Annotated in this window: 50 protein-coding genes and 3 pseudogenes (1 of these 53 running past the window's edge); 29 read left to right on the top strand and 24 right to left on the bottom strand. The window is 41.8% G+C overall.

All coding sequences use genetic code 11. The features are described 5' to 3' along the window. On the bottom strand, positions 1–1,754 hold the 5' portion of the coding sequence (gene glgX, locus A9260_RS03225) for a glycogen debranching protein GlgX (RefSeq protein ID WP_068696147.1). Its footprint begins 247 nt before the window's first position; the window shows 1,754 of its 2,001 coding nt (coding positions 1–1,754); the start codon lies at positions 1,752–1,754; its stop codon lies off the left edge, out of view. A gap of 604 nt (positions 1,755–2,358) precedes the next feature. Here glgX and lamB point away from each other — a divergent pair. The 3 genes from lamB (at position 2,359) to A9260_RS03210 (ending at position 5,457) form a co-directional block, all read left to right on the top strand. Beyond that, entirely contained in the window at positions 2,359–3,591 is a 1,233-nt protein-coding gene (gene lamB / locus A9260_RS03220; protein WP_068696145.1) for a maltoporin LamB, read from the top strand. 142 nt (positions 3,592–3,733) lie between these two features. Next, complete coding sequence (locus A9260_RS03215; RefSeq protein WP_068696143.1) at positions 3,734–4,552, top strand: MalM family protein; 819 nt, start codon at positions 3,734–3,736, stop codon at positions 4,550–4,552. A gap of 275 nt (positions 4,553–4,827) precedes the next feature. After that, positions 4,828–5,457 carry a hypothetical protein gene (locus tag A9260_RS03210; protein ID WP_068696141.1) on the top strand — a complete coding sequence of 210 codons (630 nt, stop codon included), beginning with the start codon at positions 4,828–4,830 and terminating at the stop codon, positions 5,455–5,457. 140 nt (positions 5,458–5,597) lie between these two features. Here the strand turns inward: A9260_RS03210 and A9260_RS03205 are convergent, their stop codons facing one another. From A9260_RS03205 to A9260_RS03195, 3 genes are all read right to left on the bottom strand, one after another. Further along, on the bottom strand, positions 5,598–7,667 hold the full coding sequence (locus A9260_RS03205) for a YjbH domain-containing protein (RefSeq protein WP_082957034.1): 2,070 nt from the start codon (positions 7,665–7,667) through the stop codon (positions 5,598–5,600). An 87-nt stretch (positions 7,668–7,754) separates the two neighbouring features. Continuing rightward, positions 7,755–8,729: a hypothetical protein gene (locus A9260_RS03200; protein ID WP_068696139.1), complete on the bottom strand. Its 975-nt coding sequence runs from the start codon at positions 8,727–8,729 to the stop codon at positions 7,755–7,757. 73 nt (positions 8,730–8,802) lie between these two features. Continuing rightward, positions 8,803–9,360, bottom strand: coding sequence for an outer membrane beta-barrel protein (locus A9260_RS03195; RefSeq protein ID WP_068696137.1), 558 nt, complete (start codon positions 9,358–9,360; stop codon positions 8,803–8,805). A gap of 319 nt (positions 9,361–9,679) precedes the next feature. Here A9260_RS03195 and A9260_RS03190 point away from each other — a divergent pair, with 319 nt between their 5' ends. Together A9260_RS03190 and A9260_RS03185 are read left to right on the top strand one after the other, a co-directional pair. Continuing rightward, positions 9,680–10,561: a DMT family transporter gene (locus tag A9260_RS03190; RefSeq protein WP_068696271.1), complete on the top strand. Its 882-nt coding sequence runs from the start codon at positions 9,680–9,682 to the stop codon at positions 10,559–10,561. After that, positions 10,554–11,381, top strand: a complete 828-nt coding sequence (locus tag A9260_RS03185; protein ID WP_068696135.1) for a methylated-DNA--[protein]-cysteine S-methyltransferase — start codon at positions 10,554–10,556, stop codon at positions 11,379–11,381. Before A9260_RS03190 ends, A9260_RS03185 begins: the two co-directional genes overlap by 8 nt. A 75-nt stretch (positions 11,382–11,456) precedes the next feature. On the opposite strand, the gene A9260_RS03180 is transcribed toward A9260_RS03185, so the two are convergent. After that, the gene (locus tag A9260_RS03180) at positions 11,457–12,842 is read right to left on the bottom strand and encodes a YjiH family protein (RefSeq protein WP_068696133.1); all 1,386 of its coding nucleotides are present in this window, start codon (positions 12,840–12,842) and stop codon (positions 11,457–11,459) included. Between the two features lie 1,162 nt (positions 12,843–14,004). Then, positions 14,005–15,606: a mechanosensitive ion channel family protein gene (locus tag A9260_RS03175; RefSeq protein WP_068696131.1), complete on the bottom strand. Its 1,602-nt coding sequence runs from the start codon at positions 15,604–15,606 to the stop codon at positions 14,005–14,007. 332 nt (positions 15,607–15,938) lie between these two features. Between A9260_RS03175 and coxB the strand changes: the two genes are divergently transcribed. The 4 genes and pseudogenes from coxB (at position 15,939) to A9260_RS03155 (ending at position 20,253) form a co-directional block, all read left to right on the top strand. Beyond that, complete coding sequence (gene coxB / locus A9260_RS03170; protein WP_068696270.1) at positions 15,939–17,132, top strand: cytochrome c oxidase subunit II; 1,194 nt, start codon at positions 15,939–15,941, stop codon at positions 17,130–17,132. An 83-nt stretch (positions 17,133–17,215) separates the two neighbouring features. Beyond that, positions 17,216–18,775, top strand: a pseudogene (ctaD, locus tag A9260_RS03165) (cytochrome c oxidase subunit I); the annotation flags it as partial. A gap of 18 nt (positions 18,776–18,793) precedes the next feature. After that, positions 18,794–19,381 (top strand): cytochrome c oxidase assembly protein, encoded by a 588-nt coding sequence (locus tag A9260_RS03160; protein ID WP_068696127.1) that lies wholly within the window; start codon positions 18,794–18,796, stop codon positions 19,379–19,381. Further along, positions 19,378–20,253 carry a cytochrome c oxidase subunit 3 gene (locus tag A9260_RS03155; protein WP_068696125.1) on the top strand — a complete coding sequence of 292 codons (876 nt, stop codon included), beginning with the start codon at positions 19,378–19,380 and terminating at the stop codon, positions 20,251–20,253. The genes A9260_RS03160 and A9260_RS03155 overlap by 4 nt, the downstream gene beginning before the upstream one ends. 11 nt (positions 20,254–20,264) lie before the next feature. Here the strand turns inward: A9260_RS03155 and A9260_RS03150 are convergent, their stop codons facing one another. Then, positions 20,265–20,486 carry a DUF2909 domain-containing protein gene (locus tag A9260_RS03150; RefSeq protein WP_068696124.1) on the bottom strand — a complete coding sequence of 74 codons (222 nt, stop codon included), beginning with the start codon at positions 20,484–20,486 and terminating at the stop codon, positions 20,265–20,267. Here A9260_RS03150 and A9260_RS03145 point away from each other — a divergent pair. From A9260_RS03145 to A9260_RS03110, 8 genes are all read left to right on the top strand, one after another. Beyond that, positions 20,404–21,327 (top strand): SURF1 family protein, encoded by a 924-nt coding sequence (locus A9260_RS03145; protein WP_231892558.1) that lies wholly within the window; start codon positions 20,404–20,406, stop codon positions 21,325–21,327. The two genes, A9260_RS03150 and A9260_RS03145, sit on opposite strands and share 83 nt — an antisense overlap. A gap of 2 nt (positions 21,328–21,329) precedes the next feature. Continuing rightward, on the top strand, positions 21,330–21,914 hold the full coding sequence (locus A9260_RS03140) for a hypothetical protein (RefSeq protein ID WP_068696120.1): 585 nt from the start codon (positions 21,330–21,332) through the stop codon (positions 21,912–21,914). Between the two features lie 7 nt (positions 21,915–21,921). Continuing rightward, the gene (locus tag A9260_RS03135; protein WP_068696118.1) at positions 21,922–22,971 is read left to right on the top strand and encodes a COX15/CtaA family protein; all 1,050 of its coding nucleotides are present in this window, start codon (positions 21,922–21,924) and stop codon (positions 22,969–22,971) included. After that, positions 22,968–23,864, top strand: a complete 897-nt coding sequence (gene cyoE, locus A9260_RS03130) for a heme o synthase (protein WP_068696116.1) — start codon at positions 22,968–22,970, stop codon at positions 23,862–23,864. The genes A9260_RS03135 and cyoE overlap by 4 nt, the downstream gene beginning before the upstream one ends. A 318-nt stretch (positions 23,865–24,182) precedes the next feature. Next, positions 24,183–24,560, top strand: a complete 378-nt coding sequence (locus A9260_RS03125; RefSeq protein WP_068696114.1) for a VOC family protein — start codon at positions 24,183–24,185, stop codon at positions 24,558–24,560. A 294-nt stretch (positions 24,561–24,854) separates the two neighbouring features. Then, positions 24,855–25,616 (top strand): 2-dehydro-3-deoxy-D-gluconate 5-dehydrogenase KduD, encoded by a 762-nt coding sequence (gene kduD, locus A9260_RS03120; RefSeq protein ID WP_068696112.1) that lies wholly within the window; start codon positions 24,855–24,857, stop codon positions 25,614–25,616. Between the two features lie 57 nt (positions 25,617–25,673). After that, positions 25,674–26,309: an RpiB/LacA/LacB family sugar-phosphate isomerase gene (locus A9260_RS03115; RefSeq protein ID WP_068696110.1), complete on the top strand. Its 636-nt coding sequence runs from the start codon at positions 25,674–25,676 to the stop codon at positions 26,307–26,309. A gap of 229 nt (positions 26,310–26,538) precedes the next feature. Then, complete coding sequence (locus A9260_RS03110; protein WP_068696108.1) at positions 26,539–27,576, top strand: DUF1254 domain-containing protein; 1,038 nt, start codon at positions 26,539–26,541, stop codon at positions 27,574–27,576. Positions 27,577–27,758: 182 nt separating this feature from the next. Here A9260_RS03110 and A9260_RS03105 read toward each other — a convergent pair whose 3' ends face one another. After that, positions 27,759–28,244, bottom strand: coding sequence for a VOC family protein (locus tag A9260_RS03105; RefSeq protein WP_068696107.1), 486 nt, complete (start codon positions 28,242–28,244; stop codon positions 27,759–27,761). 363 nt (positions 28,245–28,607) lie between these two features. Here A9260_RS03105 and A9260_RS03100 point away from each other — a divergent pair, with 363 nt between their 5' ends. Then, positions 28,608–28,844 (top strand): hypothetical protein, encoded by a 237-nt coding sequence (locus A9260_RS03100; RefSeq protein WP_068696105.1) that lies wholly within the window; start codon positions 28,608–28,610, stop codon positions 28,842–28,844. Positions 28,845–28,854: 10 nt separating this feature from the next. Next, the gene (locus A9260_RS03095; protein ID WP_068696103.1) at positions 28,855–29,367 is read left to right on the top strand and encodes a GNAT family N-acetyltransferase; all 513 of its coding nucleotides are present in this window, start codon (positions 28,855–28,857) and stop codon (positions 29,365–29,367) included. 17 nt (positions 29,368–29,384) lie between these two features. On the opposite strand, the gene A9260_RS03090 is transcribed toward A9260_RS03095, so the two are convergent. Both A9260_RS03090 and A9260_RS03085 read right to left on the bottom strand, forming a co-directional pair. After that, complete coding sequence (locus A9260_RS03090) at positions 29,385–29,918, bottom strand: dihydrofolate reductase family protein (RefSeq protein WP_068696101.1); 534 nt, start codon at positions 29,916–29,918, stop codon at positions 29,385–29,387. 255 nt (positions 29,919–30,173) lie between these two features. Beyond that, positions 30,174–31,622 (bottom strand): catalase, encoded by a 1,449-nt coding sequence (locus A9260_RS03085; protein WP_068696099.1) that lies wholly within the window; start codon positions 31,620–31,622, stop codon positions 30,174–30,176. A gap of 407 nt (positions 31,623–32,029) precedes the next feature. Here A9260_RS03085 and A9260_RS03080 point away from each other — a divergent pair, with 407 nt between their 5' ends. Together A9260_RS03080 and A9260_RS03075 are read left to right on the top strand one after the other, a co-directional pair. After that, complete coding sequence (locus A9260_RS03080; RefSeq protein WP_068696097.1) at positions 32,030–32,932, top strand: homocysteine S-methyltransferase family protein; 903 nt, start codon at positions 32,030–32,032, stop codon at positions 32,930–32,932. Further along, complete coding sequence (locus A9260_RS03075; RefSeq protein ID WP_068696095.1) at positions 32,919–34,454, top strand: BCCT family transporter; 1,536 nt, start codon at positions 32,919–32,921, stop codon at positions 34,452–34,454. The genes A9260_RS03080 and A9260_RS03075 overlap by 14 nt, the downstream gene beginning before the upstream one ends. A 141-nt stretch (positions 34,455–34,595) precedes the next feature. Here the strand turns inward: A9260_RS03075 and A9260_RS03070 are convergent, their stop codons facing one another. The 5 genes from A9260_RS03070 to hisC form a co-directional block, all read right to left on the bottom strand. After that, positions 34,596–35,231: an HD domain-containing protein gene (locus A9260_RS03070; protein WP_068696093.1), complete on the bottom strand. Its 636-nt coding sequence runs from the start codon at positions 35,229–35,231 to the stop codon at positions 34,596–34,598. A gap of 251 nt (positions 35,232–35,482) precedes the next feature. Further along, entirely contained in the window at positions 35,483–37,075 is a 1,593-nt protein-coding gene (gene ahpF / locus A9260_RS03065; protein ID WP_068696091.1) for an alkyl hydroperoxide reductase subunit F, read from the bottom strand. A 208-nt stretch (positions 37,076–37,283) separates the two neighbouring features. Further along, positions 37,284–37,841: an alkyl hydroperoxide reductase subunit C gene (gene ahpC / locus A9260_RS03060; protein ID WP_068696089.1), complete on the bottom strand. Its 558-nt coding sequence runs from the start codon at positions 37,839–37,841 to the stop codon at positions 37,284–37,286. Positions 37,842–38,158: 317 nt separating this feature from the next. After that, complete coding sequence (locus A9260_RS03055) at positions 38,159–38,935, bottom strand: ABC transporter substrate-binding protein (protein ID WP_068696087.1); 777 nt, start codon at positions 38,933–38,935, stop codon at positions 38,159–38,161. A gap of 13 nt (positions 38,936–38,948) precedes the next feature. Continuing rightward, positions 38,949–40,025, bottom strand: coding sequence for a histidinol-phosphate transaminase (gene hisC, locus A9260_RS03050; protein ID WP_068696085.1), 1,077 nt, complete (start codon positions 40,023–40,025; stop codon positions 38,949–38,951). 149 nt (positions 40,026–40,174) lie between these two features. On the opposite strand from hisC, the gene A9260_RS03045 reads away from it, so the two are divergent. After that, positions 40,175–41,056: a LysR substrate-binding domain-containing protein gene (locus tag A9260_RS03045; RefSeq protein ID WP_068696083.1), complete on the top strand. Its 882-nt coding sequence runs from the start codon at positions 40,175–40,177 to the stop codon at positions 41,054–41,056. Between the two features lie 3 nt (positions 41,057–41,059). On the opposite strand, the gene A9260_RS03040 is transcribed toward A9260_RS03045, so the two are convergent. The 7 genes from A9260_RS03040 to A9260_RS03010 form a co-directional block, all read right to left on the bottom strand. Beyond that, on the bottom strand, positions 41,060–42,058 hold the full coding sequence (locus tag A9260_RS03040) for a phosphotransferase (protein ID WP_082957033.1): 999 nt from the start codon (positions 42,056–42,058) through the stop codon (positions 41,060–41,062). Positions 42,059–42,247: 189 nt separating this feature from the next. Continuing rightward, a complete protein-coding gene (locus A9260_RS03035) occupies positions 42,248–43,918 on the bottom strand; it encodes a BatD family protein (RefSeq protein WP_231892557.1) in 1,671 nt (556 codons plus the stop codon). A gap of 2 nt (positions 43,919–43,920) precedes the next feature. Continuing rightward, positions 43,921–45,888, bottom strand: a complete 1,968-nt coding sequence (locus A9260_RS03030) for a vWA domain-containing protein (RefSeq protein ID WP_068696079.1) — start codon at positions 45,886–45,888, stop codon at positions 43,921–43,923. Next, entirely contained in the window at positions 45,881–46,849 is a 969-nt protein-coding gene (locus A9260_RS03025; protein ID WP_068696077.1) for a vWA domain-containing protein, read from the bottom strand. The genes A9260_RS03030 and A9260_RS03025 overlap by 8 nt, the downstream gene beginning before the upstream one ends. Beyond that, positions 46,846–47,343 carry a DUF4381 domain-containing protein gene (locus A9260_RS03020; protein ID WP_068696075.1) on the bottom strand — a complete coding sequence of 166 codons (498 nt, stop codon included), beginning with the start codon at positions 47,341–47,343 and terminating at the stop codon, positions 46,846–46,848. The genes A9260_RS03025 and A9260_RS03020 overlap by 4 nt, the downstream gene beginning before the upstream one ends. 10 nt (positions 47,344–47,353) lie before the next feature. Beyond that, a complete protein-coding gene (locus tag A9260_RS03015) occupies positions 47,354–48,355 on the bottom strand; it encodes a DUF58 domain-containing protein (RefSeq protein WP_068696073.1) in 1,002 nt (333 codons plus the stop codon). A 10-nt stretch (positions 48,356–48,365) separates the two neighbouring features. Next, positions 48,366–49,400: an AAA family ATPase gene (locus tag A9260_RS03010; protein WP_082957032.1), complete on the bottom strand. Its 1,035-nt coding sequence runs from the start codon at positions 49,398–49,400 to the stop codon at positions 48,366–48,368. 523 nt (positions 49,401–49,923) lie between these two features. Here A9260_RS03010 and A9260_RS03000 point away from each other — a divergent pair. From A9260_RS03000 to A9260_RS02995, 3 genes and pseudogenes are all read left to right on the top strand, one after another. Then, positions 49,924–50,553 carry a heme-binding beta-barrel domain-containing protein gene (locus A9260_RS03000; protein ID WP_068696067.1) on the top strand — a complete coding sequence of 210 codons (630 nt, stop codon included), beginning with the start codon at positions 49,924–49,926 and terminating at the stop codon, positions 50,551–50,553. Positions 50,554–51,276: 723 nt separating this feature from the next. Further along, a pseudogene (locus tag A9260_RS17235) lies at positions 51,277–51,438 on the top strand (reactive intermediate/imine deaminase); the annotation flags it as partial. A gap of 110 nt (positions 51,439–51,548) precedes the next feature. Then, positions 51,549–52,658, top strand: coding sequence for a porin (locus A9260_RS02995; RefSeq protein WP_068696065.1), 1,110 nt, complete (start codon positions 51,549–51,551; stop codon positions 52,656–52,658). A gap of 343 nt (positions 52,659–53,001) precedes the next feature. On the opposite strand, the gene A9260_RS02990 is transcribed toward A9260_RS02995, so the two are convergent. After that, positions 53,002–53,472 (bottom strand): TetR/AcrR family transcriptional regulator, encoded by a 471-nt coding sequence (locus A9260_RS02990; protein ID WP_068696063.1) that lies wholly within the window; start codon positions 53,470–53,472, stop codon positions 53,002–53,004. 750 nt (positions 53,473–54,222) lie between these two features. Here A9260_RS02990 and A9260_RS16875 point away from each other — a divergent pair. From A9260_RS16875 to A9260_RS02970, 4 genes are all read left to right on the top strand, one after another. Further along, positions 54,223–54,390 (top strand): hypothetical protein, encoded by a 168-nt coding sequence (locus A9260_RS16875; RefSeq protein ID WP_156683996.1) that lies wholly within the window; start codon positions 54,223–54,225, stop codon positions 54,388–54,390. 286 nt (positions 54,391–54,676) lie between these two features. Further along, positions 54,677–55,180 carry a hypothetical protein gene (locus A9260_RS02985; RefSeq protein WP_068696060.1) on the top strand — a complete coding sequence of 168 codons (504 nt, stop codon included), beginning with the start codon at positions 54,677–54,679 and terminating at the stop codon, positions 55,178–55,180. 1,199 nt (positions 55,181–56,379) lie between these two features. Beyond that, on the top strand, positions 56,380–56,685 hold the full coding sequence (locus A9260_RS02975; RefSeq protein ID WP_231892556.1) for a hypothetical protein: 306 nt from the start codon (positions 56,380–56,382) through the stop codon (positions 56,683–56,685). Positions 56,686–56,687: 2 nt separating this feature from the next. Continuing rightward, on the top strand, positions 56,688–56,954 hold the full coding sequence (locus tag A9260_RS02970; protein WP_156683995.1) for a hypothetical protein: 267 nt from the start codon (positions 56,688–56,690) through the stop codon (positions 56,952–56,954). 499 nt (positions 56,955–57,453) lie between these two features. On the opposite strand, the pseudogene istB reads toward A9260_RS02970, so the two are convergent. Beyond that, positions 57,454–57,671: pseudogene (gene istB / locus A9260_RS02965) on the bottom strand (IS21-like element ISVch3 family helper ATPase IstB); the annotation flags it as partial.

Here is a 57,671-nt window from a genome sequence, read left to right as displayed (position 1 = left end):
TTTAATGAAACAGCATTGAGCTGATTCCAATCATCCATTTCCATTAGGTTTCCGTCAGGGCGGTGCCAACTTACTCGATTGTCATTGCGGCTTTCTCCGCTAAAGGCCTCAATAAAAGGCACCATATGCTGCTGGCGTGCTTGCAGCATATCAGAGAGCCAAGTTTTGAAAGACTGCTCAACCTTACCCAACTGCCAATTTAACCAACTTAGCTCATTATCTTGGCAATAGGCATTGTTATTGCCTTTTTGTGAGTGTGAAACAACGTCGGCTGTGAGTATGTGAGGGATACTAAATGAAAACAGTAAACTGCTCATAAAGTTACGCTTACGTTTTTCTCGTAATTTGATAATGTCAGGAGAACAGGTCGCACCTTCTACTCCTAAATTATCAGATCGGTTGTCTCCGTGACCATCATGATTATGCTCACCATTATCTTCATTATGCTTCATTTTATAGGAAACCAAATCCTGCATTGTGAAGCCATCATGATAAGTAATGTAGTTGATGGTCATTTTGTGGGGCCAGCGGCTCGCACTGTATAAATCCCGCGATCCCATAATGCGAGTGGCAAATTCTTTTAAGAAACCTTGATCACCACGCCAGAAACTGCGGGTGATATCTCTAAATTTGTCATTACATTCATTCCAACCGTCAGGGAAATTACCTACTTGATAGCCATTTGGACCTATATCCCAAGGTTCGGCAATCAGCTTGGTTTCTTTTAAAATAGGGTCTTGTGCGACCGCTTTAAAGAATGCTGCTTCACGATTGAAGTTGTCACCGTTGCGCCCAAGTGTTGCCGCAAGATCGAAGCGGAAACCATCAATTTTATATTCTTGAACCCAATAACGAAGCGTATCCATAACTAAGGTTAATGCTGGTTGATAGTTAAGATCGACGGTATTTCCACAACCGGTAAAGTTGGCGTAATGGCAACCGTGTTTTAAGTAATATTGCCCATCAAGAAGTTTCAGGTTAAATACTGGACCGCCATCACCGCTTTCTGCCGTGTGGTTATAAACCACATCTAAGATCACTTCGATGCCATTTTTGTGCAGCTCACGAATCGTTGTCTTAAGTTCAGTAACGGCATCGGTTGCAGCGTAGCGAGGATCTGGAGCCATAAAGACATATGGGTTGTAGCCCCAGTAGTTCACTTTACCCATATCGAGTAAGTGTGGTTCATGCATGCAGGCAGCAACAGGCAGTAGTTGTAAGCAATTAATGTTTTGCTCTTTATAGAAGTCCAACATTGCATCACTTGCCAGTCCTAGATATTTACCTTGCTCGGCGGCAGGTACATCTTGGTTTAACTGGGTGAGGCCTTTAGTGTGAGTTTCAAATAAAACTATTTCTGATCGCGCTAAACGAGGATGCTCAACATCTTGCCAATCGAAATCAGAGGAGATGACGACAGATTTTGCCATTGACCAGCTTTTATCATTGGAAAATGGAATTTGATAAGAAAGTGGTTCGCTTAATGCTTTTGCATAGGGATCAGAAAGCAAGATCTGCTCATTTTTCTGGTCACAGACAATAAACCCATACTGCTGATTAGCCCGTACACCTTCAACGTAGATATGTTTAATACCCGCGTAGCTTTCGGTGATTGGATAGGTTTCAAACTTACCGTTGCTGTCGAAAAGAGCTAATGCAATCTCTTTGCAACTAGGAGCATGAATAGAAAAGTTACATCCACTTTTATCTAATTCTGCGCCAAGCGGATAGGGGCGCGATTTCTTACTACTCATTCTTTGGTTTGGTCTTTTGTTTATTTTGTGAATGGTTTGAGTGTTAAGTTAAAAGGTTTACTGTTGTAACGCAATAGTGATTATGTACTTGTATGATTATAGAGTGAATTTTAGTGATCGGTATAGTGGCTCTAAGTGGGCTAAGTTATGAATAAAAGTAAGGATTTATGGTGTTTATTGAGCATAAATCTAGATTTATTGAGATATTTGAAATTGTAGATTTTAACCCATTGAGATCTCGCTCACGAATTATAACATTTGATTATTTTTCGATGAATGTTTAAGGAACTTTTAAAAAGCGATGTAGATCTATATCTGCGGTGAATGAAAGGTGACGGTTGTCATTAACAATACACTAACTCCTCCTTAATAGTGTGATCCTTTAGACAAAGAGCCTGATCTACGCCCCCCTCCCTTTATTCTACCTCCCCCGTGATTTCACCCAAGGAGGAGGACGGATAGTTTTAGCATTCGAATTATTATCTCTGTGTCGAATAAAAACAGTTTTTACACTGACATTCTTTGTTGGCTTTATTAATGGATGGACTGTTAATCAACTCAGAGTGTATTAGAAAAATAATAATCGTTTCGGGAGTTAACGAGAATGAAAAAGGTCAACCTACTAACTGCAGCGGTTACTGCTGCCCTACTATCTACTTCTGCATTCGCAGTTGATTTTAATGGTTACATGCGTGCTGGTACTGGTATCAGTGGCAACAGTGGTTCTGATGTTTCTGTCAACAAAAACGGTGTTGGTCGTCTAGGTAATGAAAATGACAACTACTCTGAGTTTGGTCTTTCTCAAGATCTACAGACAGGTGAAGTAAACTGGCGTATTGAATCAATGATTGCTTCTGGTGCATCTGGTGCAAACGGCTGGGAAGATGCTGACTTTAACGTTGCTCAGTTTGCTGTTAAAGCAAAAGGTGCCCTGGCATTTGATCGCGGTGCAACACTTTGGGCAGGTAAAACTTACTACCAACGTAAAGACATTCATATTACGGACTTTTACTACCTAAATACATCAGGTACTGGTGGTGGTATTGAGAACCTATCAATCGGTGAGCAAAAACTCTCTTTGGCTCTAGTTCAAGACGGCGAAACGGATGATTCAGCAGGTTATATTGCCGATGCTCGCCTAGCAAATATCGGTCTTTGGTCAGACGCTACTCTTGAAGTTGCACTTGCTTATAACTTTGCTAACGAAAAAGATGGCGGTTCTCAAGAAGCTGATGACGGTTTGTTAGCAACCTTTATTCTTCAGCAAGGTCTAAGCAATGGCTTTAACCAAACAGTATTCCAGTACGGTACTGCAGGATACGGTGTTCAAGCTGCTAACTTCTGGGGGGCAGGTTCATACTATTCACGTGGTACAGAAGCCTACAATGATTCTACAGGTTACCGTTTGATTAACTGGGGTGTGATCTCAATGGGTGACTCGTGGGAAATGGGTCACCAGGCTGCTTATATGGTAGGTCAAGACATTGGTGGTATGGATAATAAGAATAATACTGGATACACAGGGCAGCAGTTTGATATTGACCAGTACTCAGTAGTCGTTCGTCCAATGTACAAGTGGGACGACACTATGCGTACCGTATTTGAAGCGGGTTACAACGCTGGTGAGCGCATTGCAGATGATGGGCTGAGCACTGAAGATTTCGGTAACGCTAAATTCACTGTAGCTCAAGCTTGGGCAATGGGTAGCAGCTTCTGGGCCCGTCCTGAAATTCGAGTTTACGGTTCTTACATCTTAGATACTGAAAACGATAACGCATTCGGTGCTGGTAACGACACTGAGTACGTTGTTGGTATCCAAGCGGAAGCATGGTGGTAATCAACTCGATATAACTTGAGTTAGAGTGATTATATAGCTGACTTAACAGTCGGCTATTTTTTTAAGGGCTTTCATCGGTTGTATTTGCTATAAGTGACTATTACTGATGAAAGCGATTAAAAAAATAACAAAGGAAATCCCAATGAAATTAAAAGCCTTATTTTTAAGCTGCTGTGTGGCGCTTGCTGGCTGTGCAAGCCAAGAAAGCATCCATCAAGTTGGGTCAGAAACGTCAGTTACTTCAGTCGTTTCTCTTAATAAATCCGCTTTAAAGTTGGATACCCAAGCATTAGTTACTATCGATGAACATACTCAAGTATTGAGTAATAATCTCATTGATAGCCCTGTGGTCGCTTTTGAACTTCCTGCAAACCGAGGCCCATTAGATATTTCTGTTACAAGTAATATGACTGATGAAGCGTTCTTTTCTCCAGAGATTTTAATTGTCAGTGACAATGGCGATGTGATCGAAAAATACGATGCATCTGCATTTGAATATCAACGACCACGTTTAGCGTGGGGCGATCGTTTAGTGGCCAATGTAAGGTTAACGCCTCCGGTCAATCAACAAACCGTCACTATGTTGATCTATACGACAAAGGCGGAGCTGGCAACTACGACGGATAGAATCCACCCAGCTCGCGCAATGGCAGAAGGAAAGGGCAACTACCTTCCTGAAGTTAAAGATATTCCGACTAAACATGCCGCACAGGGTAAGTTACTGGTTGAGGTTTCAGGGGCAAGCGTAGGGCTATTTGCCAGCGATGATATTGAAAAGCATTCTAGTGCATTAGATGCAACAGTTGAAAAATCAACTCAGGATTATTACTACAACGCTATCACCAAAGCCGTCAACGAAGACAATATGCCCAAGGCATTAGCACTGTTAGATGAAGCCAAAGATCTTAAAGTACAAGGTGCACAGCAAGTTTATATTGATGCGCTGGAAGCTCATAAATAATAGATAGAAGACCTACGATATTATAAATAAAAGATTGTTCTAAAAACGTCCTATTAGTCAGAGAAGGGAAACCTAACTCTGGCTTTTTTTGTCTTGTTGATAGCATACAAAACCGTGTTGTACCTAAGCTCATCAAGAGAAAAAATAAGCTTGAGCTATAATAATGAGATATCAAGATTAGAAGTGGTAGCCTAGATGGTTTCTATGGGTTACTTGGTATCTTTGATCATAGTGAAAAACATTGGAAAATTGAGTTTTCCGGATAAGGGCACAGTATGTTAACCGTTACTGAAATTATGGCAGCGGGAGGAGTAATCATTCTCTTTATGGTGCTTTTCTTGGGCATAGGTAAATGGATATCAAGCCGTTCAGAGAAGTCTGAATACCGAAGACTTCAAGCAAAAGAAAAAGTGCGAGCGACAGAGGCTCAGCGAGTCAGGCTGCAGAAAGAAAAAGTAGTATTAGCTGATAACGGCCACCTGACTACTCAAATCGAGTTGGCAAAAATAAATGAGTCAAAATATCCTAAAGAAGCGGTCTATTGGTATGAAAAAGCCGCTCTTCAGGAAAGTAGAGAAGGTATTGAAGGTCTTATCAGAGTGTGTGATTCATCCTCTGAAGAGCTGTTGTCGCAAGATAGCCTACGTTATTGGAAGAACGCACTTGATGCACTTAATGGTGATGAGCAGGCCGAATACGAGCAAGGTATCGCACTGTTTGAAGGTTTTGGCATTCAAAGCAATATGGATAGAGGTCTTGCGTTAATTGAACATGCCGCCAATCGACGTTGCCTTCGCGCGCAAATGTTCCTCGTTGATTGGTATCGCTCCACGGAAAACCCACTTGCTGATGAAGAAAAAGCACAGATGTGGAGACAAATGTCTGATACCAATCACAGTAAGTAAATGTTCAAAAATAGCGCAATTATCAAGTGTTTACCTTGATATTGATAGAAAAAAGCGAAGCCTTTCAATTGAAGGGCTTCGCTTTTTGGTTAGTGCAGAACGGAATCTTTGATCAATTGAGCTTGTAAAATAACAGGGTGTTATTGCTCGTAAACCACCTCGTCTAAGTAACGTAAATACGCATTACGCAAACGAACCGGATTATGTTCAAAGTAGTTCGGACTTAATCTTGCTCGGTCATAATACTGCGTATCAAGATCGTGATAGTTATTTGCTGTTTGCCCTAAGCCAGTATTAAGTTGGTTGTGGGTTTCTCCAACACGAGTTTGTACATTGAAGTTCCATTCACTCACCCCTCTAACAGTAAGGTATTCAGGCTTCATTCCACGCCAGAATGTCAGTGGTATGGAGATATTGAGTGCGACAAACTCTTCTTGCTCACTGGTTAGATAAGAAGCATCGAGCCTAGTATCGCCAAGCCAATGACTGGACGTAGCTTTAACGCCTTGATCTCCGCCCCAAAATTCACCACCTTGTACTTGCATCTGCCAGTTCCATTGAGCCACCGACAAACGGTAATGAGTAAGTAATGGGGTGCGCGCCTTGGTATCGATGCTGTCTTTAGCTTCAAAATAGCCAACTTCAAAGCCTAAGTTATGCATACCCTGAGCACTGTACCATTGTGTTTCGTTCTGGCCGCCGTAGTAATCACTGCGAATAAGACCAAGACTAAACTGAGTCATCATATCGACCGGTAGACGAAATGCTTGATGAATTAACGCGCGGTCTACTTCATTCTCCAGAGCACTATTTTGGTAATAGCCATCATCGTAGTCATCACTGTTGGCGATAGGCAAAATATGACGAACATCGATAGCCGCACCTTTCCACAGTGGTGTATAAAGATTGGTGCCTAGTCCAATAGAGTAATCAAAAAATCCATATTCAGTGGCGACAGCGTAATTCATGACGGGTGAGAAAATAACCTCACTGTAACCAAAACCATCATTGGTGGTTTCGTAGTGCCAATGGGTTTGCTCTAACTTTGCATTGAGAGATTGGTTAGAGAATTCTATCTGTTGGCACTCAATACCAGTTGTTAGAAAGTCGCGATAACATTGTAGCTCTGTATTGACCGCCAGCATGGGCAGTTTGTTGTGCAGTAAAATCAGCTCAAGCTTTTGCGAGTGACTGTTACCTCGTGGCAAGTCGGCAAACAATCCTTCACCAGAATTGGCGGCAATGATACCTAAAGCAACACCTGCACCATCCATTTCATTGTGTTGATAACGCTTGTTTTCTAGGGTGACAACTAGTGTATCTAGGTTTGAGCCCACGCGGATATTGATAAACCCTTCTTGCTCAAGTTTGCCAATGAGTTGGGTGATACTGCTAGCGTCAGCATTGGCAAGCTCAGTAGCCAGTTGTGTCGTGGTATCGGGCTTAATATCTGAGTATTTTTTGCGTGTGAAAGTGTCACCAAAAAAAGGTACCGATGCACTAACAGCCCAAAGCGTTTGATCTTGGTTATCGTGCCCAGTATAGAGTTGATATTGAGCCGCTAATTGAGCGCCGTAAGGAAGTGAATCTTGCGGTGTCATCACACGTAGCGCAGCATTAAACTCTTGCGCGTCATATTCACCAGCCAGCTGAATAAAATCAAAAGGCTGCCATTCTGCTCCTGCAAAAGCGCCATCAAGGACACCAAGGCTCAAATCAGATTTAGCGTAACCGCCACTAAGACGTAAATTTAAGGCGTCAATTTCAGTATCAGCGACCACAAAATAGGCATCAAAGTTACTGGCTGCGCCGCCAATGTCTTGCGCACCAAAGGCGAGGTTAAAACCGGTTAAATCGTGTAAATAGGGAAGCTGAAATTTGGCGGTAGCAGAGAGATCGCGGATACCACAGCCATCGGTATAACAATTCGAGTCATATTCTTTGGTCACAATGCGTCCGCCTACCTCAAGATGAGGAAATACGCCGGCGTTGACATACCATGAGTCCAGTTCAGCTATGTTGCCACGATAAGGCACCCCTTGAGCAAAAGAAGCCGAGCCTTTGCCTGTGGTAAGGGTTTGGGCATTGGGCGTAAAAATGAGTCCGCTGAAGCCTTGCTGGGAAGGTAAAATATCAACTTGAGCAAGGGCGGGATAACTAAAAGCAGTCATCAATGACAAAGTGAGAGTGCGAGATGCAGTCATCGGCATAGGAACATCCATATCCTAAAGATTTAAAAGAGGTGATTAAAGTACAACGCCTCAATAAAGAGGCGTTGTGTAGAGTGGTTTTAACTGTTAACCAGTACTACCGCCACCGCCTGTTGCTGGTGGGGTCTCTTCATCTATGGGCGGGATCTCCGTAGGTGGGATCTCTTCACTTACATCACCTTCCTGTAGAGGATCATCCCCTGTAACAGTACTTGGTGGTAGTGGTTCTTCTGGATCAGGAGTTGCATCTAATGCTGTTTTAAATTTTATTGGATCATTAAGGTCTTCGGTATAGTCCACAAATGTAGGTTTACCAGCACTGTTAATTGGGAAATCATCTTGAGCGGCTAATGAGGTAGCGATGGTCTGGGTTACGTTAGCTATTTCATCTACAGTACGTTTTTCACTGATATCCCCTTCATCTAGCTGTTCTTGCGCGCCGACTAAAGCATCAGAAAGAATCATAGTCGAAGCTTGGACACTCTTTGAAGTAGCATCATCCATGCTATCAAGCGCCGCTTGAGGGTCACTAAGCAGAAGCTTCTTCTGTGTGTCGGTCAATTCAGTACCTGCAGGAAGTGTTGCCGCAAAGACGTTGTCAATGATCTGGTCAACAGTTAAACCTGAAGTATCATCTTCAATTGCTTGGGCAATAAGTGAAGTGTATGGTGTGCCTACAATGGGTTGACCTGCTTCAATAAGAGAGCCAGGAACCGTATATACGACCTTAGTCATGTATTTACCGTTACTCTCATCCTCAGCTGCATTGGTACCACCACCACTTGGTTCAGCACTTTCGCCAAACTTAAAAGAGCACTGCGTTGGATCTTCGTCAAATAGAGGGTAATTGCCTTTACCGACATTAATAATGCCTTTTCCGCCAGTTTCACCGAGATAATCCCAACCGTTATCAGCACAGTTCATATAGGTATCTATAAATCGAACCGCACCATCAAAAGCTTGAACAGAAGTAGATGTAGGTTCTACTCGGTTATCATTGTCACTGCCACATGCCGATAAAAGGACACCACTGACAGCCATTGCGATTATTTTATATTTCACGATTATTCTCCTGTGTGAAACAACTGCTATCCATCCATTTTGGATAGCCAATTAAAATCAGTTTGTATTGTGTTTAGCGCCAGTGGTAGATTGCTACCAAGCCGATATTGTTGATATCAGGGCCACCAATGTCGTTGTACCATGTATAGTCTAGTGCACCTGACCAGTTTTTATTAAATGCATATTCTACGCCAAGCCCTAGGTGAGGCGTCCAACCATTATCGTTTGAATAAACGTTAGATCCGTTGGCATTCCAGTCATACCATTGGGTTCCGGCTTTTCCGTAAATGGAGACTTCGTCAGTAATATTATGGGATAATTTAGCGGTTAGATTGATTGTTTGTGCATCGTAGCTTCCCGATACATCTTTGAGATCGGCTTCACCAAGGTTTTGATAGCCAAGTTCGAATGCTACCCATGGAAAAGCTTGTATACCAACTGATGCACCCCAAGAAACGTTTGAGTCATCGACACTTGTAGCATTGGTCACATCCGAACCAAGGCCGCCCCAGTTAGCTACTCCTAAATTAAGTCCACCATAAAAATGCGGTTCATGTGCAGTGCTTTCGTCGGCGATAGCCGTCGTTGATACCGCTAATAAAAGTGCAGCAGCTATGCTAATTTTTTTCATCGGCTGAAATCCTTATCAGTAGATTGAGATACAAGTTTAATTCTAAGGTTACTTTGTTGTTTGTTTCTAACTTTAACTTATTGTTAAACAAAATAGTTTCACCAATTTGAACTATATGTGAATTTTGTAAATCAATTGTTTAATTATTGGGTCTGCGTCACACTTCCAAATATTTACCTTATGTTTTATTGCTCAATTTTCAATTGGCGTCTATGTCAGTTAAATATTGCACAAGAATCGGGTTGAGTAATGGCGGGTTAGCGATCACACTCACTGCATCAGTATCATTTCTACAGGCGTTATTTTGACTATTACCAGTATGCTTCGATTACTTTGCCTTGCCGCTATTTGGGGGGGCTCGTTCCTTTTTATGCGCATATCTGCAAATGCACTAGGACCTGCTTATTTGATAGAAGCGAGGGTATTGTTTGCGGCCATCAGTTTATTGATGGTGGCTTTTTACTTAAATAAACGTTTAGATTTTGTTCGTTATAAGAAACACTTTTTTATTATTGGGCTATTTAATACCGCACTGCCGTTTTTGTTATTTGCTTATGCAGCGCAAACACTGCCAGCCTCTATTTTGTCTATATTAAATTCTACAGCGGCTATTTGGGGCGCAGCGATTGCCATTATATGGTCTCGAAGATTACCGACTGTAAAGGTGATTATTGGCTTGATGAGTGGGGTAATTGGCGTTTATATACTGGTCGGTTTTGATAGCCAGCTGTTATCTAAGGATTCAGGTATGGCAATGATTGCCGGGGTAATGGCTGCTTGCTGTTACGGCATTGCCAGTAATTATGCAAAGCATGCGCCTAAGATTTCGTCATTTGATAATGCTCATGGCAGCATGTGGGCGGCTTGCCTGATTGTATTACCGCTATTGCCTTTTTTACCGATCAGAGAAATGCCAAATTTAGAGATTTCTATCTCGGTGGTGTTACTTGGGGTGGTGTGTACTGGACTGGCTTATCTGCTTTATTTTCGTCTAATTGAAGATCTTGGCCCTCCATCGGCCTTATCGGTTACTTTTCTAATACCATTGTTTGGAATTTTGTGGGGGTATCTATTTTTGGATGAACAGGTCGGGTGGAACACTGCGTTCGGCGCTTTATTTGTTATCGCTGGTACTATGCTAGTGACAGGGTTTTCAATAAATAAATTGTTTATATCAAAGCGAGCAACCACTGATGAGTAGTAGTCAACAACGTCATTATCAGACGGTCGAAAAGGCGATTGAATATATTCGAGCTCATGCGCATAAGCAGCCCAGCCTGTCTGAAATCGCTGAGCATGTTTATGTTAGTGAGCATCATCTGCAGCGCATTTTTACTGAATGGGCAGGGATCTCACCAAAGCGATTTATGCAATCCATCACTAAAGAGCGAGCACTACAACAGCTGAAACGTTCTAATAATTTGCTAGAAGTGGCAGATAATATTGGCTTATCGGACACGGGTCGATTGCATGATCTATTGGTCTCTTGTGAAGCGATGACGCCGGGGGAGGCCAAAAGTTTAGGTGAACAGCTAGTGATTACCTTTGGTTCCGCGCAGACGCCTTTTGGCATCGCAGTTATTGGCTGGACTGATAGAGGTATCTGTTTCTTGCAATTTGTTGATCTTGATGTGCAACAAATAACAGAGAGGTTACAACAGCAATGGCCACTGGCAAGCTTGCAAAAAGGAGATGCTCAACCTATTGCTAACTCTGTGTTTTCTGGCTGTGGAGATAAAATTCATCTACTTGTGAAAGGGACTAATTTTCAAATTAAAGTATGGGAAGCGTTGATAAAAAGTCATTCAGGACAACTGCTTTCATACTCGCAAATAGCGAAACAAGTCGGCTCACCCAATGCATCGCGCGCGGTAGGTACTGCCATTGCTTCTAATAGCATTGGTTTTCTTATTCCTTGCCACCGTGTGATTCGAGGGGATGGGGATGTAGGACAGTTTCGTTGGGGAAGTGATCGCAAAGTTGCGATTCAAGGCTGGGAAGCGGTGCATTGCAATGAATAAAAAAGGCCGTGAACAATAGATAAGATTCTAATATTCACGGCCTTTTCTTTGGGTCTATTTTACTAAATTGCTAATTTAAAAAATCAGATGTGCGACTCCGGCAATCACTGGTAGCGTAATTAACGTTCGCAATATAAAGATAATAAATAGCTCACCAATATTGACGGGAATTTTACTTCCTAGAAGTAGTGCGCCTACTTCTGACATATAGATAAGCTGAGTGACCGACATAGCGGCAATCACAAAGCGGGTTAGCTCACTGTCGATGGAAGCGGCAAGAATGGCAGGAATAAACATATCTGCAAAACCCACCACAATGGTTTGCGATGCGGCGACCGCTTCAGGAATAGCAAGTAGCTCTAAGTAAGGAACAAATGGCTTGCCTAAAAAGGCAAAAACAGAAGTGTATTCCGCGATAACTAAGGCGATAGTACCTAGTCCCATGACAACAGGTAGCACGCCAAACACCATATCAACCGCGTTTTTAACGCCTTCTTTAAGTACGTTACGCACAGAAGTGACTTGTCCTGCTTTTTGTAGCGCTAAATCCATTCCCCATGAAAAGGTTGTGTGACCAGTAGGGACGGCATTTGCATCGTGATCAGGAATTGAACCATCAATGAAAACATCCTTTTTACGGCTTAGTGGTGGTAGGCGCGGAATAATGACCGCAGCAACAAAGCCTGCCAAACAGATAGCGGCATAGAAAGGTAAAAATAAATGCTCTAGATTGACTTGAGCAATGACAACCAAGCTAAATGTAATTGAAACCGCAGAGAAAGTCGTACCGACGACGGCTGCTTCTCGTTGTGTATAAAACTTACTTTCGTATTGCTTACTGGTTAGCAAAATACCGACACTACCGTCACCTAACCAAGAGGCCATACAATCAATCGCGGAACGACCAGGTAGATTAAATAATGGACGCATTATTTTGCTTAATAGCGTGCCAAAAAGTTCAAGAAGACCAAAATTGAGAAGTAAAGGAAGTAATAGGCCTGCAAAGATGAACACGGAAAATAGAGTCGGTAGTAGCCCGTCTAAAACTAGGCCTCCGGTATTTTCTTCCCAAATGGCTGTTGGACCCATTTGAAAGTAAGTCATTGTAACTGCAATACCGCCAATGACTCTCACCGTTAGCCACAGTGGTGAGGGCCTAAATAAGCCATTTAGAAAGTCACTATTGGCAATAAAATGTGGTGTTTTAATCGCGCACAGTAAAGAAGCGATGGCCATTGCTGCGATAATTAATGTAATGATGCCGATTAAACTGCCATCTAATACTGCCTGTAGGGTTTTAGCTAAAACCGCTACTGGTATTGTCAGGTTCCCATCATAACTAATGGGTGCCATAAATAGAAATAACCCAATAATGGATGGAATGAAAAAGACCCAGAAGTTGCCTTTCGCAGACTGCTTAGCATCACGATCATCTCGTTTAGTTTCGTGGTTAGGTTGCATTATTTAGCTCGTATTCGTGTTTGGTCATGGAGAAAAAATTGATGTTTAAAATTCGCATGATTTTTAGTCATGTAATGGTGGGCAAGGATACGGTATCAGAGAGACTAATAGCAATACTATTCAATAGTAATATGTAATTATTCATTGTTGAAATTCTGTTTTTTGCGATTTAGGTAGGGTTTTGTTGTGGTTTCCTCGTGGTGACAGGTGCATTACTATGCAAGTGATATTAGCGAGGTTCAATCAATATAATAGCAGGATGAGTGACTGTCCTAATTTTGCACTGGTGGTAGTTGACCACTTAGCTTGTAAGAGATCTCTTACAAATACGTAGGATAATGGAATAATATTACTCAGAAAAGAACGTGCAAATTCGTTAAGTGCATGAATTTATTTGTTTTTGTTGTTTTGCTAAAAAATAGGTCATATTCGTAAGTCTCTGTGGTTATTGTAGATAAGCTCAAAACAGGCGAAACTTTAGTTGTCAGCAGGAAGCAGACACTATGGATTCTTCAGGATGAAGAGCAACGACTAGGATGGCGTTGATAAGGACATAGACATTGTATGGATACTGAAGTTACTAGGATGGTAACTTGCAAAGGACAGCAATGGACACCTCTAGGATAGAGGAAGGAATAAAACATCAGGATGATGTCAGGGACACCGCTTAAGGAATAAGTGAGTAATACCAGTAAGGATATTGGTCAGCCAGGATAAGGCATTGGACACCGCTAGGAAGGCGAGTAAAGGATTAAGCTTAGGATAAGCACACTATCATGGATTTGATGCATGGAGCACTTTTAGTAGCTGGATTGCTGCAAGTAAGACTATAACCCCGATGGGCACACGCCCTCGGGGTTTTTCTTTGTCTGTTGCTTAAGATATAAGTACTTTGGATATAAAAGCTTAGGTACATGAGTAGGGCGACCGCATGAGTGAACGCTTATCGCTTATAGAGCAATCATGTGCATCATCTCCACAAGACGCCGTGAAATCATCCTTGATGGCTTCATAGTGGCATCCATGCCACAAAGACTTGTTACGATAATGCACATGATTTTGTTCAAATAACGTTCGTGATCTCGCCCTGGGCACATGAGCGATTGATAAGTAATTGAGATATGAGTGCATAGGATTTGCATCCCATGCACTCGATGAGCAATTAAGCTTGCTCTGTTTTATAGATATGCACGTCACGTTGCGGGAATGGAATTGTAATGCCATTGGCATCAAACTGACGTTTCATCTCTTCTGTTACATCCCAATACACATCCCAGTAATCATCCGTTCTTACCCAAGGGCGCACAATGAGATCAACCGATGATTCATTAAGAGTATGTACTCGCACATTCAGTTCTGGATGCTTTAATACGCGATCGTGATTTTCTAATACTTGAATTGCTATTTTCTTAGCAAAATCAAAGTCATCAGCATAACCAATCCCAAACACCATATCGACACGGCGTACACGCTCAGAGGTCATGTTATTAATTACATCTCCCCAAATTTTATTATTTGGAATCACTAAGGTTTGATTATCAAGGGTACGGATTGTAGTAGAGACTAAGCTCATGTGGCTGACCGTACCTTGAATCCCTGCCACTTGTACCAGGTCTTTTACATCAAATGGACGATAGATAAGAATCATTAATCCAGAGGCAAAATTAGACAGAGTATCTTGCAAGGCAAAACCAATAATGACACCAGCAACACCAAAACCGGTTAATAGAGGACCAAGATTAATCCCAACCTGAGATAGGGCAATGAGCAGACCAATAAAGGTCACCGCTTTGGATACGATTGAAGTAAAGAAGTCTTGCATTAACACACTAAAATCCATTTTTGAGTGTGAGACGCTTCTTTTTACTAGGTTTGCGATAATTTTCGATAAGATGCGGGTGACCCATAAAACAGCTAAGAAAACCAAGAGTTTTACAAGTAGTGATGGCGAGTTATCGAATGCCCAATCTTTAAATGAATCTAGCCATTCACTAAATAATCCGACAGCAACATTCACATCCAATACATCAGCATTAATGTCACCGGTCATGGCAAATAGAGTCTGCTTATATTCAGTCACGTCTAAGCCAAAGTCTGACATCAGTGCAACGGTATTATTCATGCTCGCCAGTAAAAAGCGTTGTAGCTGCGCCAATGCGACTACTTGCGTTTCCAGATCGGGTTTGTCAGCTTCGGTGGTGTAGGTCATGCGTTCATCAAGGGCTTTTTTACGGCTATCTAGATAGATAACAATGTCGTATAAAACCTGACTGCGTTTTTGTAAATCTTGTTTAAATCCACTGTCATCTAGCTTTAAGTTAAGGGTTTTGGCCCACTTAAATGTCGTGGCAAGCTCTGTGTAATAAATATCAACAGTGCTGACTCGTTGCTGTGCTAGAAATTGAAACTCTGCTTTTTCCGCTCCGCTTGCAGTTCTTGCATCCTGAAAGAGTTTCTCAGCTTGCTTGTCTGCATGCACGATCAGTGCTTCTAGCATAGAGGCTTGTGCAGGGATCAGTTTTTTTAATCCCTCAGTCTCGGGGTTTTTCGTCACTAGGTTAGAAACGCTCTCTCTGAGTACGCCATTTTTACGACGTAATACATCTTCAAGAAATAAAGCTTCTTCGCCCGTTGAGGCCTGTATTTTAACAATTTGATTAGAAAATTGATTCTGTTGTTGCAAGAGATGATCCATCTCAGCAGCTGTCGATACTCTAATAAAGGCGGTGCAGAGTATAACAAGCAGTAATAATCCTTTACGCATGGCAGGGTCTCTTAAAATTAGTTTAAAAAATATAGAGTTAGAGAAAATAAGATATCGAGATGAGTATAGTTAACAACGAATAATTTTGCCGACAGTAAAATGTAATTTCACTGATTGCTTGATTGTTATTTAATCTAAACTAGCATTTATTAACATAAATATAACATAGTTGTGTCGGGAAGTTACCAAGATAACGGACCGAACGTGTGCTGATAACTTTTAGGGTTCGCATACCTGATAGCTGTTCCTCAGATATGCATTAAGGTTCAAATGTTCTGATGAGCTGGTTTACTCCGGCCTCAACATTGGCTCACCAGGAGGGTGACACGCTAATGCGAGACCACAAAGTAACACTGACAAGTGCGCTGGATATATATCGATCTGTTGCACTGACACTATTGTTTGCCATTCCTACACTGACTTTATCCAGCTCAGCTTTGGCTGAAACGGGTCGTTCGTCTTTCAATATGACTCAAGGCGTTACCGAAATCAGTGGTAAGGTCTATCACCTGCACATGCTGATTTTCTACATCTGCGTGGCCATTGCGGTGGTGGTTTTTGGAGTGATGTTTTATTCCATTATCAAGCACCGCAAATCAAAAGGTGCAGTGGCGGCCAACTTTCATGAAAGCACTAAAGTCGAAATTATCTGGACCATCATTCCCATTCTAATTTTGATTGGCATGGCCATTCCGGCCACTAAAACTCTAATTGAGATGGAAGACACCAGTGAATCGGATCTCACCGTTAAAATTACCGGTTCACAATGGAAATGGCATTACAGCTATTTTGAGCATGATGTTGAGTTTTTCAGTTATTTATCCACCAACAATGAACAAATTGAAGGGGCACAGGAGAAGGGTGAGCATTACCTTCTTGAGGTTGATAACCCTTTAGTTTTGCCTATCGGTAAAAAGATCCGCTTTCTGATGACCTCTGATGATGTGATTCATTCATGGTGGGTTCCTGATTTTGCCGTCAAGAAAGACACCATTCCCGGTTTTATCAATGAAGCATGGACAAAAATAGACAAGCCAGGGATATACCGCGGGCAATGTGCGGAGTTGTGTGGTCGCAATCATGGCTTTATGCCGATTGTGGTCAAGGCAGTAAGTAGTGAAGAATTTGACGCTTGGGTTGCAAGCAAAGAGCAGCAATTAGCTGAGGCTAAAGTGAAGCAGCAACAAGCTTTGCAAAAGACATTGGGCATGGATGAACTTATGGCTCTGGGTAAAAATGTTTATGAGGGGCGCTGCGCGGTGTGTCATCAAAGTAATGGTTTAGGAGTGGCAAATGTATTCCCTGCCATGAAAGGTAGCGCGGTTGTTATGGGGGAAGTAGGCACTCACATTGATACTATTGTAAATGGTGTTAGCGGCAGCGCGATGCAGGCATTTGGTAGTCAATTAACAGCAGAAGAGATTGCGGCTGTGGTGACGTATGAGCGTAATGCATGGGACAACAACACTGGCGATCTGGTGCAAGCATCCGATGTTAATGCGCACATGAATTCGGAGGGTGAGTGATGAAAGAGCATGACAAAATCTCGACCTATGAGAGTACTGTGACCGATGATCTGCAAGCAAATGATGGTCTTAACGTTGAGAATGAAGATCACGATCATCATGGCCCCGCTAAAGGCATCGCGCGCTGGATTTATTCTACTAACCATAAAGACATCGGCACCTTATATTTGTGGTTCAGTCTGATCATGTTTTTTACCGGTGGCGCGATGGCAATGGTGATTCGCGCTGAGTTATTTCAGCCGGGATTACAGTTAGTCGAGCCGCAGTTTTTCAACCAGATGACTACAGTACATGGTTTGGTGATGGTGTTTGGCGCAGTCATGCCAGCCTTTACTGGACTGGCTAACTGGATGATCCCAATGATGATTGGTGCGCCCGATATGGCGTTACCGCGAATGAATAATCTGAGCTTTTGGATTTTACCTTTTGCGTTTCTTATTTTATTGAGTTCATTGTTTATGCCCGGTGGCGGCCCTGATTTTGGTTGGACTTTCTACGCACCACTTTCTACAACTTATGGCCCTGATAGTACCGCGCTGTTTGTTTTTTCCGTTCACATCATGGGTATCAGCTCCATCATGGGCGCGATCAACGTCATTGTGACCATCTTTAATATGCGTGCTCCCGGCATGAACTTTATGAAGATGCCACTGTTTGTTTGGACATGGCTGATCACTGCATTTTTGCTGATTGCCGTCATGCCTGTACTGGCGGGCGCGGTCACTATGGTGCTGACCGATAAGTATTTTGGTACTAGCTTTTTTGATGCTGCAGGTGGCGGCGATCCTGTGATGTTCCAGCATATTTTCTGGTTCTTTGGCCACCCTGAAGTTTACATCATGATACTGCCCTCTTTTGGCATTATCTCAGCGATTGTTCCTGCCTTTAGTGGTAAAAAATTGTTCGGCTACCACTCAATGGTTTACGCCACTTGTTCCATTGCATTGCTGTCATTTTTGGTATGGGCGCATCACATGTTTACCACAGGCATGCCGGTGTTTGCCGAACTGTTCTTTATGTACTGCACCATGCTCATTGCCGTACCGACGGGGGTAAAAGTGTTTAACTGGGTTGCCACTATGTGGCGAGGGGCATTAACGTTTGAAACGCCTATGTTATTTGCGATTGCCTTTATTGTACTGTTCACTATTGGCGGTTTCTCTGGCTTGATGTTGGCGATTGTTCCTGCTGATTTTCAGTACCATGACACTTACTTTGTTGTGGCGCATTTTCATTATGTTTTGGTGTCTGGCGCGGTGTTTTCTATTATGGCAGCCGCCTATTATTGGTTGCCAAAATGGACCGGCAATATGTACAACCAACGCTTGAGCCTAGTGCATTTTTGGACATCCATTATCTCGGTAAATGTATTGTTCTTCCCTATGCATTTCCTAGGTTTAGCGGGCATGCCAAGACGAATCCCTGACTACGCTATACAGTTTGCTGATGTGAATCAGATTGTCTCAATTGGAGGGTTTGCTTTTGGTTTATCACAGCTTATTTTCTTGTGGGTGGTGATTAAATGCATCCGAGGAGGAGACAAAGCCCCAGCCAAGCCTTGGGAGAGAGCTGAAGGTTTAGAGTGGACAGTGCCAAGCCCTGCGCCTCACCATACATTTTCGACTCCCCCTAAAGTGGATTAGTCGATTATGAGCAAGGGAATGTCGAACCAAAAGCTTACGCTAGTGCTTTGCGGCGCAACGCTTGCCATGTTTGGTTTTGGTTTTGCATTGATTCCTTTGTACGACATTCTTTGTGAGCAATTAGGCATCAACGGCAAAACCTCTACTGTCGCCTCAGAGACGCCGATTGCGATGCAGGTGGATGAGTCGCGCACAATAAAGGTGGAGTTTGTTTCGCACATTCCGCCGGGGTTGCCGATAGATTTTGAGCCACAAAACAAGGTGATACAAGTGCATCCGGGAGAGGTGATTCGCACCGCTTATATTGCTACTAATCAATCTCAAGCGGCGCTGATTGCACAAGCCGTCCCATCCGTGACTCCCGGTTTAGGGGCGACTCATTTTAATAAAATTGAATGCTTTTGCTTTAATCAGCAACCACTTAAAGCAAAACAGCAAGCTGAGCTTCCTTTAATATTTTATGTCGAACATGACTTACCCGATTCCATCCATACGCTAACGCTGTCTTATACCCTTTATGACATCAGCGATAGCGTAGAGGATATTCATTCTAAATTCGCTTCTTCTGCCGTATCGGAGCATGACACGCAAGGAGACGCGCTATGAGCGAAAAACAGCAAACTTATTACGTCCCAGCACAAAGTCAGTGGCCCTTAATTGCCGCTTTTGCCCTGTTTTTTATTGCAGTAGGCGCGGGGCTTACCGTACAGACCATGAGCGAGAAAGGGGGGCTAGGTCCTTGGCTTTTAGCGCTTGGACTGATTGCTTTACTTATCGTACTTGCTGGATGGTTTACCAATGTCGTTCAAGAGTCATTATCGGGTTATTACAGCGAACAGATCACTCGCTCTTTTAAGCAAGGAATGAGTTGGTTTATTTTCTCTGAGGTGATGTTCTTTGGCGCTTTCTTTGGCGCATTATTCTACGCCAGAATGTTCTCTGTGCCGTGGCTAGGAGGGGCCGATAATAACGTGATGACCAATGAGGTGCTTTGGCCATCGTTTGAAGCAATATGGCCGCTGACTTTAACCCCAAGTGGAGACACCACTCAAGCGATGGGCTGGCAAGGGCTACCATTAAAAAATACCGTGATCTTATTGCTGTCATCGGTCACTTTGCATATGGCTCATGTCAGCCTTGAGCAAAGTAAGCGCATGGCACTGGTTGTGTGGCTAGAGTTAACCATAGTGCTGGCAGGATTTTTCTTATTTTTCCAAGCCGAAGAGTACATTCATGCTTACCAAGAGATGGGCTTAACACTGCAATCTGGCATTTATGGCAATACCTTCTTTTTGCTGACGGGTTTTCACGGAATGCACGTGTTCATCGGTACCGTTTTTTTAATTATCTTATTATTTCGAATCAGCAAAGATCACTTCACCGCTAAAAATCATTTCGCGTTTCAGGCAGGCAGTTGGTATTGGCACTTTGTGGATGTGGTGTGGCTGTGTCTGTTTATTTTTGTGTATGTGTTGTAGATGCTATCTCACTAATAAGGCCTTTGGTTGGGGACAACCCAGCCTAACTTTAAGGCAAGGATCAGAAAAAGAATCACTACCGCAGACAGAGCAACTCGACGCCCTAAGTAGCGAGTCATGGGAACGGTATTATCAGGTTTTTCTCGCACCATGCGCACGAGCGCAAGGGCAAGATTGAAGACGATAAACAGTAAACACAGGATGATGATTGATTTGAATAGTAGTGGTGCCATCAGTTCCTCTAAGTCTTCTTACAAAGTGCTATGGATAAAAGCATTTTGGGTCGTAGCGACTGTGTTAACTGTGGCTCTGTTTGTGCTGTTGGTCAAATTAGGCTTTTGGCAACTGTCTAGGGGAGAAGAAAAACAGCAGTTAGAGGCGCAATTGCTTAAAAGAGATCAAATGCCAGCACTGTCTATTGAGCAAGTGGTGAGCTTTGCCGAACAAGAGAATGTGACGGGGTACCCTTTAACAGCGGTGGTTACTGCACCTTCGCAACATAAACATAAACATAAACATAAACCTCAATCTCAACATCAGTCACAGCCCGAGTCTCAGCCTTTAATTTACCTAGATAATGTGACCAATGATGCCAAGGTGGGTTATCGCGTATTGCAACCTATGGCAGTGAATGTCGATGGGAAAAGAGCCTTACTATTGGTTGAGTTAGGTTTTGTTGTTGCAAGCCGAACAAGAAGTGAATTGCCTGCTGTGAGTGCCATTAATACATCGCAAACGTTAAGCGGTAGGGTCTATCAAAAAAGCGCTAATCCTTTAAGTCATGATCTGATGGCAGAGAAAATGCCTATGGCTGCGGGTACGGCTACGGATATGAATATTCGCATCCAAAATCTGAATTTAGAGCAATTAGCTGAGGTGTTATCTGCGCCATTGTTGGGGTTTGTTTTCCAGCCAAATGTGATACCCGATAGCACCTTGCCAATGCTCTGGTCACCTTATCCAATGACCTCACAGAAACATTTTGGCTATGCCTTGCAGTGGTTTTCTATGGCGGCAGTGTATGCAGTACTGGTGATTTTGTTTGTATTTAGAAAGAGAAAAGTTAAGGAATGACGATGCTCAAAAGCACACTAGAAGTTAGGTACAACCAAGCTATCTATCAGCAACAAAAACAAGGTCGTTTGAAGCTATTGGCCTTATTGTTCATCTTTGCCATTCCCGTTATTGCGGCGCATCTGATTCTCAATCAAGGTTGGTATCAATCTGGTGTGACGAATAAAGGCGTGCTCATCGAGCCAAGGTTTACGTTTGAATCGGCAGGTTTGGTCAATTCTATTACTGAAAGTTGGCAGTTAGCGTTTATTGTGCCTGAGCGATGCGATGCCAGTTGCGAGCAAAGGTGGCATTTATTAAATCAAAGCTATATTGCTTTGGGGGCATACAGTGACAGAGTGGTGATTACTTTGCTTGTCTCAGATACGTCCGACAGTGTTTGGCTGGCAAAAAATAGGCAACAGCAGCCCACCTTGATGTTTGATAAACAGTCCGTGCCAGTGAAATCGCAAGACTACTTGTTGATTGATCCTCTAGGTCAGTGGGTGATGCGTTATCCCAATACAAATATTGATGATCTGGTTTCTCAGAATAAAGGTTTAATTTCTGATGTCAGGAAAATATTAAAGCTTTCAAGAGTGGGGTAGGCGATATATGCAAGGACGCATTTTATTACAGAGATTAACTTGGCTTGCATTGGCCATGACATTGGTGGTGATTGCGCTTGGCGCGTATACCCGCCTCGCAGATGCAGGTTTAGGTTGCCCAGATTGGCCGGGGTGTTATGGACAAATTGCCGTCCCTACGCAGGCAGAAGATATAGCACAGGCGCAGCAACTTTTTCCGCAACGAGCAGTCGATGCTAATAAAGCATGGCTTGAAATGATACACCGCTACTTTGCTGGCACATTGGGGCTGGTGGTATTTGCGCTTTCTTTTCTCATTTTTAAAAGCTCAGTCACTTCTAAAGTGTTTCCGTTGCTATTAAGTGGCGTGATTATTGCCCAAGCCGCCCTTGGCATGTGGACGGTGACATTAAAGCTGATGCCGGTGATTGTGATGTTACATTTGTTGGGGGGCTTTACCCTATTTAGTTTACTGACTTTATTGATGTGCCATTTGAGAAATACACTTAAACCACAGATTCAACTTGAGCGTTCCAGCTTGAGTTCTGTGCGCAGAATTGGCGTTTTTGCAACCCTAGTACTAGTGGTGCAAATTATGCTTGGCGGTTGGACATCTTCTAACTATGCCGCGTTAATGTGTACCTCGTTACCCATCTGTCAGGGAGAGTGGCAAAATCATCTAGATTTTAAAAATGCATTTAACCTTGTGCAAACTGGCTTTGATAATTACGAATTTGGGGTGCTAGATTACGGCGCTCGGATGACCATTCACGTTACCCATCGAGTAGGGGCTTTGCTGACTAGTGTCGCCTTACTGGCGTTGATGATACAGCTGTGGCGAACCTCATTAAAACCTGCCAGAGGCTACGCTAAAGTGATCGGTATTGGGCTTGTTATTCAAATAGGGTTAGGCATTGCCAATGTCGTGTTTCATCTGCCCTTGGTCAATGCTGTGATGCATAATTTAGGGGCGGCTTTACTGTTAGTGACCTTAGTCTCTACTCAGTATTTTTTATGGGTTAAAGTGAGCGTCTTAAAATCACTTACTCATGATTCAAAAAGGGAGTATTTGGTATGAGTCATCTTGTTGGTTCGCAAGCACGCGTTACGCAAAAGTGCAATTTACATAGTTACTATCAGCTGACAAAGCCAAAAGTAGTGGCATTGATGTTGTTAACTGCGGTGGTGGGTATGTGCTTGGCGATGCCCGGCGCTTTGCCGATGCAGCAATCAATACTTGGGCTGTTGGGTATAGGGTTGATGGCAGGCTCTGCCGCCGCTTTTAATCATCTAATTGATCAACGTATTGATGCAATTATGGCGCGCACCTATAAACGGCCTCTGCCTGCGGGTGAATTATCGTCGGCAAAAGTGTTTATCTTCGCCACTGCGATTGGTGTTGCAGGCTTTGCGATTTTATTGCTCGGGGTGAATACGCTAACAGCACTATTAACCTTTGCGAGCCTGCTCGGTTACGCAGTGATCTATACCATGTATCTTAAAAGAGCCACTCCGCAGAATATTGTCATTGCTGGAATTGCCGGAGCGATGCCACCGTTACTCGGTTGGGTTGCCGTGACCGGAGAGCTGCACGCCAATGCTTGGTTATTAGTGATGATTATCTTTATTTGGACACCGCCACATTTTTGGGCTCTCGCCATTCATCGTAAAGAAGATTATGCCAAGGCAGATATCCCGATGTTGCCTGTTACACACGGCGTTCAATACACCAAAACCAGTATTTTACTGTATACCGTTTTACTGGCTTTGGTCTGTGCAATGCCAGCTCTGGTAGGTATGAGTGGACAGATATACCTTGCTAGTTCAACGATATTAAGCGCCGGCTTTATCTACCATGCATGGAAGTTAAAATATAAATCAGACAGCAAACAAGCAATGACCACGTTTAAGTTTTCTATTTATCATCTGATGTTGTTGTTTATTGCCTTGTTAGTTGATCATTATGTGTGATTTATTGTGTGCAAATGATAAGTGATGGAGCATACAGGGTGAGATCACGAACGTTATTTGAGCAAAATCATGTGTATTATTGGAACAAGTCTTTGTGGCATGGATGCCACTATGAAGCCATCAAGGATGATTTCACGGCGTCTTGTGGAGATGATGCTCATGATTGGTCGATAAGTATTCACTCATGCGTTTGCCCTAATGGAGCATAGCGCATTCTCTTGCTGATATTTGTTTGGCGCGGTTTTATAGACAATGTTTTCTAGACAATAAAAAAGGAATCCGTCACATTGAAGGTTAATGATATAAAAAGGAAAGAATATGTTTAGTCATGTAATGGTCGGTACTAACAATATGCAAGCATCTAAGCAGTTTTACGATGCTTTGCTGACGACGTTAGGTTATCAAGCTGGTGTTATGGACGAAAAGGGCCGCTGCTTTTATATCGCAGATAGTGGTGTTTTCTGTCTCACCACTCCAATCAATGGTGAACCTGCAACCAGTGGTAATGGCATGACAATCGGTTTTAGAGCTGCAAATTCTGATGTTGTCGAAAGGTGGCATAAAGTGGGATTGGCCAATGGCGGCACAGAATGTGAAGAACCACCGGGCATTCGTGGTAATTCAGAGAGACAGCTGTATATGGCGTACTTACGCGATCCTTCAGGCAATAAGATTTGTACGACTTATTTTATGTAATACATCCATGATGTTTGAATTTTAACGCCTCAATAAGCTTTTTATTGGGGCGTTTTGCTATCAAGGCTGAATGACAGTTTTAACCTGCTAGGCTGATCATTTACTTACTGTGATTGGTATCATTCCTGTCTTTAAGAGCGCTCTATGTCGCTCGTCCGCGTTTAAGATATTCTTGCTGCCTTTGGTTAATTGAAATGGTGTTTCATTTTTATTTGTGTGAGGTTTTATTTATTGATATAGTATTTTTTATTAGAGATACCTGTGTTGTACACACGATACTTTTGAGGAAGTAACATGATTCTTGATTCTTTTAGTCTGGCAGACAAAGTCGCGATTGTGACCGGTTGTAATACTGGCCTTGGTCAAGCAATGGCTTGTGGCTTGGCAAGTGCTGGCTGTGACATTGTTGCGGTTAATCGAAGTGAGCCTTCTGCAACCAAGCATAAGGTCGAGGTGTTAGGCCGTAGATTTGTCGATGTTCGTGCTGATTTAGGTCAGTTATCAGAGATCCCTAACATCATCGAGCAAGCCGTCACTCAACTGGGGCGCATTGATATATTGGTGAACAATGCTGGCATTATTCGTCGCAATGATGCCATTGATTTTTCAGAGCAAGATTGGGATGAGGTGATGAACGTAAATGTAAAATCATTATTCTTTTTGTCTCAAGCCGTAGCCAAGCAAATGATCGCTCAAGGTGAGGGTGGAAAAATCATCAACATTGCTTCTATGCTGTCATATCAAGGCGGAATTCGAGTGCCATCTTATACCGCATCCAAAAGTGCGGTGATGGGCGTAACTCGCTCTATGGCAAACGAATGGGCTAGTCATAATATTAATGTAAACGCCATTGCGCCAGGCTATATGACGACCAATAACACCGATGCCCTGCGAGCAGATGAGAAGCGTAATCAAGAAATCATTGAGCGTATTCCAGCAGGTCGTTGGGGTGATCCAGAAGATGTTGCAGGACCTTGCGTGTTCTTAGCCTCTGCTGCCTCTAACTATATCAATGGCTACACGATTGCCGTGGATGGCGGGTGGCTATCTCGTTAAATAGTGATGTTGTCGTTACTCTAAATTTATTTATTATCGTCTTTTGTAGGAGTACTTATGAAAATTGCACTAATGATGGAAAACAGCCAAGCCCCTAAAAATGCCATGGTGGTCTCTGAACTTAACAGCGTTGCTGGTGGTCTAGGTCACGATGTATTTAACGTGGGAATGACCGATGAAAACGATCATCATCTTACTTATATTCATCTAGGTATAATGGCAAGCATCCTTTTAAACTCGAAGGCGGTAGACTTTGTTGTGACAGGTTGCGGAACAGGCCAAGGTGCATTAATGGCAAGCAACTTACACCCCGGCGTAGTTTGTGGATACTGCCTAGAACCATCGGATGCCTTTCTTTTTAATCAAATTAATAACGGCAATGCGATTGCTTTAGCCTTTGCTAAAGGCTTTGGTTGGGCAGGTGAGCTTAACGTTCGCTATATTTTTGAAAAAGCATTCACAGGCGCTCGCGGAGAAGGCTACCCAATTGAACGCGCAGCCCCTCAACAAGCAAATGCTTCAATTTTAAATGAAGTCAAATCAGCGGTATGTAAAGACGTTGTGGCCTCATTGCAAGCCATCGATCAGCAATTAGTAAAACAAGCGGTAGGCAGTGCGCAGTTCCAAGATTGCTTCTTCTCAAACTGCCAAGATACAGAAATTAAAGAGTACGTTCGATCTTTGATTGGATAAGATTTAGCAGATGCTAGGGTCTGGCTGCTATCAATGATGAGTGAAAACATATTCATAGCTAATGTGATATGCAGTCAGGTAATGAATGATATAAAAACTCATCATTGGCGTGCATATTAAATGATGGGTAAGATTTTTCTACGAGATAAAACAAACGGATTTTGAAGCAATTAAGTCTCCAGCTGAAATGGATGTACTAAAATTTTGTTTTAATCTAAAAGGTAGAAAAATGAAGAAACTAATCATCGCGACAGTACTGGCTTCAATGGGCACTTCTTCAGCATTTGCGGCTCAAGAAATTAACCGTGGTAATTACATCGAGGCGGAGACGTCAAAATACTTTACCGTAACGGAAGCCAAAGCAACTGACGGTGTGAATAGTTGGAGGCATTTTCGCACGCCACCTGCGACTAATGATCAGCCAATTGTTCGTATGAATCGCGATACCATTTATTCTACCGCCGTCATTGATACCGAAAAGGGTGCAACAATTACGCTACCTGACTTTGGAGACCGATTTGTGATGGTGCAGTTCACTGATGAACAGCACATGACTCAAGATCTTATTTACACTAAAGGTAATGAGACCATCAAAGTGCCACAAACAACTAAGTTTCAGTTTGTTGTGGTGCGTGCATATTTACCTGATCTTAATGATACCGCCGAGATTGCTCAGCTAAATAAGTTGCAAGATCAGCTGGTTATTAAAGCGGGATCAAAAGATGATTACAAAACATTTGGCGGGTACGATCTAGCCACTCTCGCCGAAAAACTAGAGCCGATTAAGAAAGAAATCTTAGATGAAATCGCGGAGCAACATGTCGCGGATTCGGATCAAATGTTCGGTATGGGTGAGTACACAACACCAGAAAAACGCGAGCAGGGCGCAGCTTATGGCTGGGGCGGAGCAACGTATAAAGATAATGTTTATCAATATTCGCCAAACTTTAAATCTACCCAGTGTCACTCTACTACCTTTGAAGATCCAAAGAACAAAGGCTTTTGGTCATTCACTGTTTACAATGAAGATGGCTTCATGTTCAACGACGACGCAAGCTCAAACAGCGGTGTTGCTACCCCAAATGCTGACGGTACATACACTATCTACTTTGGCTGTGATGAAGAAAAATACGGTGCGAATAATATTCCACTTGAAGGCTTAAAAGAAGGTCAACAGTGGAATGTACTAGTAAGACAATATGCGCCAACGGCTGAATTTCGCTCTATGGGAATCGACCCTAGCAAGACTATTGTTCCTGTTAAATAATGGCTTAAAATCTAGACTGTAGTGGTTTAATAAAGTTGGACTTCATTTTAGTGGCGAAATGGCAACGCTATAGAACGCGCCAATGATCAAACAACAAGATCCCAAGTAAAAAGAGATTAGAAGGAAGAGGGTTGGCTTTATCGGCCAACCCTGTTTCGTTTGTCATTCTACGGTGATTGATATTACTCGTAATCTGACGCGTAAGTTTCTTCATAAGTGTGCGAGTAAAGTTCAAACAAGTTACCAAACGGGTCTTCTAGGTAAACCATTTTTGCTTGTTTGCTGTCGTCTTCAGGGTGGTAGCGCATAATATCCATGCGAACCTTTCCGCCATATTGCTCAGTGCGCTCAATAACACCGGCAAAGTCGTCAGTTTGCAAACAGAAGTGGAAGATACCCAGACGAGAGAAATCAACTTCATGGCGCTCTTGACGCTCTTTCATTTCAAACATTTCAACACCGATACCGTCAGAGGTCACCAAGTGTGCAATGTTAAAGCCTTTAAATCCTTCACCAAATACAGCGATACACATACGGCCAATGGCAGATTCGCGTTCTTCGATCACTTTCGTGTTATTCATGACAATTTTAAGGTCCAGTGCTTTGGTGTAAAACTCAACCGCTTTGTCCATATCGCCAACCATGATACCCACGTGATTCATCTTCATAATTTGCTCCAATCTCTAAGAATTTGTTTGTGTTTTGTTTCGATGAGGAGAGTATATGGAAGCGATGGTATATATAAAAATTATCATAATTTATCGATTTAATAATCTTTTGTTATGAAGATGCGTCTTTTGACGGTTTGATAGCTTAACCTGCCATCCTCATTCTATCTTTAAATCTGATAGCACAAACAAGTTTTCTATTATCCACTTGAATCATCAATTACTTGATTTAGTATAGGTAAATCATTTACTTATTCACATTCAAAATGATGAGTGAGTTATCAAGTGTTTTAATTAGCTAGTCTGATCAGACACTGACTACGATTAGCATAATACGCTGCTATCCTCAAAGGACTCTGTGGAATGACAACGAAAGCGCATAAAAGCCAAATTAGAATCACTATTGCAATGATTGTGGTTGCTCTGCTGTCCATTTTTGGTCATGTGATTCTTTCACCCGTTTTAGCTAAGCTTGGCTGGGTTGAGTATGTTGCTGCTGCAATTCCCTTTACTATGATGATGCTGTGTATTTGGGCGGTTAAAGATGCGCAAAAAGCACTTAATGCTGAAAGTGAAGAAGACGATCATAAATATGATTGAGATGTGATGAATGGATTTACAAACTGCTCGCCTTGAACTCCTGCCTCTCTCCTTGGATGATTGGACATTATTTAAAGATTTATACCTTGATAAACAGGTGATGGCGCTTTGCTTTGATCCACTTAGTCTGGACGAACTTAAAGCGCGTTTTCATGTGAAAACACAGCCTTGGAGTTGCCTTGCTACGTATTGGCTCTGTTTGGTGGTGGTTGATAAACATACGAAACAAAAGGTAGGAATTACAGGGTTTTGTTTGCAACAAGGTGTCGCTGAGGTTGGATATATGTTTTTGCCTCAGTTTTATGGACGAGGCTATGCGACAGAGTCGCTAGATATTTTAATTGATTGGGCTAAGCAGGTTCATGGTATCAATCACTACTTAGCCACCGTAACAGAAGGCAACATCGCCTCAGAGCGAGTCTTAAGCAAAGTTGGGTTTAATCTTAATAAGATTATCCCTAATGCGTCCTTTATTGGTGGCAAGCTCTATGATGATTATATCTATCACTTATCGTTGAAATAGAGTAGCAGTCCTCCCTATTATCGTGTTCGTATAAAAGTGTTTTTAACCATATGATCAACCAGTCTTTCTGATTGTAGATGTTTAAATTTTAACGGTTCATCTAGGCTACCAAACAGCGTAATACCACCACCCAGAATGATTGGAATTGTGGTGATGATTAACTCATCGATAAGGTCTTGCTGCAGAAAGCTTTGCACCGTTTTACCGCCGTCTATATATAGGTCATTGTACCCTTGCTGCTTTAAATCACGGACAATGCTGTTTAAGTCCCCGTTGACCAAGAATACCTTATCTTTCAAGTGCTCTGGTACTGTTTTTAAAGTGTTACTCAAGACAAACACGGGCTTACTGTATGGCCAGTCTATATCAAAACTCAGCACCATATTTAAGGTGTTTCTGCCCATGACTAACGCATCAATACGTGCCATAAAGTCGGCAAATCCAAAGTCTGAACCGTCAGGGTTAGGTACATCATGCAGCCAGTCAATATTGCTGTTTTTGTCTGCGATATACCCATCAAGGCTGGTGGCGATATAAACAATATTTGACATGATTATCCTCTACATACTGTGATTGCTATGATTAAGTTTGAGTATATCCTAGCTAAACCATAACGCGGATATTTCACTAAACGACTAGCGTTGAATACTGATATTTTTGACATAAAAAAACCGCAGCTTATGATATCTGCGGTTTTGTCATTAACGTAAAGAGAATGTTCTCTCAGTAGTAAGAGTTATTACAAAATCAGATATTTATCTTCAAAGACGAACATCTGAAAGTGCTTCTAACATACCGCTTCTCTATTACTTAACATCGTCAAGGTTGATGTCCATTGCCTTAGCAAGACCTTCACCGTACGCTTGGTCTGCTTGCAGTGCGTGGTTGATATGCTTGTATTTAATTGGCAAAGAGACACCGCCCATTGCGCGAGCTGTATTTGCAAATAACGTTTGTTGCTGCTCGCTGGTCATCGCTCGGAATAGATTACCTGCTTGAGTAAAGTAATCGTTATCTTCACGGTGATCCCAGTTAGTTGCCGCACCTTGCAATTCTAGAGGTGGCTCAGCAAATTCTGGTTGTTGTTGCCACTCTTGGTATTGGTTTGGCTCATAGCCTTTGGTTGAACCGTAGTTACCGTTAATGCGCATTGCGCCATCGCGATGGTAGCTGTTCACTGGGCAGCGAGGTGCGTTTACAGGGATTTGGTGATGGTTTACGCCTAGACGGTAACGCTGAGCATCGCCGTAAGAGAATAAACGACCTTGTAGCATACGGTCTGGAGAGAAACCGATACCCGGTACAACTGCTGCTGGGTTAAATGCAGATTGCTCAACTTCAGCAAAGAAGTTTTCTGGGTTTTGGTTTAGTTCAAAGTAACCAACATCATGAAGAGGGTAATCTTCGTGAGGCCATACTTTAGTCAGATCGAACGGGTTGTAAGATAGTGTGTCTGCATCTTTTTCTGGCATGATTTGAACACGTAGGTTCCATTTAGGGAACTCACCGTTTTCAATGCTTTCGTATAGATCTTTCTGATGGCTTTCACGATCTTGACCCACTAGAGTTTCCGCTTCTTGGTCAGTCAGGTTTTTGATGCCTTGCTGAGTTTTAAAGTGGAATTTAACCCAGTAACGTTCGTTATCTGCATTTACAAAGCTAAATGTATGGCTGCCGTAACCGTTCATTGTGCGGTAGCTGGCAGGGATACCACGATCACTCATTACGATAGTGATTTGGTGGAATGCTTCAGGAAGCGAAGTCCAAAAATCCCAGTTGTTTTCTGCGCTACGCATGTTGGTGCGAGGATCGCGTTTAACCGCATGATTTAAATCTGGGAATTTTAGTGGATCACGTAAGAAGAAAACCGGTGTGTTGTTACCAACGAGATCCCAGTTGCCTTCTTCGGTGTAGAATTTAAGTGCAAAGCCACGGATATCACGCTCAGCATCAGCTGCGCCACGTTCGCCTGCAACGGTTGTGAAACGTGCGAATAAATCGGTAGTTTTACCAATTTCAGAGAAGATCTTCGCTTTAGTAAACTGAGTAATATCGTGAGTAACGGTAAACGTACCGTAAGCACCAGAGCCTTTAGCATGCATACGGCGCTCAGGGATAACTTCGCGATCAAAATGTGCCAGTTTTTCTAAAAACCAGACATCTTGCAATAACATTGGACCGCGTTTTCCTGCTGTCATAACGTTTTGATTGTCAACAACTGGGCTACCGCCTGCAGTGGTAAGCTTCTTTGTCATTCTTATTACCTTGTATGATGAGTTCCTTGCTTCATTGTATATATAGATAAAGTATAAAAAGTGATACAAATCAATTTCTGAAAATTAATGAGTTATTATTTTTCAAAAGTAAAAAAAACATATTAAATGTGCTATGCAAGGCTGTTTCGAGGGTGTTAATATTTTGTTGTGTTTATTCAAGTAATCTATTTTTGTGGTTTGTAAATTATATTTTTGTTGGTGAGTACTTTATTTCAATATGTCTGATTTACCTATGGTTAATATAAAATAGCACTCATATATTGTTGTTGAAGTTAATATATAAAGATGAATAATCTTCATATTCGACTTGAATAGCTTTCACTATCTATCCCCATAGCATTGGTATTTAATGCAAGGTATCCAGTAAAGTTGTATGGAAGTATTAAATGAAAAAGTTAACCATCCTAGATGGCGGAATGGGAAGAGAGCTAAAGCGCATTTCTGCACCGTTTTCACAGCCGTTATGGAGTGCTCAAGCACTGATTGAGTCCCCAAGCCATGTTCGACAAGCACATCAGAACTTTATTGATGCGGGTGCCGAAGTCATTATCGCAAATAGCTATGCATGTGTACCGTTTCATTTAGGTGAAGCATTATATAAAGAACGTGGATTTGAGCTTGCACAAACTGCGTCAATTCTTGCGCGCGAAGTTGCCGATAAAAGTGCGTCGTCAGTGCTTGTTGCCGGTTCAATTCCTCCTGCTTTTGGTAGCTATCGTCCTGATTTGTTTGAAGTTGTTGAAGCAACAACAATCACACAGACCTTATTTGATGCTCAAGAAGCAAATGTGGATCTGTGGTTAGCTGAAACCGTAGCAAGTATTGCCGAATTTGACACAATTAGTCAGGTTCTTAAAGCAACAGACAAACCATGTCATTTTTCTTTTACTCTTTTAGATGACGCTTCTGACCAAGCAACATTGCGCTCAGGTGAGTCAGTTATTGAAGCCGTTACTAAGGTTTGTGAGTCAGGTGCAAGCGGCGTATTTTTTAACTGTTCAGTTCCGGAAGTGATGCAAGCAGCCATTACTGATGCGAAAAAAGTGATTGATGAGCAGGGTTGCGATCTAGTAATTGGTGTATTTGCCAATAGCTTCACGCCAATTAGTACTGGTCATAAAGCCAATGACACAATGCAATCAATGCGTCATTTAACGCCAGTGGAATACTTAGAGTTTGCTAAAGCTTGGTATAAAAGTGGCGCAACGGTGATTGGGGGATGCTGTGGCATTTACCCAGACCATATAGCAGAGCTTGCGAAGTGGAGAGATAGCCTTGAAAAATCTTAACTATGGCTTAGCAATTCCAGCTGTAATTATGGTGATTGGCTTATTGTTTGTATCATCGATGTTTCCAGAACAATCCCAAGCGATGGCTGGCGGGGCGATGGTTTTTGTCACCAGTTGGTTTGGCTGGCTGGTAGAAATAGCCAGTTTGGCATTAGTCGGTTTTTTGTTTTGGCTGGCTTTTTCAAAACATGGCAACATAAAATTAGGTGAAGACGCGCCAGAATACAGCAACTTTACCTATGGTGGCATGATATTCACCGCAGGTGTGGGGGCTTCCCTGATTTATTGGGGCATTGGCGAACCAATGTATTATCTGCAGTCGCCACCACTTTTTGCTGAGGCAAACAGCTTTTCTGCTGCTGCATGGGCTGTGACCTATTCCATATTCCATTGGGGTATTACCGGTTGGTCAATTTATTGTTTCCCTGCTATCCCATTTGCTTACGCTTTTTATGTGAAAAAGCAAAGAACACTCAAGCTATCGACTTTGTGTGAGTCTGTGGTAGGAACCAACCCAATCGTCGCAAAAGCAATAGATTTACTTGCGATCTTTGGCACGTTAGCCGCATTTGCTAGCTCATTGTCCTTAACTGTAACCTTGCTGAGTACCGGTGCATCAGAGCTGTTTGGCATTCAAAATGGCTTGTTATTACAAGGTGGAATCATCTTGTTGTTTGTTGCCGTTCTTATGTGCGTAATGCTGGTTGGCTTTAATAAAGGCATCAGTAAGGTATCAGACTATACCGTTTTAATGGCAATTGGCTTTGCTCTGTTTGTTCTATTTTCATCAAATACACAATTTATACTGAACAATTTTACCGATTCGATTGGTGTGATGTTTGATAGTTTCTTTAGAATGTCATTATGGACAGACCCTGTGCAGCAAAGTGGTTTTCCACAAAGTTGGACACAATATTATTGGTTCTGGTACTACGCTTACCTCATCATGATGGGCCTATTTATTACGCGTATCTCTAAAGGTCGAACTATTCGCCAAGTGATTTTATGTACGGTTTCTATGGGGTCTCTAGGTTGTGCTTTCTTTATCTCCATCTTTGGCGGGTACGCAGTTTGGGCGCAAATGCTCGGAGGATTTCCTGTACAGCAGTGGATGAGTGATGGTGGACTTACCTTTGCTGTTGTTTCTCTTATCAAAACATTGCCAGCTAAATCTTTGATATTAGGTTTATTTTTAGTTATTCAATTTTTCTTGATGCTAACAACAATGTCGAGTGCAAGTGTTGCAACCGCTATGCTGACAACCAATCGCTTAGAGCTTAACGGTGATCCTGATAATAAAGTGAAACTACTTTGGGCTGGTGCTATCGCTTTAATTAGCTTTAGTGTGTTCTTGGCAGGTGGTGGAATTAATACCATCAAATCGTTATGTGTGGTAGCAGGCTTACCTATGATGTTTATTTATGCCATTTTAGTTAAGCATCTATTGCATGAGCTAGGAATATTAAAATCATCTAAAAAAGAACAGCAACAGCCCTGTTCGAAAGAGGCGATAATTGAATAGTTTAGCGAGTTAATTCTTCATTATGCTATAAAATCAAAGCGTGACTGTTAATATTAATAGTCACGCTTTTTTGTATAAAAAAACGCTGCCCTATCAATTCTAATTCTTGTCATAAAATAAATTCAATCCATAAACTACGTCCTAAATAATCTCTTGTCTTAATTGATTTAGATATTGGCGCATAAAGATCATTCTTTTATGGGCTTCTTTTTTTCCGGCCTTAGTTTGCATGCTTTCTGGTAATTTAAATAATTTATTAAAGAAATGGTCAACGGTGTATTTATGGTCATCTAATAATCTTTTGTCTGCAAAGGGATCATCTAATGAATATAATTGCGCATCAAAGCTACTCCCGACTTGAATACAGCGAGCAATACCGATGGCACCTAATGCATCGAGTCTATCGGCATCTTGTACTATTTTAGCTTCAATTGAAGTTGGGGTGATATTGGCACTATAACTATGGGCAGCAATAGCATGGTAAATGGCTTTATAGGTATGTGAAGGATATTGAATCGAGGCGAGAAATTGTATTGCCTTGTCACCTGCAAGTTGTGAGCTTTGGTGGCTCTGAGAATGATTTTTGGGATACGAAAAACAATCGTGAAGATAGGCTGCTGGCAACACAATCCAAAGATCGGCATTTTCTTGTAGCGTTAATTGTTTTGCATTGCTGACCACCCGCAAGACATGGCTAAGGTCGTGCGCTAAATCGGCATGCATTGTTTCTTGCAAGAATGCAGCAAAGCTTACTTCAAAGTCGGTTGGTAGTTTCATTAATAGTACACTCAGCTTGCATTGAAAGAGGATTTTAGTGGTTAATCAGTTAGCGATTGCTATTCATCATAGCTTAATGAAGTGGTTATTGTTTGGCTTTATAGATGATTTTACGATGCAGATCATAGGGGGAGGGTAAGCTGAACTTTTGTCATTACCATAAACTAAGCTATTGATAATAATAAATATAGGCTCTGTATCTTTGATATACAGAGCCTATGGATTTTTGAGATTACACTTAATACAAGCTGTTACGCTGTTTCAGCCGTTTTAACGGGTGCTGGATTACGGATTAGATAATCAAATGCGCCTAAGCTTGCTTTTGCACCTTCGCCCATGGCAATAATAATTTGTTTGTAAGGTACGGTCGTAACATCACCTGCTGCAAATACGCCGTTCATCGAGGTCGAGCCATGTGCATCTATCTCAATTTCTCCGCGAGGTGAAAGGTCGACTTTTGTCTCTTTTAACCATTCACTGTTTGGCATTAGACCGATTTGAACAAAGATACCCGCAACGTCAATGTACTTTAGTTCATTGGTGTTTCTATCTTTATATTCAAGGCTGGTTACACGGCTATCATCACCAATAACCTGAGTGGTTTGCGCCATCGTGATGATGTCGATGTTTAGCGTTGAGTTGGCTTTGTCGATAAGCACTTGGTCGGCACGCAAAGTGTCGGCAAATTCAAGCACTGTCACATGCTCAACAATACCCGAAAGGTCAATCGCCGCTTCAATGCCTGAGTTGCCACCACCAATAACGGCGGTGCGTTTGCCTTTAAATAGTGGGCCGTCACAGTGTGGACAGTAAGCAACCCCTTTATTGCGGTATTCTTGTTCACCAGGTACGTTCATTTCACGCCAGCGAGCACCCGTACTGGTAATCACAGTGCGAGCTTTCAATGTTGCCCCACTTTCTAGCTCAACATGAATGTAACCATCTTCAGTTTGTTCAGCATCGATAATATTTGCAGCGCGTTGTTCTGTAATCACTTCTACGCCGTATTCTTTTACATGTTCTTCTAAACTGGCGACTAATTTAGGCCCAGTTGTTGCTTTGACAGAGATGAAGTTTTCAATTGCCATTGTATCCATGACTTGACCACCAAATCTATCGGCGACAACACCAGTGCGGATACCCTTACGAGCGGCGTAAATTGCGGCAGAAGAACCGGCAGGACCACCCCCGACCACAAGAACATCAAACGGTGCTTGCTTGTCTAGGTTTTGCGCCTTTTTCTCAGCAGCGCCAGAGTCAACTTTGTTGAGGATTTCAGCAAGAGACATACGGCCTTGCCCAAACAGCTCACCATTCACAAACACACTTGGTACGGCCATAATTTCACGAGATTTCACTTCATCTTGAAATGCAGCACCATCGATCATGGTGGTTTTAATCAGTGGATTAATGGCCGACATCATATTAAATGCTTGAACTACTTCCGGACAATTTTGGCATGAAAGTGAGATGAAAATCTCGACATTTAGAGGTTGATTTAGATCGCGGATTTGTTCGATGGTTTCCGCATCCAATTTAATTGGGTGACCACCACTGTGTAGCAGAGCAAGTACTAAAGAGGTGAATTCGTGACCCATAGGCAAACCAGCAAAACCAATGGCAGTGCCTTTATCTTCACTCACTACTTGCATGATTGGGCTGCGAGTACTGGCGTTGTCATCGCGAACGACTTCAATTTTGTTAGTGAGTGACACAATATCTTCTGCCAGAGCTTGAAGCTTGTTTGCTGTGTCACTGTCATCAAGGCTAAGCACCAGCTTAACGTTAGTTTTAAGGTTATCTAAATATGCTTTTAGCTGCTGCTTCATTGCTTGATCTAACATAATTGTGCCTACTCTTAAGTTTGTCTGGTTTTGACTAATATCAGGTTGTTCAAAAAAGGAAAATAGAAAAAAGGGGTACAGCCTGAGATATTGAAAGGTTGATAAAGCAATAAGGTGGCACGCTTTAACCCTTTTAGGAGGTAAGTTAAAGCGTGCCCGTAGAACGACTTAATGCTCTTTCATACTTTATTTACTGTGAACTAGCCGATTAAATTTTACCAATTAGGTCTAGAGAAGGGGCTAGAGTTGCTTCGCCTTCTTCCCATTTAGCTGGGCAAACTTCACCTGGGTGAGCGGCAACGTATTGCGCAGCTTTTACTTTGCGTAGAAGGTCACTTGCGTTACGGCCGATGCCTTCAGCAGTGATTTCCATTGCTTGGATTACGCCTTCTGGGTCAACTAGGAATGTTGCGCGGTCTGCTAGGCCTTGACCTTCACGCATAACATTGAAGTTGTTAGTGATGTTGCCAGATTGGTCACCCACCATGAAGTAGTCAATTTTACCAATAGTGTCAGAGCTTGCATGCCATGCTTTGTGAGTGAAGTGAGTGTCTGTTGATACAGAGAAAACTTCTACGCCGCGGCTTTTTAGTTCTTGGTAATGATCCGCAAGGTCGCCAAGTTCAGTAGGGCAAACGAAAGTAAAATCAGCTGGGTAGAAGAAGAAAATAGCCCATTTACCTTTAACGTCGTTTTCTGTGATATCTACGAACTCACCGTTTTTGTATGCCGTTGCTTGGAATGGTTTGATTTCAGTATTGATCATGATATTAAGTCTCTTGTTTGTTTTAGTCATTACGCTGTTTTGCGTCGATGGAGTTATATTGCCCCAACGCCTTTCATAGGTAAATTTGAACGTTTCTATCGTTCTGATAGGGAAAAGCTATCAAAACTAAAGTGATTAGTTTGCCTTGAAGCAATAACAGCAAAAACAGCAAGTGACGGTGAGATTTGAAATGAAGTTTATGTTGGATATGGATATGGAGATGCTAGAAATGAAAAAGGCCTGATGCATGAATACATCAGACCTTTTTTACTTGTGTCGTCCAAAAATAAATTTAGGCGGTTTGTTTTGAGTGTTTGTTACTTGATGTCTTCGCCGTAAATATCAAAGTTGAAGTATTTAGAGGCAATTTTATCGTAAGTACCGTTAGCTCTAATTTCAGCAATCGCTTTGTTAAATTTATCTGCAAGTGCTTTGTCTTGTTTTCTCAGTGCCAGCGCTGTGCCTTCACCGATGTATGCTTTATCTGTTACTGCTTCGCCTTTAAATTCAAACCCTTGTCCGACTTCTTTATCTAGGAAAGCCAGCATTAGTTGGTCAGCGTTGCCAAAAGTCACATCTAGACGACCATTTTGCATATCAAGGTAAACTTCATCTTGACCGTTATAACGTTTGATTGTGGCGACTTTACCAAACTTATCGGTAACGTAACGGTCGTGAATAGTCCCTTGTTGTACACCAATCACTTTGCCTTTTAGGCCTTCTTGGCTAATCACGATATCGCTATCAGCATTGGCCACAAAACGTGCGGGTGTTTGATAGTATTTATTCGTAAATAGGATTCTTTTTTGACGCTCTTTAGTAATACGCATTGATGCCATTATCACATCAGATTTACGAGCTAGCAGGCTAGGAATTAGAGCATCCCAGCTTTGAGAGACCCAAGTACACTCAAGTTTAGCTTGAGCACATAGTGCGTCTGCAATTTCAATATCAAAGCCAACAGGTTTACCATCTGCATTTTTGTAATTAAACGGTGCATAAGTAAAGTCAGAAGCTAAACGAACTTCTTTTGCCATTGCTGTTGCACAAGTAAGTGATGCGATGACGGTGATAGCGAGTAGGATTTTTTTCATTCTTATGTCCCTCTTAGAGCGATGAAATTGAGTATTGGTTAATAAGTTCAGCGACTTCTTGCATCGATTCTGATGAACCTATGGTAATTCTGACGCAGTTTTTTAGTGTTGGTTCGTGAGCTTGGTTACGCGTTACCACGCCATTCTCTTTTAGATATTCAAACAACTGAGCTTGTTGGGTTGTGCGAATCAGTACAAAGTTAGTCGACGATGGGTAAATATGCTCTATCCACTCGACATTTTTGATGGCATCAATAAAGGTTTGTTTTGTTTCAACAATCGTCTGGGTGCTATGCATGGCAATATCGATGCCCTTAGTAGAGAGCGCTTCTAGTACGATATTGGCGGAGCAATCAGGCATCGGATAAGGGGGAATAAGTTTTAATACGTATTCCATCACATCTGCTGTAGTAACAATAAATCCGCAACGCACAGCCGCTAAACCAAAGGCTTTCGATAGAGTACGAATAACCACAAGATTTGGGTATTGCTCCACAAGATCCATGACAGTTTCGCCTAATTCGAATTCGATATAGGCTTCATCGACGACAACTAAAGCGTGTTGCTGAGTCCCTTCGACAACCGAAATAATATCGCGACGAGAAAGCAAGTTACCGGTTGGGTTATTTGGTGAACACAAAAAGATGATTTTAGCATTGGGTGCTTGCTTAATAATGCTATCTACATCGAGTTTGAACTGCGGCTCAATTAGGGGCACATCAATGGTTTCTACTGCCATTGCGTCTGCGCAGAATTCATACATGGCATAAGTTGGCGAGCTGATAATGATTTTATCTTTGCCCGGCTGACAGAAGGTTCTAACAAGCAAATCAATGGCTTCGTCCGCGCCACGTACTGCCACTGTCGGTGCTGTGGTCTGGCAGTAGTCTTGGTAAGCTTCTGCTATCTGATGAGGTAGAAAATCGGGGTAACGATTATAATCTGCATCGTATTCACCATAATGCACGCCGTGCTCTAATTCGTTGGCATTTAACCACAGTCGACCAGCACCACCAATACGACGTGCAGATTGATATGGTATTAATTTTTTTATGCTTTCAGGTGCTAATTTTGCGGCTAAGGATGTCATCAGTAAAATCTCTCGATGAATATCAAATCACTATAATCGTTTAATGATTCAGTTTTTAGGGTTTATTTGACTAATTTAATCAAAAACTCTTTGATGAAGAATCGAATTAAATACATAATAGCCATGCATTTTTATCATGGGTTAAAGTCATGAAGTCACGATTACCGTCGACAAAGAATTTACAAATCTTTCTTGCGACCGCAGAGCATCTTAATTTTACTCATGCCGCGCAGGCTATGAACATGACTCAAGGGGCCATTAGCCGTCAGATACAGTCTTTAGAGGCATTGATGGGCACTGCGCTGTTTTATCGACAAGCACGAGGTTTATCCCTGACTGCCGAAGGCAATAAGCTGATTCCTTTGGCTGAGGATATTCTCAATCGTTTAAGAAAAGCGGTAGTTGAGGTAACGGAGCGATCAAATCGGATAAAGCTGAATGCGCCAAGTTGCGTGACGTCTTGGTTATTACCTCGGTTAATGTCATTTCAACAAGACTACCCAGATATTGAAGTGGAGCTCACCTCGAGCATTAAGCATCAATCATTGCCTAACTTTGAGTCTTTTGATTTGGTGATTGTTTATGGTCGACCGCTGTATTCACTGTCAGTCACAGAGCATGTACTTTTTGAAGAAAAACTGACGCCAGTTTGTGCGCCGCAACTTTGGAATCAAATAATAGGTGAGCGCAGTAATTGGCATGACCGAGATCTGACTCAGTTTACTTGGCTACATGCCAACCCAATGTACAGTGATTGGGGATTGTGGCTAGAGAAAAAGGGGGATGTGATGCAAAAAGGAAAACGAAATCAGATTTTCTCAACACTGGATCAAGCAATGAATGCGGCTTTGCATGGCTTTGGCATTGCCGTTGGCGACATTACCCTTGCTGATGAGGATTTAAAGCTGAATCGCTTGATGCGTCCATACCCTGAGCATGTTGTGTCGGGTCAGAGTTATTACTTATTAAGACCAAAGGAAGCGCAAAGTACCGCCATTGATGATTTTTTACGGTGGTTACTTCCTGCATAGCATTTAGCATTGCTTTAATGCTTGCAGAGTTAAGGCTTCGGTATAGGGATTAATTTTCCAGTGATTTGGGCTCCAGCCTTTTACAAAGCGTTGGAAGTCAGCCCAAGCGACACAAAACAAAGGTCGCCATGCCTGCTCAATATCAGCGTAATTTAGAGTTGGCTGACAATCTTCTACGGCAGCTTTTAGGTGTTTAAAATAGGTATCAAGTAACCACTGCTCTTTAGTTGCACACTCACTGGGTAAAACGGCGCTACTCATAAATAACGCCACATCTTTCATCGCGCAGCCCTTGCCGACGTATTGAAAATCCACCGCTGCTGCATTGTTACCATCGTCTGTAAAACAAAAATTTGCCAGCTTTGCATCACCATGCAGCAATGTTTGGTAGGGCGCTTGATTGAGTATCTGGTCAATTTTATGCGCCGAATCTTTTAGTTTTTGATCTTGCAGGGCTTGCAGTTCATCAGGTCGAGTTTCAAGATGCCAATAAGTGCCGTGTTGCCAAAGTCCGTTGCTAGCTGTCTGAATGTTACCTGCGTGAACATGATCCGTGTGAATATGGCTGGCATGAAACCAAGCTAACCATTTTAAGCACGCTTCGATATGGCAAGCTTTTAAACGAGCATCTTCTGCGGTTTGAATGGTATTGATATAACCCAATTGAGCCAAATCTTGCATCACTATCAGCCAAGAGTGCTGCGTTTGTATGGTGTCGAGTGCTAATGGCGCAGGGCAGTTGGAATGAAGAGTTGCCACGTAATTTTGATACCAATGCAGCTCAACTTGATAGGATTTAATCTTTCTTTGATGGGAGCGCTTGGTGTTCCATCCCTTGGGATGTTCAGTTTGCTCAGGCAATGCAATGTGCTTAACGATAATACTGTCATCATCAACCGATAAACGCACCAGTTCACCGTAACCTCCCCACAAGGTTTGCAGTGTTTGTGTGTCGTTAAGCTGCTGGAAACCTAACTGCTCGATTAAAGGTAAGTAGTTCATTATCGGTATCTTTGACATTCGGTGTGAGCTAAAGAATATGCATACGCTAATGTATCACGAAGCACTTTTAATGTTGATGCGGATATTTGTTAGGTTGTTGAGTTTGCAGGTTTAAAATAAAAAGCTCACCCAGGTTACTTTTTTATAAGTAACCTTGGTGAGCTAATTTATAGTGTGTGAATAATCTGATTAAAGCGATGCTAAATCGCTTTGTTGCTGGGTATTGAATGCCTTAGTGTTTTTAATGCTTTTTATCAGCTCAGCATTATCCCAATGGACTGAATCTTTACCCATTAAGGCTTGGTTCATCGTATTAAGATGCTGACGAATGCTCTGTTCATCTTGCTTGGCAATATTGTCACTTTTCAGCCACTGCTCAAGCATGGCTTGCGCTTTTATGGCGTCACCTTGCTTTATTGCGCTAATCAATTGTGCTTTGAGATTACCGGTCTGCGCTGAATGAGTCAAAGCTCTATTTGACGATACAGGTTGTTTGGTTGCTCGCCACCACATCGCGCTTGATATTAACCAAAGAATGGCAAATAACGCGGTTAGCAAAGGCCAGTAACCATGGCCGGTTTTGCTATCGCCTTGCTGTGTAGCCGCAGTTAAAGGAGCCGCTGTTGATGAATCAGCAGTAGACGATGTAGCTAAAGGCGCGGTCGGCAGTGGCGCTGCGCTTGAAGCTTCTCCTTGATTCACTTTTACTTTCAAACCATCAACTTGGCTAGTTTGCGCTTGTTTCGTCGCTGAATTCCACCACTGTACTTGCACGCTAGGTAAAGAATACTCTCCACTGTGTTTAGCAATCAGCACTTGTTTGGTGGTCATGGTGACTGAGCCATCTTCGTTGTCGGCAAAGCTTGGTTTTTCGCTGTAAACCCGAAAATTTTCAGGGTTGTTGATGGTTAAATTAGGCAGTTGCTCGGAAGTTAAATCCGTTGCCGTTAAGGTGATGGTGCGGGTGATGGAGTCCCCTGCCTCTATGGTCGCAGATTGATCGCTGACTGCTTGGTTATTATCCAGTTGCCATTGCTGAGACAGTGTTAATGAGGATGTTGGTAGCCATACTCCGTGATAATCCTTTGGTATTGGCAGCACTTTTATCGGTATTTGTGGTGATTGACCATCGAGAGTGACGATGTGCGTGTTGCCGCGTCGATTACCATAGTTGACCACAGCAGTTAGAGTGGGCGCTTGAATAGTAAAATCACCGCTGGTGCTAGCCGTGACTCTAAAAGACTGGTCAATAATGAAAACGTCCACGCCATTGAGTACCGCTTGATACTGCTTAGGTTCCGCAATAGGTTGTAACTGCAACCCTGGCGCGGTTGGCTTAGTAAGATTTGGGTTTTGTAATTGGCGAGGGTCAACCTTGACAATAATACGTGCATCTAGCGTGGAGCTTTCATTTGGGTAAAGCTCTTTTTTGCTAAGTTTGGTTCTGACTTCAATGATGTCCTCAGTGGTGGGCATTTGTTCATTGACGGTCACATTTAATGTGATTGGTGCGGTGGCGGCGTTTTTGACCGTAAAACTTGGAATCGTCAATATGCCGGTTTTTTGAGGCGCGATAGAAACAGTCCACACACTGCTGTCACTGCGCTTACCGTTCATGATATTAACCGATGAGCCAAAGCTTGGGCGACCAACATAAAAGTCATTAGATAGCGTATCTAGGTTGATGCTATCACTGTCGAGCTTTTCATCAGCGGCAATTTTAAGTTGAATGACTTCATCTTTAGTCACTTTGGTTTTGGTGACACTGGCAGTGATATTCAGTGCCCATGTGGAAAAGCTACATAATAAGCTTGTAGCTAATGCCAAAGTGGTAATAAAAGGCTTAAATTTGTTCATCATTGTTACCATTCTTTCCCCGTTGATGCCGGTACTTCTTTACTGTTTGCTTGCAGGAACATTTGTGCTTTTAGCAAGTAACTTGGATCTCTGACACTTTCTACTTGTTCTAACTTCCTGATATCAGGATCCACTTTTTGCTGTGTAGAAGCCGATGGACTGGAAGAGGCGACTTGTTTAGCTTGGTCTGGCTTGGAAGACTTATCTTTTTCCGAGCTTGGTTTCATTTGTGCTTTTTGCGCAGCTTCATCCGCTTTGTCTTTCTTTTCCGCCTGTGATTGAGAGCCATTAGACTGGTCAGAATTAGATTTTGCTGCCTGTTGCTGAGCCTTATCTTGCTTAGAGGAGGAATCACTTGATTGTGACGGTTTCTGTTTTTGTTTATCTCCTGATCCATCTTTTGATTTAGCCGAGCTTTGATCTTGAGGTGGTTTTGACGGCTTAGACTGGCTGTCGTTATTTTGTTTATTATTGCGAGAATTTTGCTGTTTTTCAGACTGAGACTGATCTGCAGATGATGACTTTTGTGATTGAGAGTCGCGATTGCTTTGCTGTTTGTTGTCCGAGTTTTGCTTGTCCTGTTGTTGACTCTGTTTTGATTGGTCAGCACTGTCTTGCTGTTGCTGTTGCTGTTGCTGTTTTACAACATTCAGGTTGTATTGTGCATCGGCATTATCAGGTTGTTGTTCAAGCACTGTTTGATAGTCATCAATCGCTTGTTGCAAATCACCATGTTGTGCGTAGGCATTGGCTCTATTGTAGATAGAATCCATGTCTTGGTGGTCTTTTAGCGTATCAATAGCACTGGCATAATCACCATTTTGATATTGAGCGGCCGCTTGCCATTTTGCGTTGTCAAAGGTTTGAGCTGCCGTGGCATAATCCTTGGATTGAAAGGATTGATAGCCTCTTTGATTGGTGTTGGAAAAGGCACTATCTAGCACAGAGGCTTGAGCTTGTTGCGGGTGCAAACCTAGGCTAAGGCATCCCAATATGGCAGAGAACACCACACCTTTACGAAACAATGGCAGTACTAAAAGTAATAACAGCGGCAATAAATAGAAGCCATTATTAATCTTGCTTTCAATCTTCTGATTTTTATCACTATGCGCAATGCCATCAAAGGTAGCGCTAGAGATAAGGCTGGCGATATCCTGATTATCATGGCGATATTTTATAAAGTGACCATTATTAATATCAGCGGCAGAGCGAAGGTGATTAAATTGGGTTTTTGCCACCACCGTTTTGCCATTTTTCATGGTGAGTAGAGAGCCATCAGGCATCGGAATTGGTGCACCTGCTGCTGTGCCAAAGGCTAATACAGACAGTGTCCACTGACCTTGTTGTTGATTAAGCTGATCTTTGATTTTTGCCAGTTCTTGGCTATCGAGATCATCGGCAAACAGTAGAATTGCCCCTTTATTTAAACCGGCTTGCTGCATGATTGTGATGGCTTGTTTTACGCCAAGATCGGCTTGCGCCCCTTGAATAGGCATAATATCGGGCGAAAGGTTGTGCACCAAATTAGATAAAGTAGCCGCATCGGTAGTCAGTGGGCTTAGGGTATACGCATCACCTGCATACGCCACCAGTCCAGTTTGTCCTTGAGTAAATAAAGACAAGATGTCTTGCGCTTTATATCGGATTTGGTCAAGTCGGCTGGGCTTAATGTCTTGCGCGTAGACCGAGCGTGACATATCCAATACTAAGACTCGCGCTTGAGATGACTGAGAAGCCGGAATGCTTTGTTTTTCAAAGCTTGGGCCAGATAGCGCTAAAACGGCAACTATCGATAATAGTACCAACCAGTTATGCGATGCTTTTGTTTTCTTTGCTTCGCCTTTGATGGCATTTGCCAAATGTGAAGCAACCACTTGCGAGCCTGCGGATGTGTTTTTTATCCAGAGAATAACCAACAGCAGCGGTATTAACAATAAGAATGCTTGAGGGTAGAGAAACTCAAAATTAGACATTATTTCTCCTTATCACAACGGTGATAACAACGAAGATCAATCCGAATAAAGCTGGCCAGACAAACCATTCTGTTCTTGGTCGCCAAGATTGTGTGGCTTTTTGAATCGGTTGCAGTGAGTTGATGGTGCTATAAATAGATTCTAAATCTTGGGCGTTACGTGCTCGGAAATACTGTCCGCCAGTCATGGTCGCCACTTTGGTCAGTGTCTCTTCATCAAGATCTTGAGCGGTGTTAACAGTGCGAGTCATAAAGAAGTTCTGTACTTGCATTTTGCCTGCGCCAACACCGATGGTGTAGATAGTGGTATGAAATTTCTTAGCGATGGTGGCCGCTTGAATCGGGTCCATTACGCCAGCGTTATTACTACCATCACTGAGTAAAATCATTACTCGTTGCGGTGCGTCACTGTCAATAAAGGTCTTAGTGGCAAGCCCAATACCATCACCAATCGCGGTTTGTGTACCAATCAGCTTTAATACGGTTTGATTGAGCTGGGCTTTTACTGTTTCACGATCAAAGGTTAATGGGGTTTGCAGGTAAGCGTGATCGGCAAAGTACACCAAACCTAAGCGATCACCGGTGCGTTTGTCTATAAAGTCAGAGACCACATTTTTGACCGCACTCAGTCGGTCAATATAGTCACTTCCTTGTTGCATATCTTCTTGGCTCATCGAGTTTGAAAGGTCGATTACCAGCATCACATCTCGATGTTTAGGGTGGATCTCTACAGGATCGTCATACCAAACGGGTCTGGCGCTGGCTAAGACGAATAAAATCCACGCGATAATGGCCAATGTTTTAGCAACGTTGGTGCTCTTATCTTGCTCGACTACGGTTTGAGACAGGTGCGGAAGCATCACCATAGAGGTTGCTTTTTGTTCTCGTAGTAAACGATACGCAAGGTAGGGTAGGGGAAGCGCCAATAGCATCCACCACCATTCGAAGGTAAATCCACTCATGAGGCGTTCCAATTGCGATATTTGCGTTTTGGTGGCAGTGCATTATTGAGCCAGTGTTGGCAGTCTTCAATTAGCTCGGCATTGGTATGGTCACTAGACTTACCCGCAGCGTATAAAGCTTTTTTCCACAAGTCACTTTTGGCTAAAAAGCGTGGAGAGGCAAGCTGAGAATCAAGAAAAGACAGCCACTTATCGCCGGTCAATTTAGCAATGTCTTGACGAGGAAAGTAACTTAATGCTGCTTGTCTTAGCAGTTCTTGGGTCTCTGATACACTAAAATGAGAGGCATTTTTAGCTAAAATCTGTAAGGCCGCTTTCTTCGCTTTCTGTTTATTGCGTATGCTTCTGTGGGTGATAAAAATAATCACCAGAACAACGCAAATAGCGCCCAATATTCCCCAGTAGCCCCAAGCTAAAGGCCATGCGCTCGGATCGGCAGGTAAGTGAATCGGCTTTAATGGTAATGCGTGTGTTTGTTGCTGTATTTGGCTCATAGTGACTTACTTAAAATGTGTGCGGTTGCAGCTGTTGTAAAATTGGGATCCCGCTAGAGACAATGGATAGCGCAATGCCGTACTGGCTAAGTTGCTCAGTTAATTGCTGCTGCTGGTGGCGAAAGGTATCATGGATAGAATGCTTCACTTTATTATTGGATAAATTCACAGACATAATCTGCTCTTTGCCCAATACTTTTTGAATGCCTTTGGCTTGTGTATCACCTAATTCGATAGGGTCATAAATTTGTATAGCTCGAACCTTATTGTGCGCAGATACTTGGGCAATAGAGGCCATATCTTGCTCGGAGAAAGACGAGAAATCGCTCAAAATAATGAGCTCACTGCCTTTACGGCAAAGATTAGTCACTTTTTGCAAGGAAGCCTGTCGGTTAATCGATTTAATACTAGCGACATTATTTAAGCCGCTATTATGAATTTCACACAAGCGATTGAGCAGGCGAAGCAACGCAACTTTAGAGCTTGAGGGGCGAATCTCGGTCAGGGAATCACCACAACGAATAATCGCGCCCACTCTGTCTTTTCCGCTCATTGCCGTCCAAGCTAATAAGCTGGCTAGATGACACATTTGCACTGATTTTAATAGCAATTGCGTGCCAGTAAACATACTCGGCGTTAAGTCGATAAACAGCACTACGGGTCTTTCGCGCTCTTCGGTAAAAAGCTTGGTATGCACTTTTCCGGTGCGAGCAGTAACGCGCCAATCTATTTGACGTACATCATCACCGGCTTGGTATTGGCGCACTTCCGAGAAGGTCATGCCTTGCCCTTTGTGAGAGCTGGTGTGTTGCCCGTTGAGTTGAGACCAAAGGCTTTTCGCGGGTGGCTGCCAACGTTTACCGTGTAATTGGTAAAAGCTTAACTCATTGATATTAACCGTCACACCATTGCTGGTGTGCGGTAATAGCGCCGCAGAAATAGCGCGCTCAAAGGGATTTTGACTACTGGTTTTAGCACCAAATAAGGCGGCGCTTTTGAAGCGTTCAAACATAAGAATGACCTTATGCAGATGCAACAGTATGCAGCAGTTCTTCGATTACTCTATTGGCATCAATACCTTCAGCTTGCGCTTGGTAACTCAGCAGTAATCGGTGACGCAATACAGGGAAAATAACGGCGCTCACATCTTCTGGGCTGACAAAATCACGGCCCGCTAACCATGCACTCGCGCGAGCGGCTCTATCAAGGGCAATAGAAGCTCGAGGACTGACGCCCATTTCTATCCATTGGCTCAATTTCTCGCTGTAAGCACTCGGTTGTCGGGTCGCCATGATCAGACGAATAATGTATTTCTCGATGGTTTCAGACATGTGTATGGATAGCACTTGGCGACGAGCTTCAAAAATATCTTTCTCTGCAAGCGTGTCATTAAAGCTATGCACCTCTCCTAGTGCTTCACCGCGATTCAGTCGCAATATATTAAGCTCACTTTCTGCATCAGGGTAGTTCACTTCAATGTGCAGTAAAAAGCGGTCTAGCTGCGCTTCCGGTAAAGGATAAGTCCCTTCTTGCTCTATCGGGTTTTGCGTTGCCATTACCAGAAAAAGCTCAGGTAATTGATAGGTGGTTTGACCAACACTGATTTGCTTTTCGGCCATGGCTTCTAGCATGGCTGCTTGCACTTTTGCGGGAGCTCGGTTGACTTCATCGGCCAAAACCAGTGAATGAAAAATAGGCCCCGATTTGAATTGAAACTCACCCGTCTCTGGGCGATAAATATCGGTACCCGTTAAATCAGAAGGCAGCAGATCCGGCGTAAACTGAACTCGATGAAAGCTGCCTTCTATGCAATCGGCTAAACATTTAATCGCCCGAGTCTTCGCGACGCCAGGCGCACCTTCTACCAAAATGTGACCATCAGCTAATAGTGCGATGAGTAGCTGTTTAACCAAATTATCCTGACCAATAACTTGAGTTTCTAGGTAGCGTTGTAGGTGCTGGAAAGACTGCGCAGGCATGTAAATGTTCCTTGTTACGTTCAAAACGATAAATAAGTAGATGGAAGATTGAGAAGAAAGTTCCCTTTCTTTGAAGATTGATTTATCGATATAAAAATTATGTTCATTGGACTTGAATAGATGTGGTTTTAATTTATAAAGTTCAATAGCTTAACAATGTGCAACCAGTCACTCAAAGAGTTCTATTTAGCCAAGTTTATAGGGACTACAATGCCCATTTTCTAGATGAAAAGGAAGCCCTAGACACAAGGATACAGCTAACCATTCAACTCAGTTTAAAACTAGAGGTGAAAGATAGTATTTCAATGTTGGAAGTATCTGAACTGCTTATGAATACATTACAATGATGTCTTATGAGGTTAATTTACTATAATTAGCATTAGATAGGGTGATAGTGATGTCAGTTACTATTTTAACTAATATCTATTAAATATCCTTCAAACTCATTATGTTAACTGAAACGTAAAACATAATGTTACGGACATATTTGCTTACAAAATCCTCATTTGACTTGTTACAAAGTTTGACTAGCGTTAGTTTTTATCATGTTAATTTTCATTATTATTACTCCGTTATTAATAAAACAATAAATGGAAATAACATGAAACTTAAGTCTTCTATCCTTGCTCTCTCCCTGATGGTTCCTTTTGGCGCTATGGCTGACCATGACAACACTGTTATCGATGGTCTTGACTTTGGACCTCTTGCACAATTTGTTGGTACATGGAAATCAGTTGAAACTGGTGGTGTTGATATTTCACCAGCTCAAGAAGGTACACCTCAAGGTAAAGGTGGCCCAGCCGTTACTCCTTTTTATGAAGTTATGACTTTTGAAGTTGCTGCTGACGCAGTGAATGCGAGTGAGCAAACTCTCGTTGCTTTGTACTATAAACAAGAAGTTTTCCGTAAAGCAGATGATTCTAAGTTCCACGATCAGCGTGGTTACTTCATTTACGATAAAGACAACCAAATGGTATACAACTCATTTTGTGTGCCAAGAACAACATGTGTAACCGCTGAAGGCGTTGCAGGTAACGAAATGAGCCTGAAAGTTGCCGCTCGTGGTATCGCCGAATCTAACTACATGACAGCAAACGCATCAACTACTGATTTTTCTATGAACATCAAGATTGATGGCGATACGCTAACTTACTCACAAACAACTGCTCTAGATATCTACAACAGCTCTTTTGCTCATACCGATTCTTCTGTTCTAGAAAGAGTGAAGTAATCGCATTAGTGTTTAGCTAACAAAAAAAGTTGAGCTTAAACTGATAGCTAAAATGGGATCTGACTTATGTCTGGTCCCATTTTTTATGAAAGAAAGTAGCTTAGTGTCATGCTAGTGAAGTGAGTTGCTTTAGCGTTTTTTATCCATTGACTACGCTCTGTTCAGTGAATTGCGAGAAGATTGAATTTATTTAGTTAATAACGCCTATTATTAAAAATAATATTACTCAATTTTGTTTTTTGTGATTGATGACAAAATAATCATCGACTTAGATCGATAATGGTCACATTTATAATTCGCTTCAATTTACTTAATATGTGGTTTGTGGAAATATAGCTTCATCAGTCAATAAGCTAGAGATAACAATGGAATTAGATATGAATAATAATCTAACAAATCCAGACCAATTATGGTCAAGCTCTTTAGCTTGGTATACAAACGACTATAAAATCTCAATCCTTCCTACGTTCACAAAACTATAAAATCCTCCCCTTAAAAGTAGTGATATTTTTAAGGGCTATTATCAATGGTAATTTAAATGTTCATTAGGTTAATTTGAAAATTAATCTGTGATTGTTTTAATATTAATTTCATTCTGAAAACAATAGTAACGAAAATTATTTAATAATAGAAAGAGTCATTGATCATTATGTTTAAATGTTGATTTAGACAGTCTGGTGATTTCATTTTGCTTATCGAATCGTATAAGACACTGTTAAAAATACAGTTCTTGCGACCAACTTAAATGACTTCGCTGTTGTAAAAAAGAAGCACAGTGAATTCTTTGAGAACTACAATACTAATGCCATCGCTCACTATTGCATTGCAGTAGTTCATCTACCCATAGATGCAAAAGTTGAGAACAAAGTAATAACCATAAAATAAATATAATTAACTTACTGATGGTCTTTAGTATTAAAACGTGAAATTAAACATGGCAGAACGTAAGGCGTCTATTTTGTCATGTTTTAATCCTCTACACATTGGAACTTAAAATGAAAAAATATAATAAAATCCTTTTGCTTAGTGCTGGTCTAGCAATGTCTAGCCACGCAATGTCAGCCACTATTTATGACGATGACGTTAATAAGGTCGATATATCAGGTGCAGTCCTAATTGATTATTGGCAACCGGTACACTTTTTAGACCACTATTTTAATACCAGCCGTACAACTTTAGGAATTTCAGTCGAACGCCAAATGAGTAATGGCTGGTCAAGTGATATGAAATTAGAATGGGATACCATTCTTAATCCACCATCAAATAAAATTGGTAATACGGGGCATGATCAATTTCGTAGTCGTTTAGGCTATATCACTATTAATAACGAAGACTATGGTAGCTTACGTGTTGGTAAACAATATTCAGCTTACCATGATGTTGCAGGCTATATGGATAACCTAATCGTATTCGATCCGGATGCAACACCGATATTTAGTGATGGTAAAGATGGTGGTTTCCTAGCAACTGCGCGTGGTGACAATCTAGTTGTCTATCGTAAAAACTTTGAAGGCTTAAATCTTTCAGCGCAATACGGTTTTAACAATGTATCTAACGTTGCTGACACTCTTCAGCGTGATAGCAACATAGCGATTGCTGCGAGTTATGATTTTGACTTTGGGTTAAGTCTTGGTGCCACCTATATGCAAAATAATATGGATGGTGCAGCAGTTGCTCTGAGTGGCGATGATATGCAGCAACTAACCACCATTGCGGCTAAATATGCGAATAAAGGCCTTCAGGTTTCAGCAGCCGTGACTGATGGTAAAAAAGCACATGAAACAGACTTATTAGGCTACGGCTTTGACGGTACAGCCCCAACGGGTAAATCAAATGAATACGCTGATGCATTAGGCTACGATCTGTACGCTCATTACTATTTCAGCATCGGCTTACGCCCTTATGTCTACCTATCTCATGTAGATTTTGATGATAGTGACGTGAATATCGATGGCAAACGTAGCATCTATTCTATGGGTTTAAGCTACCATGCAACCCCACAACTGATTATCTCTGGTGAAGTTAGAAGAACGCAAGAAGATAACCTAGGTGCGGGCAAGCAAGAAGACACACTATCTGGCTTAACTCTTATCTACGCATTTTAGTTGAGCTTAGGCTGATAAGTAAAAAGGGATCTGACATATGTCAGGTCCCTTTTTTACATCAGTGTGGATGGTTTCGCGCCAAGCTATTTGGAAATATAAGCTGTTAACTTAATTAATCAGAAATAGTTTGAGATGGAACTGATAATTACATTGCAAAAAATCAGCTAGAGGTGGTCTTTGGAGGGATAGGACGGCTAAATATGACTTTGGATCTTGGCTAATTGAGCTGAAGCGTCATAAGCTATTTTATGTTGCAGTTGTGCTTTAGCAAATAAAATAGCTCGGATAACAGGGTCAGTATTAATTCCTATTCTGATGGCTTTTTCCCCATGCTTCTAACACTTCACGCTTCTCTTTTGGCTAACGTCATCACACTTGCGCCTAGTACCCAATACATAACATCCTGAGCTAAATCTTCATCTTGCCACGCTTCAGCCAGAACGCCTTGTAATCGATTTATTCCACCAACAGTCATGTCACTTGTAGATTTTGATGTAGCATTGATCACTAGCATGTGCACGATTCTTTTGAATCTGAGGTCGTTCATAGCATCTTCCCATGATTGCTTGAACTTATCAGGCGTGCTCAGATCTAAATGCTTCATTACTTCTGGTAGTACTTTGCCACGAAGTGCCTGTCCGAAAGATACTTTGTCTGGGAAGTAGGATTGGAGGGTCGACTTTCGAATGCCTAATTCACTAGCAACTGAGAGATGTGTTACGCCATCCCAACCGTCCCGCCAGAATATATCCAATACTTTCTTTGTGTATCTTTCTAGATTGATTGATCTTTGTTCCGCGGTAATTTTAGCCACTATATATTCCAAGTTTTACTCACATGAAAGGATCATAACACATTATTACGTCCTGAGTATTTAAAGCCTCTTGAGTAATCCGTTCTGAGAATGTAATATTCTTTGAGTGGGCAAACTGATATAGAGATTGAGTAAATATTATCTACAACCGCATTACTTTCAATTTCATATGATTGTGATGAATGGAATTTGATAAACATCTCAGATGTTACAAAATTTGCCTCTACAGCACTTACTTCTATTGCAGTAGTTGAATTAAAGTTAGAGAACTTGATGACATAGTGGGAAAAGTGGCTATATTTATTAACTTACAGAGGAGATCTTAGATATAGATGATTTGGTTGACGAGTAAGATTATCGTCACAGGGATCGTGTTAGCGTACAAGATGTACCAAGTAAGAAGTAAAAAAGCTGACAATTAGTCAGCTTTTTTTTTAATTCTTTGACCCGTCCGAAATAAGGTTTACTCGTCCTAGAATCAATTAGCATCTTTGAAAATTATTCATGAACAATACAAATACCCCCGCACATTACATAAATAATTACTGATAATGATTTATGTAATGTGCGGGTTAAAGTACAATCATATTACTATGATGGGGGAGGGGGACTCCCCAAGGTTCAAGATAGGACTAGGGCTATGAACACTTTCCAAGAACAGGCACTACATAAAGAAATTATCGTTCGGCCTAATGTAGGATGTCGTTATTTTGCCGACACTTTATATGATCAGAATAGTGATGTACTTGTGTGTTGGAGAAGCCTCCATTTCATTTCATTGTTGGCGGTTTAACCATGAATCTAGAACAAGGGGATTTTTGCCCTAAATGCGGTCACATTATCGTGATGCCAGTTGACTTGACTCCAGAATGCCTGTGTTGTGGTTATGATCTTCAATTTCATGAAGAAGAAGATTAAGCATTATACTTCTGATAAAACATACCTTCGGGCAGATTTTTAGTCTCTAAAACTGCTCTTGTGGCACTGGGTGCCCATCTTCCTAATAACTTACGTTCTTTCTTGTAAGGATGAGATTACTCTCTTTATTTTAGACTTTAAAATCTCGTTTTTAACTGAGTTAAAGCGCAACCATAGTCTGACCTATTGCTATTTAGGCGATGAAAAGCCACAGAAAATATGACAATTATCGATAGAATTTTTGATTGCTGTGAGATAATAAATAATTACTGATAAGGAATAATGCATGGCTAGAATTACGAATGCCCAACGAGAAACAAACCTTCAAGAAGTAAACAATGCGATTTTCGAATGTTTTATTGAGGGGGGTGTTAAGAATGTCACAATGATAAATGTAGCAATGAGGTGGGGTCGACAATACGCTTCGGCCGTGCAGCCCTACTATAAATCTGATGAGCTTTTGAATGGGCTTCGTGGCAAGGTGATGCCATACTTTACTAAGTTCGTTGATCTAAGAAAAATTCAAACTCCAGAGCAACTTGAGATCGCATGGGAACTTGGCCTAAAAGACGGTGGATTCTGCAATATAATTTCATTATTTGTGTCACACGCTATTAGTAATTCTAACGAGACTCATAATCTAGCTTCTGCTGGCTTATTGAGATTGACACAAGCTGTCTATGAAGCTCTTGGCACAGACGGCCTTAATATGCTTGAGCGAATGATGGGGCGGTCTGCAATCAAGTCATGTCTTTCCGTAGAAGATTATCGAGAACACTACCCTAAATAATCATTCAGAAACCACTACCCAGAGCAGTACTCCAAAATAAGTGTTTTTGGAGCTACTCCATCCTTGGATACAATGGATGCATCTTTCTCTACCCAAAGCGACTTAACTTCTTTTCTTAGGGCTAAAAGCTTGCCTCTCTCATCTGAAGCTTTCTGCTCTTCTTTCATGCTTTTATTGTGAAGCTCAATACAATTAATTGATATTCAGTTATCAGTAAGTGATTACTTTTGTGTTCGCTGGAAGAGTGGAGTATAGTATTTACTTGTAGTAAAAAGGACTTACAAACTAACTAGGAACTATGTATGGTGCTGATATACATGATACCAATATCCATTCAAATTATACTGGCCATATCCTGTATCAACTATGGGCTGAATACTGGAAATACTTGGTCAGTATGTCTAGGTATCATTAGCTTGATAACCGTATTTATACTCGCTGATTGTCTTAGGACGCTACTCTATCTAAACAAGATGATGAACGAAACTATAAATGAAAACACCCGATTCTATTAATCGATTACTAGTAATCAAATATCATTAATTAGTAGCGGATTCCTCTTGAATTATCAGGAGATGAAATTATGAAAAAGAGATTATTGACTGCGGTAGCACAGTCACAGTGGGTGATGGTGTAAACGATATTAGATGGATAGCAAAATGGATTTCACATTGCAAATGCCCAGTTCGATTAGACTAAAATAGCGGTAATTCGGTGTCATTTTCGGACATTTACTAGGTCAACTTAAAATATGTTTTGCCCCGAAATTGGTTTCGCCAAAAAGTCCACAATCACAGTCGAGTAGTTTTTGACCTAATAGAACTAATCTGACAAACAAAACTCACAAAGAACGTAAAATGGGTATCAGAGTGCAACTCTTAGTTCAAAGCAACTAGATAATTTTTGCTCAGTAAATCGCTCTGAAAGCGTCACAAACTTACAAGGTGCTATGCCTTGTAAAGCTTCGTTAAGAGCGTTTGAGGGTCTCTGGTGGGCTGTTTTTGATAGCTAACTATAATAGGAATAATAAACACCGATTTTGAGGTGTTCATTTTAAGCGAATTAGTTAATTTATTTGTTGTTAACAGTTGTTTATTTAGCTTCGTTGAAGCTAGGGGTGGCTTTCTTTGACGCTTGCCCTCTCCCTTTTTTGTTGTACTTTGATTATCAACAACTCATTTTAAAATAAAGGGATTGGTATGAGTGAATCATTGTTTCAAAAAGAACCTTTCATTCCAGCTAATCACGGGAGTTCTAACGCTGATACGTTGCCCCCATTTCCGGACGGGACGATATTTATTAATATCAAAAAGGAAAAAAGCCGATGGTTAATTGTAGATGATGGGAAATTACGATCTTTCGATGGGGATTTGTCGAACAATAAACTGGATGCTACTCAGAAATTGAATGATTTAAGTTCTCTAAAAGGAGGAAGGTGGATGAGTTGTAAAGATATTGAAGTTATCTTCCCTAGTGTGGAGAAGCTTAGGATTACGGAGGTCTAATTTTGTTTCGAACTATCTTTTTTATTACTGTTTTTTTTAGCTTATCAGGCTGCGTTCTTACTCCAAAATCTGCTGAAAATATGACTACAGCACAGTTATGTTCAGAAGCTGCTTATGACGCGAATAGAGACGTTGCGTTTTCAGAGTTAGAACGTCGAGGAGTGAATTTTAGTAATAATGAGCAATGCAAAATTATTTACATTACTAAAATGCAATCATTTTCAGGACAACAGCAAGCCGGTGCAATGCTGTTGCTTGGGTCGCAATGATGATTCTTACCTAATTTAACGTAATTACACTTAATAGGCACCTAACATAAACCAATACTTTTGCTAGTGCGATGTTACTCATCGCACTAGCTCTTCACAAGTAAATTTGCCATACCTGTAATTATCAATGATTTGCTAATTTAGCACAGTCACTGACTCAATTATGTCCAAGGACGTGTTGACGCAGACTCGGCAAACACGTCTTTGCCCCAAAACGTGCCAGAGAAGAATTGAGCCTAATTTCAAACCCCGCAATTTAAGTTACTTTTTCTCATGCAAAAAACTCTATCTATATGGCCAGTTTTGCTTATCCACTACACTCCTAGAGATAGCTTATCTTTGTAAGGTTTGTATTCATTAACGTAGTCTTTTGTTGGTTCGCGAAAAATGAAAGTAAGAAAGGTAGTGCGTTAACTAGCTTGCGTATTCCGGTGATTGCGATCAGCTGTTTCGGTTTATTCCGATCACCAGATCCTGCCGTTTTTCTCTCTTCTTATTTTTACTCTAAGTGATCGGATTGCGCCAGTTTTCTCATTGATTCACCTCCCAGTTCTATTCGATGACTATTGTGTACGAGCCGATCCATTAGCGCGTCTGCAACGGTAGCGTTACCGATCATGTTGTACCACTCCTTTACGGGTAATTGGCTGATGACGATTGTGCTGCTGTTTTGATAACGATCTTCAAGCACTTCTAGTAAGTGACCCGCATGCTCTT

Source organism: Vibrio sp. UCD-FRSSP16_30, from assembly GCF_001676025.1.
Lineage (GTDB): Bacteria > Pseudomonadota > Gammaproteobacteria > Enterobacterales > Vibrionaceae > Vibrio.
The sequence above is the reverse complement of the archived record's forward strand: the minus strand, read 5'-3'. Positions and strand labels throughout refer to the sequence as shown.

Bases quoted from the DNA above. Each gene is read 5' to 3' on its own strand.
- lamB (WP_068696145.1), top strand. From the start codon at position 2,359: ATGAAAAAGGTCAACCTACTAACTGCAGCGGTTACTGCTGCCCTACTA.
- A9260_RS03180 (WP_068696133.1), bottom strand. From the start codon at position 12,842: ATGCAACCTAACCACGAAACTAAACGAGATGATCGTGATGCTAAGCAG.
- A9260_RS03080 (WP_068696097.1), top strand. From the start codon at position 32,030: ATGAAAAAGTTAACCATCCTAGATGGCGGAATGGGAAGAGAGCTAAAG.
- A9260_RS03025 (WP_068696077.1), bottom strand. From the start codon at position 46,849: ATGAGTGGATTTACCTTCGAATGGTGGTGGATGCTATTGGCGCTTCCC.
- A9260_RS03110 (WP_068696108.1), top strand. From the start codon at position 26,539: ATGAAGAAACTAATCATCGCGACAGTACTGGCTTCAATGGGCACTTCT.
- A9260_RS03155 (WP_068696125.1), top strand. From the start codon at position 19,378: ATGAGCGAAAAACAGCAAACTTATTACGTCCCAGCACAAAGTCAGTGG.
- A9260_RS03175 (WP_068696131.1), bottom strand. From the start codon at position 15,606: ATGCGTAAAGGATTATTACTGCTTGTTATACTCTGCACCGCCTTTATT.
- A9260_RS03020 (WP_068696075.1), bottom strand. From the start codon at position 47,343: ATGAGCCAAATACAGCAACAAACACACGCATTACCATTAAAGCCGATT.
- A9260_RS03195 (WP_068696137.1), bottom strand. From the start codon at position 9,360: ATGAAAAAAATTAGCATAGCTGCTGCACTTTTATTAGCGGTATCAACG.
- ahpC (WP_068696089.1), bottom strand. From the start codon at position 37,841: ATGATCAATACTGAAATCAAACCATTCCAAGCAACGGCATACAAAAAC.
- A9260_RS02985 (WP_068696060.1), top strand. From the start codon at position 54,677: ATGGCTAGAATTACGAATGCCCAACGAGAAACAAACCTTCAAGAAGTA.
- A9260_RS03030 (WP_068696079.1), bottom strand. From the start codon at position 45,888: ATGTCTAATTTTGAGTTTCTCTACCCTCAAGCATTCTTATTGTTAATA.
- A9260_RS02995 (WP_068696065.1), top strand. From the start codon at position 51,549: ATGAAAAAATATAATAAAATCCTTTTGCTTAGTGCTGGTCTAGCAATG.
- cyoE (WP_068696116.1), top strand. From the start codon at position 22,968: ATGAGTCATCTTGTTGGTTCGCAAGCACGCGTTACGCAAAAGTGCAAT.
- A9260_RS03115 (WP_068696110.1), top strand. From the start codon at position 25,674: ATGAAAATTGCACTAATGATGGAAAACAGCCAAGCCCCTAAAAATGCC.
- A9260_RS03135 (WP_068696118.1), top strand. From the start codon at position 21,922: ATGCAAGGACGCATTTTATTACAGAGATTAACTTGGCTTGCATTGGCC.
- coxB (WP_068696270.1), top strand. From the start codon at position 15,939: ATGCGAGACCACAAAGTAACACTGACAAGTGCGCTGGATATATATCGA.
- A9260_RS03035 (WP_231892557.1), bottom strand. From the start codon at position 43,918: ATGATGAACAAATTTAAGCCTTTTATTACCACTTTGGCATTAGCTACA.
- A9260_RS03145 (WP_231892558.1), top strand. From the start codon at position 20,404: ATGCGCACGAGCGCAAGGGCAAGATTGAAGACGATAAACAGTAAACAC.
- A9260_RS03085 (WP_068696099.1), bottom strand. From the start codon at position 31,622: ATGACAAAGAAGCTTACCACTGCAGGCGGTAGCCCAGTTGTTGACAAT.
- A9260_RS03190 (WP_068696271.1), top strand. From the start codon at position 9,680: ATGCTTCGATTACTTTGCCTTGCCGCTATTTGGGGGGGCTCGTTCCTT.
- A9260_RS03000 (WP_068696067.1), top strand. From the start codon at position 49,924: ATGAAACTTAAGTCTTCTATCCTTGCTCTCTCCCTGATGGTTCCTTTT.
- A9260_RS03105 (WP_068696107.1), bottom strand. From the start codon at position 28,244: ATGAAGATGAATCACGTGGGTATCATGGTTGGCGATATGGACAAAGCG.
- A9260_RS03215 (WP_068696143.1), top strand. From the start codon at position 3,734: ATGAAATTAAAAGCCTTATTTTTAAGCTGCTGTGTGGCGCTTGCTGGC.
- A9260_RS03125 (WP_068696114.1), top strand. From the start codon at position 24,183: ATGTTTAGTCATGTAATGGTCGGTACTAACAATATGCAAGCATCTAAG.
- A9260_RS03040 (WP_082957033.1), bottom strand. From the start codon at position 42,058: ATGAACTACTTACCTTTAATCGAGCAGTTAGGTTTCCAGCAGCTTAAC.
- A9260_RS02975 (WP_231892556.1), top strand. From the start codon at position 56,380: ATGAGTGAATCATTGTTTCAAAAAGAACCTTTCATTCCAGCTAATCAC.
- A9260_RS03055 (WP_068696087.1), bottom strand. From the start codon at position 38,935: ATGAAAAAAATCCTACTCGCTATCACCGTCATCGCATCACTTACTTGT.
- kduD (WP_068696112.1), top strand. From the start codon at position 24,855: ATGATTCTTGATTCTTTTAGTCTGGCAGACAAAGTCGCGATTGTGACC.
- A9260_RS03185 (WP_068696135.1), top strand. From the start codon at position 10,554: ATGAGTAGTAGTCAACAACGTCATTATCAGACGGTCGAAAAGGCGATT.
- A9260_RS03150 (WP_068696124.1), bottom strand. From the start codon at position 20,486: ATGGCACCACTACTATTCAAATCAATCATCATCCTGTGTTTACTGTTT.
- A9260_RS03015 (WP_068696073.1), bottom strand. From the start codon at position 48,355: ATGTTTGAACGCTTCAAAAGCGCCGCCTTATTTGGTGCTAAAACCAGT.
- A9260_RS03100 (WP_068696105.1), top strand. From the start codon at position 28,608: ATGACAACGAAAGCGCATAAAAGCCAAATTAGAATCACTATTGCAATG.
- A9260_RS03210 (WP_068696141.1), top strand. From the start codon at position 4,828: ATGTTAACCGTTACTGAAATTATGGCAGCGGGAGGAGTAATCATTCTC.
- A9260_RS03095 (WP_068696103.1), top strand. From the start codon at position 28,855: ATGGATTTACAAACTGCTCGCCTTGAACTCCTGCCTCTCTCCTTGGAT.
- A9260_RS03070 (WP_068696093.1), bottom strand. From the start codon at position 35,231: ATGAAACTACCAACCGACTTTGAAGTAAGCTTTGCTGCATTCTTGCAA.
- hisC (WP_068696085.1), bottom strand. From the start codon at position 40,025: ATGACATCCTTAGCCGCAAAATTAGCACCTGAAAGCATAAAAAAATTA.
- A9260_RS03160 (WP_068696127.1), top strand. From the start codon at position 18,794: ATGTCGAACCAAAAGCTTACGCTAGTGCTTTGCGGCGCAACGCTTGCC.
- A9260_RS03045 (WP_068696083.1), top strand. From the start codon at position 40,175: ATGAAGTCACGATTACCGTCGACAAAGAATTTACAAATCTTTCTTGCG.
- A9260_RS03140 (WP_068696120.1), top strand. From the start codon at position 21,330: ATGCTCAAAAGCACACTAGAAGTTAGGTACAACCAAGCTATCTATCAG.
- ahpF (WP_068696091.1), bottom strand. From the start codon at position 37,075: ATGTTAGATCAAGCAATGAAGCAGCAGCTAAAAGCATATTTAGATAAC.
- A9260_RS03090 (WP_068696101.1), bottom strand. From the start codon at position 29,918: ATGTCAAATATTGTTTATATCGCCACCAGCCTTGATGGGTATATCGCA.
- A9260_RS03205 (WP_082957034.1), bottom strand. From the start codon at position 7,667: ATGCCGATGACTGCATCTCGCACTCTCACTTTGTCATTGATGACTGCT.